Origin of the sequence: Pseudomonas sp. BLCC-B112 (assembly GCF_028550695.1) — a bacterium.
Classification (GTDB): Bacteria; Pseudomonadota; Gammaproteobacteria; order Pseudomonadales; family Pseudomonadaceae; genus Aquipseudomonas; species Aquipseudomonas danubii.
The window spans coordinates 675,795-730,601 of sequence record NZ_JAQQGK010000001.1; the positions used below are offsets into that span (position 1 = coordinate 675,795).

Here is a 54,807-nt window from a genome sequence, read left to right on the forward strand (position 1 = left end):
GGCATTGTCGGGTCCTTGTCAGATCAGAGCTGTTGGCTCATTTGCGTGAGGAACTGCTGGATGACTTCCTCATTGCGTTTGAAAAAATGCCATTGGCCGACTTTCCGGCTGCTGATCAGGCCTGCGCGTTGCAACGTGGCGAGGTGGGCGGACACGGTCGACTGCGACAGGCCGCAGCGTTGATCGATCTGTCCGGCACAGACGCCGTGCTCATTGCTGTGAGCCTGATCGGGAAATTCGACTGTCGGGTCTTTCAGCCAGTGCAGGATTTCCCTGCGAACCGGATGTGCCAGGGCTTTTATTATTTCGTCGAGGTCGAGGGACATGGCGGTGCTCGTTTTCCATAAAACGTTGTATCGCGATGAGGCGAAATTTAAATCGTTATTTCGCGATATACCAATATGATTTTGATCTTAAATCATCACTTATCGGTATATCGGGTTATAACGATATTTTGGGCGCGGTGCTAAGCTGCGCGAATGAATTATCTCGCACATCTACACCTTGGCGGCCAGCGTCCGGGTCAATTACTCGGCAGCCTGTATGGCGATTTCGTCAAAGGCCGCCTGCAAGGGCAGTTTGCCCCCGAGGTCGAGGCGGCGATCCAGCTGCATCGGCGCATCGATACCTACACCGACAGCCATCCTCTGGTGACGGCGGCACTGTCGCGTTTCTCCCTGACCCGGCGGCGCTATGCCGGCATCGTCATCGACGTGTTCTTCGACCACTGCCTGGCCCGTGACTGGGCTCATTACGCCGATCGTCCCTTGCCGCTGTTCACCGCCGAGGTGTACCGGGTGCTGGCGGCCGAGCCGCAACTGCCGGCGCGCCTGGCACAGATTGCGCCGTACATGGCGGCGGATGACTGGCTGGGTTCCTATCGGGATTTCGCGGTGTTGGAGCAGGTCTTGCGGGGCATTGCCCGACGCCTGTCACGGCCAGAGGAATTGACTGCAGCGATGATCGAGCTGGAGCGGCTGTATCAGCCCTTGAGCGAAGATTTCCGTGCCTTCTACCCGCAGTTGCAGGCATTCGCCGCGCAGCAAACCCAGTTGCCCTGACGAACGTTCCTCCGGTAGAAGCTGGCTTGCCAGCGAAGGCGCCTTCATGAATGACGCCAGGCTTGAAGGCCTTTTCGCCGGCAAGCCGGCTCCTACAGAGAGTTTCAGGCGGCGACCAGTTCGCCGTTGCGGCGTGGTTCGGCGGGCTGCACGACATCACCGAACAGGGCTTTCTGCACGGCTTGCTGAGCCTGGAAGGCCAGCGCCGCACGTTCCTGGCCCTGGCAGGCAATGGGCTTGAGCACATGGATTTCCACTCGGCCCTGATCGTTGGCAAACAGCCGCATCAGGTGCGAGAGCAGGTCGTCGTCGCCAATGAAGGGGGCCAGGGTATCGATCTGGCCATCGCGCAAATAACGGATCGCCACGGGTTGCAGGGACACCTCGGCATCGATGGCGCTGGCCAGCAGGCGGCCGTGGAAGGTGCGCAGGCCACGGCCGTCGGTGGTGGTGCCTTCGGGAAACAGCAGCAGCGGGTGCTGCTCTTGCAGGTGGCGGGTCATCTGCTTGCGGATCAGCTGGCTGTCACCGGCCCCACGACGGATGAACAGGCTGCCGGCCTTGGCCGCCAGCCAGCCCGCCACCGGCCAGGTGCGCACCTCGGCCTTGGACAGGAACGACAGCGGCGTCAACATGCCCAGCAGCGGGATATCGGTCCAGGACACGTGATTGCTGACCCAGAGCATCGGCTGGCGAGGCAACTCGCCGTGCACCGTGACCCGAAACGGCAGGGCATTGCTCAGGCGAGCCATGAAGAACCGCGACCAGCGCTGGCGCCGAACCATGGAGTTGGCGACCCCCAGGCGTTCCAGCAAGCCGAAGATACTGGCCATGCTCAGGCCGAGCGCGACCACCAGCAGTACCCGGGCGATGCGCCCGTAGACCCGCAGCCGGCGCATCAGACCGCTGCCTTGAAGTGCCGGGCATAACGCGGGCACAACTCGTCGCGCTTGAGCAGGATGAACACGTCGGCGACCTGGAAGTCCTGGTCCCAGCAGGGTTCGCCGCAGATCTTCGCCCCCAGGCGCATGTAGGCCTTGAGCAGTGGCGGCATCTCGGCGATGACATTGGAAGGAATATCCAGGCTGGGCAGCGGGTGCTTCGGCTCGGCCCGCAGGTGTTCGGTACTCAGGTAGCGCTCGCGCAGCCGTTGCATGATGGCCTGGGCCTGGATGCCGCCGTCCTGCATGGGGATACTGGCGCAACCCATCAGGTAGCTGTAGCCGCCCTGGTTGAGCACTTCGGCCAGCTCGCCCCAGAGCACGGCGATGGTGCCGCCGTTGCGATAGGCCGGGTCGACACAGGTGCGGCCGATTTCCAGGATGGGGCCCTTGAGGTGCGCCAGGCCGTGCAGGCTGAATTCTTCCTCGCTGTAGAAGCGTCCCAGGCTGCTGGCGGCCTGATGGTCCAGCAGGCGGGTGGTGGCTACCAGACGCCCGGTGTTCAAGTCGCGTACACCGATGTGGCTGCAGTGAACATCATAGTCATCCATGTCCAGACCCCATTCCGCGCCCTTGAGCTTGGCGTTGAACTCGCCGCTGAAGACGTTGAAACGCAGGGCCTGGGCTTCTTGCAGGGCCTGGGCGCCGATCAGGCGTTCGGCTTGCAGGCGGCGTTCAGTGCCGGTGTCGCTGATGCGGGCGATCTGAGTCATCGTGAATCTCCGTGCGGGCTACCGACCCGCCTTGGGTTGCAGCCAATCGACTTTGTTGTGCAAAGTCAGGCTATGTAGCCCCGGTGTCATCGCCATGAAGCTTTGGTGATGCTTATATGACAGCCCCTGAGGATCTTCGAATGCCCTGGCAAGCCCTGCTCGAGAGCCGTGACCGACTGCCCGTCAACCCCGATCTGGCCGAGGGCTACGGGGCTTTGCTGGCCCATTTGGGCAGTGTTACGCCCTTCGAACTGGCGGTGCTCGGCGGCCGCCTGATGGAGACTCCGGGGCTGGCGTTCCTGGTGGGCTACCAGGCGGCGTTGCGCATGTTGTGGCCCAGTGCGCCGCAAAGCCTGGGGGCTATGTGCGCGACCGAACGCCGCAGCCTGCGCCCGGCGGACATGCAGACCCGGCTGGAGGATCTGCGCCTGCAGGGGCGCAAGGATTTCGTGACCGCTGGCGATGCCGCCGACTGGCTGTTGGTGGCGGCCCGCAGCGAGGCCCCGGGTGAGCGGGCGGCCTTGCGCCTGACCGTGGTCTATGCCGGGGAGCCTGGGGTCAAGGTCCAGACCCTGCCCGCCATCGCCCTGATGCCAGAGATCAGCCACGGCTGCCTGTTGCTGGAAAACGCCGCCTGCGAACTGCTGGCCGGCGATGGCTGGGACGCCTATGTCAAACCCTTCCGCACCCTGGAGGACATCTATGTCCTGAGCGCCATGCTCGCCTGGCTGTATGGCGTGGGGCAGGACAGCGGCTGGCCGCAGCCCTTGCAACTGCAGGTGCTGGGGTTGCTTGCAGGTTGTGCCGAAGTCAGTCGGCAGAATCCCTCCTTGAGTGGCGGGCACATTCTATTGGCTGGTTTGTTCACGCAGTTCCAGGTATTGCGGCCTGAAATCGACGCCGCATTCGCCAATGGCCCCGAGCATTGGCGCAACCAATGGTCCCGAGACCAGGCCCTGCTGGACCTGGCGGCCAGCGCCCGGGAACAACGCCTGGCCAAAGCCCTGGCCTCGTTTCAGCAGCGGCCTCCCCTTGCGTAGGAGCCGGCTTGCCGGCGAAAGGGCCCGAGTGCCTCGCACAAGGCTCGATGACGTCTGCGCTGGCCAGCCAGCTCCAACAAACGGGGGCACTTGCAGTGAAATTGTCATCAGCCTGGACTAGGCTCGGCCACTGACGTTGTTTGAGTGTCATCCATGGCCAAGGCTCCGATTCTGCTGGCGTTACTGGTGTACCTCTGCTTGCCGGCCTGGGCCGAGGAGTGGCCGGCGCAGCAATGGAGTCGGGGGCCGACTGTCAGTGGCCCGGCGCTCAAGGCTCTGGAGGACTATGCCTTTGTGCCCAGGGACGACCAGTCCCAAAAAGGCATTCGCACTGACGCCTTGCTGGTGATCCGCGATGGCCAGCTGCTTTACGAGCGCTACGCCGGCGCCACCGGACCACAGACGCCCCATCTCATCTGGTCCGCCAGCAAAAGCCTGTTGGCGGTGGTGTTGGGCGTTGCCTACGGTGAAGGCCGCTTCCAGCTCCAGGACCCCGCGGCAAAATATTACCCGGCGCTGCAGCCGCATCCGGCCATCACCCTGGGTGACTTGTTGCACTGGGCCTCGGGTCTGGACTGGCAGGAAGACTACGAGTACGCCCCCCTCAATTCCTCAGTGGTGGCCATGCTCTACACCCGCGGGCATCGGGACATGGCGGCATTTGCTGCACAGCAGGCGCGCTCCACCCCACCGGGGCAGGTCTTCCGTTATTCCAGTGGCGATAGCAACCTGCTGGCGGCCAGCCTGCGGGGGATGGTCGGGGCAGACCAGTACGCGGACTACCCCTGGCAGGCCCTGTTCGAACCGCTGGGCATCACCCAGGCCGTGTGGGAACGCGATGCCGCCGGCACCTTCGTCGCGTCTTCCTACCTCTACCTGACGGCCCGCGATCTGGCCCGTGTCGGCCTGTTGATGCAGCGCGAGGGTCGCTGGCGTGATCGGCAGTTGCTGCCCAGGGCCTGGGTCGAGTTCAGCCGCACGCCCTTTGCCGGCTATCGGGCCAACCAGGATGAGGCGGTGGCGGGCGGGCACTGGTGGCTCAACCGCTCGGTGGACGGTGCCCCTCAGCCCTGGCCCGATGCTCCGGCGGATACCTATGCGGCCCTGGGGCACTGGGGACAGGCGCTGTATGTCCTGCCGGCGCAGCGCCTGGTGATCGTGCGTTACGGCGACGATCGCGATGGCAGCTATCGGCACAATGAGTTGCTCAAGCGAGTCCTGGCGGCGTTTTCCAGCCAGGGGCAGCCATGAAGCGTCGGGCCTTTTTCCGCCGTCATCCGCTGCTCGGCCTGGTGTTGGTGGCGCTGCTCCTGCTGCTGGGCTGGAGCTGGCAGCACCGGGTGGCCCTGCAAGCCTTCCCGGATATCCTCGGTGCCTACACCGCCAAGGAGTACTGCTCCTGCCGCTACGTGATGCAACAACCTGCCGACTACTGCCGCGCCTATGTGCGCCAGTACCTGCCCATCAGCGGTTTTAGCGATGAGCCGCAGAGCCGACGTGTCACCGCCAGCGCCCTGGGGCGTACCCACAGCGCGCTCTGGCTAGGCCCCCGGGAAGGCTGTCGCCTCGCCCCCTGATCCCTGGATCAGGCAGCGCTGCAGATTATGTGTTCCATCCAGTGGAACCACATTTGATTGTCCTGTGCTCCGGCTCGCGGTTATCTGACGCCGAGCTTCGAGCACGCTCCGGCGCCTCGTGCAACGCTCCGAAAAAAAGAACGGGAAGCCACCCGGCCCAGAGGAGATACGCCATGACCCGACACCAGCACATCCTTGCCTGGCTCAACGACATTGCCAGCGATCTGCGGGCCATCCGCCAGGATATTCATGCCCACCCGGAACTGGGTTTCGAAGAGCAACGCACTTCGGCGCTGGTGGCTCGCTGTCTGCAGGAGTGGGGTTATGAAGTGCACACCGGCGTCGGCCGAACCGGGGTCGTGGGTGTTCTGCGCAACGGCACGGGCACACGCACCCTGGGCCTGCGGGCGGACATGGACGCCTTGCCGATCATCGAGAACACCGGGGTTCCCTACAGCAGCCGCCATGGCGGTTGCATGCACGCCTGCGGGCATGACGGCCACACCACCATCCTGCTGGGGGCGGCGCGCTACCTGGCGGCGACCCGAGCGTTCGACGGCACCCTGAACCTGATCTTCCAGCCCGCGGAAGAAGGCCAGGGCGGTGCCGAGGCGATGCTTGCCGATGGCCTGCTGGAACGCTTCCCCTGTGATGCGCTGTTCGGCCTGCACAACATGCCTGGGCTGCCGGCCGGTCACCTGGGCTTTCGCGAAGGGCCGATGATGGCGTCCCAGGACCTGCTTGAGGTGATTGTCGAAGGCGTCGGCGGTCACGGCTCCATGCCCCACCTGGCGGTGGACCCCTTGGTGGCCGCGGCCAGCATGGTCATGGCCTTGCAGACGGTGGTGGCGCGCAATATCGACGCGCAGGAAGCGGCGGTGGTGACGGTGGGGGCCTTGCAGGCGGGTGAGGCGGCCAACGTGATTCCCCAGCAGGCGTTACTGCGCCTGAGCCTCAGGGCCCTCAACGCACCGGTGCGCGAGCAGATGCTGGAGCGAGTCAAGTCGATCATCCGCACCCAGGCCGAAAGCTTTGGCTGCAGCGCCAGCATCGACCATCGCCCGGCTTATCCGGTGCTGATCAATAGCCCGGAAGAAACCGAGTTTGCCCGGCGGGTCGGTGTCGAGCTGGTGGGGGCCGAGGCGGTCAATGGCAATACGCCGAAGCTGATGGGCAGCGAAGACTTCGGCTGGATGCTGCAGCGCTGCCCCGGCAGCTACCTGTTCATCGGCAATGGCGTAGCGCAACCGATGGTGCATAACCCGGGTTACGACTTCAATGACGACATCCTGCTCACCGGTGCGGCCTATTGGGGCGCCCTGGCGGAGAGCTGGCTCAAGCCCGTCTGAACCCTCCTGTTCCTGTAGCACTGTGCGGCCCGGGCGTGCCATGCGTCCGGCACTTTTCCGAGCCCGCAAGAAGGCTCAAAAGTATCAAGGAACCTCCCATGAGCGTCTCGACACCTGCTGTTTCCAAGACCCGGCAAGTGGTTGCCGCCGTGGTTGGCAACGCCCTGGAATGGTACGACTTCATCGTCTATGGCTTTCTCGCCAGCTTTATCGCCCGCCAGTTTTTCCCGGCTGAAGACGAGTACACCTCGCTGCTGATGGCCCTGGCCACCTTCGGCGTGGGCTTTTTCATGCGCCCGGTGGGCGGCGTGCTGCTGGGCATGTATTCCGACCGCAAAGGCCGCAAGGCGGCGATGCTGGTGATCATCCAGCTGATGACCGTGGCCATTGCGATGATCGTCTTTGCCCCCAACTACGCGGCCATTGGCCTGGGCGCGCCGTTGCTGATCGTGGTGGCGCGAATGCTCCAGGGCTTTGCCACCGGGGGGGAGTACGCCAGCGCCACGGCCTACCTGGTGGAAAGTGCCCCGGAGGACAAGAAGGGGTTGTATGGCTCCTGGCAGTTGGTAGGACAGTGCCTGGCGGTGTTCAGCGGAGCGGCGATGGTGGCGGCGGTGACCCACCTCTTTTCGCCGCAGACCCTGGATCTCTGGGGCTGGCGCCTGCCGTTCGTGATCGGCCTGCTGATCGGTCCGGTGGGACTGTGGATTCGCAAGTACATGGAGGAGCCGGAGGCCTTCATCGAGGCGCGCAAGCAGGCAGGTGGCAAGGGGCCGGGGCTGTGGCAGGTGGTGTCGGCCCATCGCCGGGCGATCCTGATCTCCATGGGCCTGTGCTGCGGTAGCACGGTGTCTTTCTATGTGGTGCTGGTGAACATGCCGACCTTCGCCCACACCAACCTCGGCCTGCCCCTGGATCAGGTGCTGCTGGTGCAGATGTTCGCCGTGGCCCTGATGACCGTGGTGATTCCCTTTGCCGGGGCGCTGTCGGACCGCATCGGCCGGCGCCCAGTGCTGATGGCCTTTACCCTGGCGTTTTTCGTCATGGTCTATCCCTTGTATGTGTGGGTCGCCGCGGCGCCGTCCATTGAGCGCCTGCTGGTGATGCAAATGTTGCTGTGCGGTGCCATTGGCGGCTTTTTCGGTCCCGGTCCTACGGCCCTGGCGGAGCAGTTTCCCATCGAGGTGCGTTCCACCGGGGTGTCGGTGGCGTATAACGTCACGGTGATGCTGTTCGGTGGCTTTGCGCCCTTGATCGTGACCTGGCTGAGCAAGGTCATGGCCACGCCGGTGGCGCCATCCTTCTATGTCTTGCTGACCTCGATCCTCAGCCTGCTGGGTATCTACTGCATGCATGACGCGGTCAGAGACGACAAACCCGATGCCGTGACCCTGGGAGGCGAGTCTTGATCAAGCGCAGCGAAGCAATGGCCAACGAGTCCATCGTCGAATTGGATGCCTTGGCACTATCCCGGGCGATCCATGCGCGCGAGCTGTCCTGTCGCGAGGTGATGCAGGCTTATCTGCAGCAGATCGAGCGTTACAACCCGGGCGTCAATGCCCTGGTCTCCCTGTGCGATCCGCAGGATCTGCTGGCCCAGGCCGATGAGCGTGATCGGCAACTGGACCGGGGGCAGTCCATGGGCTGGATGCATGGCATGCCCCAGGCGATCAAGGATCTGGCAGCCACCGCAGGGCTGGCCACCAGCATGGGCTCGCCGCTGTTCGCCGATCAGGTACCCCAGGTGGATGCCATCAGCGTGGCCCGGGTCCGTGCTAGCGGCGCGATCATTGTCGGCAAGAGCAACGTGCCGGAGTTCGGCCTGGGCTCCCATACCTACAACCAGCTGTTCGGCACCACCGGCAATGCCTATGACCGCAGCCTGAGCGCCGGCGGCAGCAGCGGCGGGGCGGCGGTGGCCCTGGCCTTGCGCATGCTGCCGGTGGCCGATGGCAGCGACATGATGGGCTCGCTGCGCAATCCGGCGGCCTTCAACAACGTGTTCGGCATGCGTCCCTCCCAGGGGCGGGTGCCATTCGGCCCTACCCCTGAACTGTTCGTGCAGCAACTGGCTACCGAAGGGCCGATGGGGCGCACGGTGGCTGATGTGGCGCGGTTGTTGAGCACCCAGGCCGGATACGATCCGCGAGTACCCTTGTCCCTCAAGGAAGATCCGGCGCTGTTGCAGGCGCCTCTGCAACGGGATGTACGCGGCCTGCGCCTGGGCTGGCTGGGTGACTACAACGGCTACCTGGCCATGGAGCAGGGCGTCCTGAGCCTGTGCGAAAAGGCCTTGGCCGACTTCACCCATCTGGGCTGTGAAGTGGAAAGCTGCCAGCCGGAGTTTTCCATGGCGCAATTGTGGGACTGCTGGCTGGTGCACCGGCACTGGCTGGTCCAGGGTTCCCTGGGGCTGTTGCACAACGACCCGGACCAGCGCCGCTGGCTCAAGCCCGAGGCGCGTTGGGAAGTGGAGGGCGCTGCCAGCCTCAGTGCCGCGGACGTGTACCGCGCTTCCCAGAGTCGCAGCGATTGGTATCGCGCCTTGCTGCGGTTGTTCGAACGTTACGATTTTCTGCTGCTGCCCACGGCCCAGGTGTTCCCTTTCGATGCACGGCAGGCCTGGCCAAGGCAGATCGATGGGCAGGAAATGGACACTTATCACCGCTGGATGGAAGTGGTGATCGGTCCGACCCTGGCCGGCCTGCCCAGTATCAGCATTCCGGTGGGGTTCAATCTGGCGGGCCTGCCCATGGGCTTGCAGATCATCGGGCCGGCCCAGGCCGACCACGCTGTGCTGCAACTGGCCTATGCCCACGAACAACTGACGCACTGGGTGCGGCAACGCCCTCCGGGTAACCTGCTGTAACCAGGCAAATGCCGTTGATAGGGTTCTAGGCTCTGTACGAAAAGCCTTGATACTCGGTGATGCTGCGTTGAAAACGGTCTCGGAATGCTCATTTACAACCCGTAAACTCCGCTTCCTCGACCGTTTTCGCCTTGCCTGACCTTCGTCTCAAAACTTTTCGTACAGAGCCTAAGGCCCGCATCTTGCTGGGAAAAACCTTTACCCATCTTCAGTCAGGGAGTTCGGACTATGGCCAGCAAGGTAGAAACCGGCAGCGTGCGTTCCGTGGAACGGGCCCTGGCCATCGTCGAGTTGCTGGGCCAGCACCAGGCCTTGGGCCTGGAGGAGTTGCACTACCTGACGGGGCTAGCCAAGGCCACGGTGTCGCGCATGTTGCTGACCCTGCAGGAGCAGGGCTGGATCTACCGTGGCCTGAGCGACAGGCGTTATCGCCTGAGCGCCCGCAGCCTGTTCGGCGACAGCCGGCAACGCTTCAAGCGCCATCTGGTGGAGCAGGCGGCGCCCTGGATGCTGGAGTTGAGTGCACGCACCGGACTGGTCAGCGACCTGTCGAGTTTTGACGGTGAGCACCTTGAGGTCCTGGAAAGTGCGGTGCCTGCGGTGTTGCGCAAGCGCTACCCGAACAACAGCCGGATTGTCGGCCAGCATGCCAGCCTGTTTCATTCGGCCATGGGCAAGGCCTGCCTGGGGGCCCTGGCCAGTGATGAAGTCGAGCGTCTGGCCGAGCGTGAGCGAGTACCGGCCGAAGACCAGCAGCAGGCTTGCGCCCAGTCCCAGCATCTGGGCTTCGGTCAGCGTACCGAGGGCCACTGGGAATATCCGGTGCGCCTGCCTTTTCTGATTCGTGCCGTGGCCCTGCCGTTGCAGGCCGAAGGCCGGGTGATCGGCAGCATCGCTCTGCATTGGCCGATGGATCTGAGCTGTGTCGAGCAGGTGCGCAATCGTCACTTGGGATTGCTGGCCGACACCATTGAGCAATTGCAGAAGTCCATTGCCTGAGCCATTCCCCGTCTACAACGGCTGGGCCCCACTTGAGCGCGGTGTTTGCCAGCCCCCTGGCAGCCGGTTAAGGTGGCGCCTTCTGTTCACGGGAGCTTGCATGCGTACGCCGATCCGCCTTCTTATCAGCCTGCTCGGGGTACTCGCCCTGCCGGCCCAGGCCAACTGGTACCTGGACAACGAGTCTTCCCGGGTGTCCTTCGTGACCACCAAGAACGCCAGTATTTCCGAGGTCCAGCGCTTTCTGGTGTTGCACGGCAAGGTCGACGCCAAGGGTCAGGCCCGGTTGCAGATCGAGCTGGACTCGATCAGCAGCGGCATTCCCCTGCGCGATGAGCGCATGCGCCAGGAGCTGTTCCAGGTCCAGCAGTTTCCCGAGGCGCAGATCACGACGCAGATCAACCTGCGGCCGATCAACGACCTGGCCCCCGGGGCGCAGATCGAGCTGCTGTTGCCGGTCACCGTGGCCCTGCACGGCCAGGAACACACCTACAACGCCGAGCTGCTGGCCACTCGCCTGGATGAGCGGCGTTTCCAGGTGGTGACCTTGGAACCGCTGGTTCTCAATGCCGAAGACTTCAACCTGGCACCGGGCCTCGACAGCCTGCGCAAAGTGGCTGGCTTGTCGGCCATCAGTTTCTCGGTACCGGTGGGTGCGGTACTGATCTTCACGGCGCGCTGAAATGCGCGGAGCGGTGTTCCCATGGCGTGAAGGCAACCGCTTCGAGCTGTTGATCGACGGTCCCCAGTTCTTTCCGCGCATGTTGGTGGCCATTGCCCGCGCCCGGCAGCAGGTGGAGCTGGAGCTGTATCTGGTGGAAGCCGGCGCATGTGCCGACGCTCTGGTCCAGTCCCTGGTCCAGGCTGCCGAGCGCGGGGTGCGGGTGCGCTGTCTGTTCGATGACTATGGCAGCCTGGCGTTTACCCAGGCCCTGCGCCTGCGCTTGACCACGGCTGGTGTCGAGCTGCGTTTCTACAACCGCCTGAAGTGGCGCCAGGGCTTTCTCAATCTGTATCGCGACCATCGAAAACTGTTGCTGGTGGACCAGTCCCTGGCCGTGGTGGGCGGTACTGGGGTTACCGATGAATTCTGGCGGCCCGAGGACAACAGCTGCGACTGGCATGAAGTGATGGTGGAGATCGCCGGGCCCGCGGTGCTGGACTGGCAAAGGCTGTTCGACCGCCAGTGGAGCGCCAACCTGCGCAAGGGCGCCTGGCGGCCCGACGTGGATTTCGGCCTGCCCCATCTACCCCGTGTGCCTGACTCGGGAGAGGGCATGGGCCGGGTGGCGTATGCCGACTCGCGTCAGCATCGCGACATCCTGCATTCACTGATTCGTGCCCTGCACAGCGGCCAGCAGCGCATCTGGCTGGCCACGCCTTACTTCTTGCCGACGTGGTCGGTGCGGCGCTCATTGCGCAAGGCCGCCGCCCGGGGCGTCGACGTACGCCTGTTGCTGACCGGACCGCACACCGATCATCCGGCCGTGCGCTATGCCGGGCACCGTTACTACCCGCGCTTGCTCAAGGCCGGTGTGCGGATTTTCGAGTATCAGCCGTGTTTCCTGCATTTGAAGATGGTGCTGGTGGACGACTGGGTCAGTGTGGGGTCGTGCAATTTCGACCACTGGAACCTGCGCTTCAACCTGGAAGCCAACCTGGAGGCCCTGGACCCGCCACTGACCCACTCCGTGGCGGCGAGCTTCGAGGCGGACTTCGCCCAGAGTGAAGAGATCAGCCTGGCACAGTGGCGCAACCGGCCGTTGTGGCGGCGGGTCAAGCAGCGGATCTGGGGTTGGGTCGACCGCCTGGTGGTCAACCTGCTGGACCGGCGCGGCTGACCGTCACGGCTGACATGGCTGGCTGTAGCCGCTGCCGGAGGCTGCGAACGAGCGCGAAGCGGTCGCGGCGGTCGTGAGTCCGATGGAGGTTTGGCGGTAGATCGACAAGCAAGGTCCTGCGGACCTTTGCGCAGCCTCGCAGGCTCGGCAGCGGCTACAGATATTGCAGCGATTGTGGGGATTGCGGGGATTGCAGAAGGAGGCGGCCGGCGCAGGTCATGCGCCGGCCGGTGTCGGAGGTCAGAGCAGTTCGAAGCTCTGTTGCTTCACGTCCTGGGAATCCAGGCCGATCTGTACATTGAAGTCGCCCGGTTCCGCGGCGTACTTGAGCTGCGCGTTGTAGAACTTCAGGTCATCCTCGGTGATGGTGAAGTGAATGGACTTCTCTTCGCCGGCCTTGAGCATGACTTTCTGGAAGTTCTTCAATTCCTTGATCGGGCGGATCATCGAGCCGGCCACGTCCTGGATGTACAGCTGCACCACGGTTTCGCCGTCACGCTTGCCGGTGTTCTTCACGGTCACGCTGGCATCGAGCTTGCCGCTCTTGTTCAGGGTGGTGGAGGACAGGGCCATGTCCGACAGGCTGAAGCTGGTGTAGCTCAAGCCATAGCCGAACGGATACAGCGGGCCGGTGGTGTCGTCGAAGTACTGCGAGGTGTAGTTGCCCGGCTTGCCCGGCGTGAACGGCCGGCCAATGGTCAGATGGTTGTAGTAGGTGGGAATCTGGCCCACTGAGCGGGGGAAGGTGATCGGCAGCTTGCCCGACGGGTTGTAGTCGCCGAACAGTACGTCGGCAATGGCGTTGCCGCCCTCGGTGCCGCTGAACCAGGTTTCCAGGATGGCGTCGGCTTGCTGGTTTTCTTCCAGCAGTGACAGCGGCCGGCCATTCATCAGCACCAGCACCAGAGGCTTGCCGGTGGCCTTGAGGGCCTTGATCAGCTCGCGCTGGCTGGCGGGAATGTGCAGGTCGGTGCGGCTCGAAGACTCGTGGGACATGCCACGGGACTCACCCACAGCGGCCACGATCACGTCCGCCTGCTTGGCCGCCTTGACCGCTTCGTCGATCATCTGCTGCGCCGGACGCGGGTCGTCCACCACTTCCGGGGCATCGAAGTTGAGGAAGTTCAGGTAGTCCACCACCTTCTTGTCGGCGGTGATGTTCGAGCCCCGGGCGTACACCAGTTGGGCCTTGTCACCCAGGACGTTGCGCATGCCGTCGTACAGCGTCACCGACTGCGCCGGTACGCCAGCGGCGGCCCAGCTGCCCATCATGTCGATGGGGGCCTTGGCCAGGGGGCCGACCAGGGCGATCTTCGCGGTTTTCTTCAGCGGCAAGGTGTCGTTGTGGTTCTTCAGCAGCACCAGGCTGCGGCGGGCGATGTCCCGGGCGTCGCTGCGGTGCAGGCGGCTTTCGGCGTTGGTGTCGGCCGGGTCGTCCTCGGCCTTGCCGATGCGCACATAAGGGTCCTTGAACAGGCCCATGTCGTACTTGGCCGCCAGCACTTCACGCACCGCGTTGTCGATGTCCTTCTGCTCGATCTCGCCGGACTTGAGCAGCCCCGGCAGTTCCTTGCCGTACAGCGAGTCGTTCATGCTCATGTCGATGCCGGCCTTGATTGCCAGCTTGGCCGCTTCACGACCGTCCTTGGCGACGCCGTGGCGGATCAGCTCGATGATCGCCCCGTGGTCGCTCACCGCCAGGCCCTTGAAGCCCCATTCTTTGCGCAACAGGTCGTTCATCAGCCAGGTGTTGGAGGTGGCCGGCACGCCGTTGATGGAGTTCAGGGCCACCATCACTCCGCCGGCACCGGCGTCAATGGCTGCGCGGTAGGGCGGCAGGTAGTCCTGGTACATCTTCACCGGGCTCATGTCGACGATGTTGTAGTCGCGACCGCCCTCTACTGCGCCATACAGGGCGAAGTGCTTGACGCTGGCCATGATGCTGTCCGGCAAGGCCGGGCTCTGGCCCTGGTAGGCATTGACCATGACCTTGGCGATGCGCGAGACCAGGTAGGTGTCTTCGCCGAAGCCTTCGGAGGTACGGCCCCAGCGAGGATCGCGGGAGATGTCCACCATCGGCGCGAAGGTGATGTCCAGGCTGTCGGCGCTGGCCTCCTTGGCGGCGATGCGCCCGGAGCGGCCGATGGCGTCCATATCCCAGCTGGACGCCAGGGCCAGGCTGATGGGGAAGATGGTCCGGTGGCCGTGGATCACGTCATAGGCGAAGAACATCGGGATCTTCAGCCGGCTGCGCATGGCCGCGTCCTGCATCGGCCGGTTTTCCGGGCGGGTGATGGAGTTGAAAGTGCCGCCGATATTGCCCGCGGCGATTTCCTTGCGGATCAGCTCACGGGGCATTTCCGGGCCGATGCTGATCAGGCGCAACTGGCCGATCTTCTCTTCCAGGGTCATGCGCTTGAGCAGATCGCTGATAAAGGCTTCTTTGTTTTCCAGGGGGACCGGGGCAGATTCGGCCAACACAGGGTGACTGGCCAGGCTGACCAGCAGGCCCAGCAAACACAGCTTATTCATGAATAGTGTTCTCAAGGGCTCAAGACCGACGCATGAGTGACGCGTCGAACAGCCAAAATTTAGGGAGCGGCTATTGTTGTTCAGATAAATCCAGCACACTTCTGAACTCTTTTTCGCGCTGGGCATCTTTTAGCCCATCAGCCCGATGCATTCCAGTGGCGCAGGCAGATTTTGCCCCACAGGATGTGTGAAACCGGGCAAAAGATTCTTTTCCATCAGGTTGTGCAAGGAGCCCCACCCATGAACATCACCCAAAGCCTGCGCTCGAGTTGGCCCATCGCTGCCCTGTTGCTGCTTACCAGCCTGCTCAGCGGCTGCGGCATCAACAACATTCCGACCCTGGACGAGCAGGTCAAGGCCGACTGGGGCCAGGTGCAGAACCAGTACCAGCGCCGCGCCGACCTGATCCCCAACCTGGTGGAGACCGTCAAGGGCTACGCCAAGCACGAGGAAGCCACCCTGACCGCGGTGATCGAGGCGCGGGCCAAGGCCACTTCGATCCAGGTGGACGCCAGCACCCTGGACAACCCGGAAAAACTCAAGCAGTTCCAGCAGGCCCAGGACCAGTTGAGCGGAGCCCTGAGCCGTCTGATGGTGGTCTCCGAGCGTTATCCGGATCTGAAGGCCAACCAGAACTTCCTGGCCCTGCAATCTCAGCTGGAAGGCACCGAGAACCGCATCGCCGTGGCCCGCCGCGACTTCATCCTCGCGGTGCAGAAGTACAACACTGAGATCCGCACCTTCCCTGGTCGCCTGTGGCATAGCCTGATGTACAGCGACCTGCCGGTGCGTGAAACCTTCGAGGCCACCAGCCCTGACGCCGACAAAGCGCCGCAAGTGAAATTCTGATGGGCCGCGGGCAGCGCGTGCTGCCAAGCACGCGGCTGTCGCTATGGCTGGTGAGTGGCGCCGTATTGTCGCAACAGTCGTTCCAGCTCCAGTTCCGACTCTGACCGCCGCCGTAGCGGCGGCAGTTTTGGCGGTGGCGGGGCGTCCGGCAGTTGGTAGCACACGCGGACAAACATTAAGGATGAGGTGCTGATGCGACTTTATAAAATCGGCCTGGTGCTGTTGCTCTGGGTCTTTGCGGTCACGGCCCAGGCCGAGCTGAGGTTCCCGGCCCTGAGCGGGCGGGTGGTGGACGACGCGCAGATGATCGAGCCGACCATCAGCGCCCTGCTGACTCGGCAACTGCAAGCCCACGAACAGGCCACCGGCGAACAGTTGGTGGTGGTGACCCTGCCGGACCTGCAAGGCGCCAGCATCGAGGAATACGGCTACCAGTTGGGGCGTCACTGGGGCATCGGCCAGAAGGACAAGAACAACGGCGCGCTGCTGATCGTCGCTCGGGACGAGCGCAAGCTGCGCATCGAAGTGGGCTACGGCCTGGAGGAGCGCCTGACCGACGCCCAGGCCTCGGTGATCATCAACCAGGTGATCACCCCGGCGTTCAAGACCGGGCAGTTCAGCAAGGGCATCAGCGACGGGGTTTCGGGCATGCTCCTGGTGCTCGGTGGCACGCCGCTGGACGAGCCGGCCACGGCCTATGACAGCGGCGGCGAGAGCAGCGACCAGGACGATTTTGTCCAGCGTCACCCGTGGCTGTTCATCTTCATGGTGCTGCTGTTCATCCTGGTGGTGATAGTGGCGCAGGCGCTCGGGTTCATCACCACCACCAGCGGGCGCGGCGGTGATGGAGGCGGTGGCTTCGGCGGTTTTGGTGGTGGGTCCGGTGGCGGTGGCGGCTTCAGCGGTGGCGGTGGCAGCTTTGGCGGCGGCGGTTCCTCCGGCGGCTGGTAACTCAAAATAAGAAGCGGAAATCCAACGACATGGCATTACTCAGTGAATACGAACAACGGCAAGTGGCCGAAGCCATTGCCCGGGTGGAACAGCAGACCGACGCCGAACTGGTGACGGTGCTGGCCGCCCGGGCCGACGACTACGCCTATATCCCGCTGCTCTGGGCCAGCCTGCTGGCGCTGGTGGTGCCGGGGCTGGTGCACTACGCCACTGGCTGGCTGAACATGCACCTGTTGCTGCTGGCGCAATGGGCGACCTTTATCGTGCTGTGCCTGGTGTTTCGCCTACCCTGGATCACCACCCGGCTGATCCCGCGCTCGGTGCGCCATTGGCGGGCTTCCAACCTGGCCCGACGGCAGTTTCTCGAACAGAACCTGCACCACACCGTGGGCGGCACCGGGGTGCTGATCTTTGTCAGCGAAGCCGAGCGTTACGTGGAAATCCTCGTGGACGAGGGCATTTCCAAGCGTCTGGATAACAAGCAGTGGAATGGCATCGTGCGCAACTTTACCCAGCAAGTCCGCCAGGGCCAGACCCTGCAGGGCTTCCTCGACTGTATTGAAGCCAGCGGCGAGTTGCTCAAGACCCATGTGCCCCTGACCCAGATACGCAACGAATTGCCCAACCGCCTGGTGGTGCTCAACTGAGCTCACCGCCGTAGGAGCCGGCTTGCCGGCGAACAGGCCCCTGAGTCTTGCGCCGCCCTTGAGGACGCCTTCGCTGGCAAGCCAGCTCCTACAGCGGTGCGATATCGGTGTTGTTCTTGTAGGAGCCGGCTTGCCGGCGAATGGCCCCTGAGTCTTGTACCGCCCTCGGGCGAGGATTTTTTACCGTCGAGTGAATAACTTCGTGCCCCGACGGGGCTAGCTCCCTAAAATACCTGCCACTCCCTGATTCACACCCCGCATCGCCCGAGGCACCTGCCCCCATGTCTGTGACCGCACCTTCCGCCCGTCCCGCGCCGGATCATCACGCCCAGTTCCTGCAATTGCTCGACACCAGCCTTGCGCAGAACGCCTTTATCAAGCTGGTACTGGCCAAGCACGTGGGCCCGGAGGCGGACCTGCAACGCCTGATCATCAAGCAACTGACGGTCAAGGAGCAGCCGTGCCTGTCCTTCGTCTACCGCTACAAGACCCGGGACATCACCAAGAACTTCTCCCTGGACGAAGGCATCGCCGCCATCGCTGGGCTGCTGCCGGCTTCGTTCAAGAACGCCCACCTGCTGACCCTGACCGACGAAGTGCAGCTCGAATACAGCAAGAAGGGCAAGAGTTCGCTGTTCAAGGGCAAGCCGCAAACCCAGCGCGATTTGCCGTCGGCCGAGCACAACCGCGAGAAGAACCGCTTTCTCGACCTGAGCCGGCCTTTCCTCGCCGATCTTGGGGTGACCAACAAGCAGCATGAACTGATCCCGGCCATGTCGCGCAAGTGGAAGCAGATCAACAAGTTCATCGAGGTCTTCAGCCACGCCCTGGGCAGCTCGCCGATCAAGCTCGATCAGCCGGTGCGGGTCGCGGACTTCGGCTCCGGCAAGGGCTACCTGACGTTCGCCATCCACGATTACCTGCGCAACACCCTCAAGGCCGAGGGCGAAGTCACCGGCGTCGAATTGCGCGAGGACATGGTGACCCTGTGCAACGCCGCCGCGCAGCGCCTGGAACACCCGGGCCTGGTGTTCAAGTGCGGTGACGTGCGCAGCGTAGCCCCCAGCCAGCTGGACGTGATGATCGCCCTGCATGCCTGCGACATCGCCACCGACTACGCGATTCACACCGGCATCCGCTCCGGCGCGGCGATCATCATGTGCTCGCCGTGCTGCCACAAGCAGATCCGCCTGCAGATCCAGAGCCCGGCGCTGCTCAAGCCGATGCTGCAATACGGTCTGCACCTGGGACAGCAGGCGGAGATGGTCACCGACAGCCTGCGGGCGCTGTTCCTCGAAGCCTGCGGTTATGAAACCAAGGTCTTCGAGTTCATCTCCCTGGAACACACCAACAAGAACAAGATGATCCTGGCGGTCAAACGCGCCGAGCCGGTTGACCCGACCCAGTTGCTGGCCAGGATCGAAGAGCTCAAGGCCTTCTACCAGATCAGCGAACACTGCCTGGAAACCCTGCTCAAGGCCGACGGCTATCTGAGTTGAAGCCGCTGTAGTACCAGGCTATTACCCGGGCTGGCGCAATGGGACTACCTTGAGTACTCCTTCCGCCCACGTCTTTCCCTGAAAGGAGTCCACTCCATGGCCGCGAAAAAGATCCTCATGCTGGTTGGCGATTACGTCGAAGACTACGAAGCGATGGTGCCGTTCCAGGCCCTGCTGATGGTCGGTCATACGGTGCATGCCGTGTGCCCGGACAAGATCGCCGGGCAGACGGTGCGCACGGCGATCCACGACTTCGAGGGCGACCAGACCTACAGCGAGAAACCGGGTCACCTGTTTGCCCTCAACTACGACTTCGCCCAGGTCAGCTCCGCTGATTACGATGCCCTGCTGATCCCCGGCGGACGTGCTCCGGAGTACCTGCGCCTGAACGCCAAGGTGCTGCAACTGGTCAAGGAATTCGACCAGGCCGGCAAGCCCATTGCCGCGGTGTGCCATGGCGCGCAACTGCTGGCGGCGGCGGGCATTCTCGAAGGCCGCGAGTGCAGCGCCTACCCGGCCTGTGCCCCGGAAGTGCGGCTGGCCGGTGGCACCTATATCGATATCCCGGTGACCGAAGGCCACGTCCAGGGCAATCTGGCCACCGCCCCGGCCTGGCCGGCGCACCCCAGCTGGTTGGCGGGTTTCCTCGGCCTGCTGGGCACCCAGATCACCTTGTAAGCGAGGACCGCGCCATGTGCGAGCTGTACGTCAAGGCCGACCCGATTCTCTACGAATCCCGTTCCCGCTCGCTGCGCATCTGTGGCGTGGTCACCACCTTGCGCCTGGAAAACCAGTTCTGGGACATCCTCAGCGAAATTGCCGAAGTGGACGGCATGACCACCAACCAGCTGATCGCCAAGCTCTATGAAGAGGTCATGGATTACCGCGGCGAAGTGGTGAATTTCGCCTCCTTCCTGCGGGTCAGCTGCACCCGCTACCTGAGCCAGCGGCGCACCGCCGCCCCTGACCTCAGCCTGGTACGGCGCAACGCACTGTAGCCGCTGCCGCAGGCTGCGAACGGCCCGTAGGGACGCGGGGTTCTGCAGGCCACCGGAGGTTTGGCGGGGGATCGCCAAGCAAGGTCCTGCGGACCTTTGCGCAGCCTCGCGAGCTCGGCAGCGGCTACAGGGCTCAGCTGATTTTGCTGAGGAAGCCTGGTAGTTCCGGTTCCGGGAGCACCGACAGCACTTTGAGGCATTTCAGCATGCGCTGGCGGGCGCGTTGCAGGTGTTCGCGAAGGTTCAGGGCCGCGGCAAAGGCTGAGGGCTAGAGCCCCAGGCGTGCCAGCTGGCGCAGGTCGGCGATCACCCCCGGGTTGCCGCCTTCGAGCACATCCAGGCGCATTTGCGCGATCAGCGATTTGAGCAGCTCGGTCTGGGTCATCCGCGTCGCCTGCAGCAGGCGCGCGAGATCCTCGGCCACATAATGGTTGACCTTCAGCGACAGGCGTTTCATTGAATGGACCGCCGGCAGCTGGCGGGCCTCGGCCTGTTCGGCCAGGTAGGCGGTGAAAGTGCTATGCACCCGTTCCAGGCACGGGGCGACCCGGGCGCTGAAGTAGTAGCTGAAGAACAGTTTGCGCATCTGCACCCCGGCGTCCTGGATCACCGAGTGCATGGCGGCATCCAGAACATCCAGATAGACCGCGGGCAGCCGCGCCTCGATGGAGGTCAACGGGTGCTGGCGCGCGTCCTTGATCGCCGGCGTCGACTGGGGCGGAATGGCCACGGTGGTGGCGCACTGGTCGCAGACCCCCACCAGGATGTCCCGGGCCAGGCCGTTGCCGTCGCTGAAGGGGACGTCGCGCCGCAGGTAGGTAATGCCGACCACCTGTTGGCAATGCTCGCAGAGCGCCTTGCCCCGGTCGCCTTGCAGAAAGAGTTTCATGGGTTGCCCTCATCGGTGAACGCTGATGAACCACACATCTGGCTCGATAAAGTAGAACTTGATGTACCAGCCGGCCTTTTTCAGCACGTGGACCGCGATGCCCGGGACGCTGTGATGTGCGCTGCAACTGTGGTCCGGGCCCTTGCAGGCGCTGATGACCTCGATCAGTTGACCGGCCGAGACTTCGCCCGTGGCCAGCAGGTTCTTGACCTCGATCGAGCCGCGCGCGGCATGCAGATAGTCGCCATTCTGTATTGCATTGATCAGGTCACGCCTGACCTTCCTGAAGCCTCTGTCCATGATGCTTTCTCGGTTGTACGACAGATGTCGTACACAATCAATGGGAAGTCGACTGAAAGCGCCCAAAGGCATTTCAGCGGTTTTCAGGGGGGAGTCGATCTTAGCCCGGCAGGAGCGGGCGGCAGGGCTTGGCTAAAGGCTTGCAATACATCCGTGATGGCCAACGGCTGGCCTGCTGCGGTGCGTCCGATGCACCGCAGCCAGCGGCCGTCAGAAGAAGCGGGTCACGCTGATCTTGGCGTTGCGTCCCAGGCTGGAGGCGTTCTCGCCGCTCAGCGGTGGGCGATAGTCACGGTTGAACATGTTGTCCAGGGTGAAGTTGACTTCGGTGCCCTTGAGGTAAGGCTGCTGGGGTTTCCAGTTGGCGAACAGGCCGTGCACGTTGTAGCGGTCGTTCTTGTACTGGTCCCAGGCGGAGTCGCCCAAGACGCTGGCCGGGCCGCGGGCATAGATGTCGCTGGGTACCCGGTCAGTCTGGCGCACCCACTGGCCCTGCCAGCCCATTTGCGCATCCCACTGTGGAATCTTCACCCCCAGGCTGGCCACCCACTTGCGTGGCGGAATGTCCCGGGCCCAGACATTCGGGCCCCAGGGGTTGGTGTAGGCAGCTTCATGCTTGCCGGTGATCCACGAGTACGACAGCGAGCCAAACAGGTAGGTCGAGTCGTAGAAGCTTTCCACCTCGAAGCCCTTGATGGTCAGGTCGCCGATATTGCGGTAGACGCCGATGGTCGGCTGGTTACACACCTGGCCGATGTTCTTGCCGCTGGTGAGTTGCTCGGGGCAGCCGATCCCGAGGTTCTTCATGATTTCGTCTTTGATGGTGTTGTGGAACAGCGTGGTACGCACCTGCACGCGGTCGGTCTTGCTGAACACATCGGAGAAGCTGGTGATGTTGCCGGCGCGCAGGGCGGTGATGCGTTCCGGGTCGAGGTCGCGGCTGGTGGCGGAGCGGGTGGAGGCGGCCGATTGGACCTCGTACTGCTCGTCGATCACCGGTGCACGCCAGGTCTTGCTGTAGTCGGCGAACAGGGCGAATTGCGGGGTTACCGTCCAGAACGCCGACAGCCGAGGCGACCAGCCGGTGTAGGTCTTGTCGCCGTAATCATGGCCCGCCACCGGGTCGGGGCTGTTGTAGAACGGTGCGTCGTTCTTCTGGCCGCGGTTGCGCACATGGTCGTAGCGCAGGGACGGGGTCAGAGTGAAATTCCCCAGGGTGATGGCGTCCTGGATGTAGAAGGCATTGTTGTCGACCTTGCCGTGGGGCATGAAGCCCGGCTGGTAGTGGCCGTAGTTGTACTTGGGCACTTCATAGGTCTTGCCCGGCATCCACATGTCGACTTCGCGGGTGTGCTTGCGGATCTGGATGCCATTGGTCAGCGCGTGTTCCAGCGGGCCGGTGCTGAAGCGGCTGGTATTTTTCAGGGCCAGGATCTTGTCGTCATAGCCCACGGTGATCTTGCGGCCACCGGATGTCGGCTGGAAGTAGGCGTTCGGTCCGCGCTCGTCGGTCTGGTCGGTGGTGGAGTCGGAGTACTTGGCCTCGAAGTCGATCCACGGATTGTCTACGGGGGTGTACTGGTACTTGGCGATCCAGGTGGTGTCGATGGTATTGCGCTGGGCCAGGAAGCGGCGGGTGGCGCCGTCATAACCGTACTTGTTGATGTCGCTCTGGCTCGGCGGCGTCGGGTAGCTCTTGGCCGAGAAGGGCGCCCAGATGTCGCTGTTGGAACGCATGTAACTGAAGCCCAGGCGATGCTCGTCAGTCAGTTGCATGTTTAGCTTGAACAGCTCGCCCTCCATGTCCTGAGCGGTGTTGGGCAGGCGCTTGGGGTTGATCGGGTAGGCATTCTTCGGGTCGGGCTGGGCGCTGGCGATCTTCATGTCATCGCCGTCGCGCTTGGTCCAGTAGGCCAGGGCATCGAAGCGCTGATCATCGGTGCGGCCGTACACCGCGCCGGTGTAGGCCTGTTCGTGGCTGTTGCTGCTGTAGCCGTACTTGAGCATGGCGCCGCTGTTGCGCCCGTCTTGCAGCAGGTCGGGTGCGTCCTTGGTCTCCATGTGCACGGTGCCGCCGAAACCGCCATTGCCGGTCTCGGGGGAGTGCGGGCCCTTTTCCACCTCCAGGCGCTTGATCAGTTCCGGCTCGATGAACACCGAGCCCTGCTGGTAGCGTTCGAAGCCGCTCTTGGTGGCGCCATCGACGCTCATCGGCACGTCTTCGGCGTCCCCCAGGCCCCAGATGTTGATGGTCTGGCCGCCGGGTTTCAGCGAGCCGCCCAGGCTTACGCCGGGCAGGGTGTCGATCAGGCTGACCACGTTGGTGGCCTGGTGGCGATCAATTTCCGCCTGGTTCAAGGTCGAGCGGCCAACACTGGCGGCGTCCACTTCGGTGCCGTTGCCGATCACGCTCATGGCCCCCAACTGCAGGGCCGAACCGCTGCTGAGGCTGGTCTCGGCAGGGCGCACGATGTAGGTGTTGTCGACCTTCATCAGATTGAACTGGCCGTTCTGCAGCAGGGCGCGGATCGCCTCTTCCGGGCTGTAGTCGCCTTGCAGGGCCGGGGCCTTGGCATTGCGCAGCAGTTGTTCATCGAACAGCAGCTGGATTTTCGCCTGCTGGGCGATCTGGCTCAGGGAGGCGGCCAGAGGTTGCGCCGGCAACTGGAAATGCAGCGGCCCGGCATGGGCCTGCAGGCTGAATGCCAGGCAGGCGGCGAGCAGGGTCGGGCGGGTACGGACTAACGGAACAGGCAAGAACGCGCGAAACATGACTTCCCCCAGAGCGGCTTAAAGGCCAAAAAGGCGCTGCGGACAGATCGCAGACAGGAGGAAGACGCGGCAGTGAAAAAAAACCTCATATGCGAATGCAAAATATTCTCATATAAAAAATTAGCGGGCTTCGATCTTCAGCTGACCGTTGGCCTGGACCCGGGTTTTCACCGGGATCAGGGCCGGTAGAGCCTTGACCAGGGCATCCGGATCGTTGACGTCGAGGTTGCCGGAAACCTTGTAGGCACCCAGCGGGCCCTCGGCCAGTTGTACCGGTTGCTGGCGGTACAGGTTCAACTCGTCCACCAGACTGGCCAGGTCGCGGTTGCGAAAGGCCAGGCGCCCGCTGCGCCAGTCGGCCACCTCGTCGCGGTCCAGGGTCTGTTGGCGCAAGGTGCCTTTTTGCAGGTCATAGGTGGCCTGTTGCCGAGCGCCCAGCAGGGTCAGCTCCCCGGGCTTGCCGTCCGGGCTGAAGGCCACCTGGCCGTGGGCCACGCTGACCACCAGTTGGCGCTGGCCGCGCCGCACGTCGAAAGCGGTGCCCACCACCCGTACCTTGGCCTCGCCGCTGTGCACCAACAGCGGACGCTCCTTGTCGGCGGCGACTTCCAGATACAGCTGGCCCGCCTGCAAGTAGATGTTGCGCTGATGGGCGCTGAAATCGACGCTCACCTGGGTATTGGCATTGACGTACAAAGTGCTGCCGTCCGGCAGCTTGAAGGCTCGCGCTCCCTGTTCCTGGGCTGCGATCTGCTGCCGGTAGGGGGCCTGGGGCGTGCCCAGGTTGGCCGCCAGTACCGCGCACAGCAAAGCAGCGGCCACTGCCAGGGCCGGGCGCCAGAGCGGCGCCTTGCGCCGGGGGAGTGGCACCGGGCGGCTCAGTTGTTGCAGCTGCGCCAGGTCGTCCCACAGCTCCTCGAATTCGGCGTAGGCCCGGGCATGGGCCGGTTCACTGACCCAGCTCTCGAAGGCCTTGCGCGTGGCACGGTCCGGATCATTGCGGTTACGGGCGAACCAGCTGGCGGCCTGGGCATCGATCTGCTCGCTGTCGAGGTCGTCGTGGGTGCCGGGAAAGCGGGTCATTCAGGCTGCTCCTTGCCATTTTCTCGTTGTAGGTGCTGCTTGCAGTGCAGCAGGGCAAAGGCGATGTGTTTCTCCACCATGCTCACGGAAATCCCCATGCGTTCGGCGATCTGCGCCTGGCTCAGCCCTTCGAAGCGGTGCAGCATAAGGGCTTCGCGGCGGCGCGGCGAGAGTTGAGCGAGGACTTCTTTCAATTGTTCCAGGCGTTGCAGGCGCTGGGCGGCGGGCAGCGGCTCGTGCTGTTCGTCGGCCAGGGGCTCGCTGTCGAAATTTTCCTCGTGGCGGACCTCGTGGTGCACCTTGGAGCGCACTTGCTGGCGCCGCCAATGATCGCGCAACAGATTGCGCGCCATCTGGAACAGGAAGGCCCGGGGCTGCTCGACCTGGGCCCGATCACGGTAATCGAGCCATTGGGTGAACACGTCCTGGGTCATGTCCGCCGCGTCGCTGGCGTTGTCCGTGCGTTTACGCAGGAAATGCAGGATGTCCGCATAGAACCCGCGAACAGAGTCCGCCGACGCAGAGTCGGTCTTGGAGCGAGACATGGATATCCTTCTTGACGACGCGGTGAGCACAAGGTCGCGAATGATATCGAGAATTATTGCTATTTGTCACTTTGCGAATGATTGGCCAGCAGGTGCCTGTTTTTCCGGATCAATCAGGCCTTGAACCGTGCTGGGAACGGCTCGCCAGGGCAGATCGTCGATGAACTGGCGACCTGGTACGAGGAGTACGCCGCCGATGGCTTCAATGTGCTGTTTACCCATTTGCCGGGAGCCATCGAGGATTTCGTGCAATTGATCACCCCGCAGCTGCAACGCCGGGGCCTGTTTCGCCAGCGCTACACGGGACACACCCTGCGCGAACACCTGGGGCTTGCGCGAGTGGAAAACCGATTTTTCAGTCATCGGGGCAATGGCTGAATCGCGCAAAGAGTCTTTACTTTCAAGGCGCAACGCCCATCGATCAACGCCCATCAATCAACGCAAGGAACAACAGCATGTCCGGATGGTATGAGTTGAAGAAAAGCAGCAACGGTCAATTTCGTTTCGTGCTCAAGGCGGCCAACGCCGAGACCATTCTCACCAGCGAGCAGTACACCACTCGCGCGGCCGCGGAGAACGGCATTGCCTCGGTGCAGGCCAACAGTCCCCTGGAGGAGCGCTACGAGCGCAAGAGCACCAAGGACGGCCAGCCCTATTTCACGCTGAAGGCGGCCAATCACCAGATCATCGGCAGCAGTGAAGCCTATTCATCGGAAGCGGCCCGGGACAAGGGCATCGCCAGCGTCAAGGCCAACGGTCCGAGCCACAACATCAAGGACCTGACAGCCGTTTGAACCCGGTTCGGTAATACCTGAGGCCGCTCGGCCTGATCAGGGGCAAGGCCGCACGGCTGCGCCGCCATTTGCCCAGCTGAAGCTTGTCGCCCGTGATGGCGGCAAGCTTTGGTTCGAGCCCCTGGCGGACGCCAGCCGATTGGCGACTGAATTATGGCGAAATGATATTACTTGCTTTATCCTCCGCGCCCGTCACCGGGCGCTCGGCATGCCAGGCACCTTGGGTGACGTTATCGATCATTGTCCAAGGGATCTGCGACCTCATGATTCGCCCTCTCGTATTACTCGCTGCGCTGCTGGCGCTGAGCGGTTGCTACAGCCTGCCTTCCACGAAAATCGCCGAGAGCATGCGCCCGGATTCGCAGTCGGGGGTGGCCTATGTGGTGGGCGTGGTGGGCATCTGGCCGAAGGCGGTGCACACCGCCAACGAACAGATGCTGCTGATTCGCCCACGGGGTGGTGAGGGATTCGCCTCGGCACGCTTGTACAACCAGATCTACGGCCGCACGCCACGGGATGTGCGCGAGACCTGGCACGGCATCGGCAGCCTGTTCGTGATGCCGCTCAAACCCGGGCGCTACGAGATCTACAACCTGCACTTCGACCGCGGCAATGCCACCGCCTGGAGCCGCGAAGACTTCTCCATTCCCTTGGAACTGGAAGCCGGCAAGGCCTATTACGTCGGTGATTTCCGCGCCGGCTGCCTGTCGGCGGCAGGGGCCAAGTGCGTGTTTCTGCACAGTGACCACCTGGAGCGCGACGCCGCCCTGGTACGCGCCAAGTACCCGCAGGTGCCGAGCCTGCAGCGGGTCGATCTAGAGAAGATGGAAGACGTCACGTCGTTGATCGTCAAGGAGCAGGGGCCCAAGGCGTCGATGCTCAAGGCCATGCTGTCGGGGGATCTGTAATGAGCAGTCGGTTGTGGTTGTTGCTGGTGCTGATGCTGGGGCTTGGCGGTTGCCAGACCAGCCATAGTCTCAAGCCGGCCGAGGTGGATTATCAGCAGCGGTTGCCGGCGATCAGCGTCAGTGTGATCGGGCCCATTCCCGGCGGCCTGATCCGTGACGAATTGCGTCGTCGCGGCACCTTCGAGCAGGTGCAGTCGGGGTTCAGTGTCGATGGCTACAACGTGATCGTGATGGCCAACAGTGATTACTTTGGCTGGCAGAACATTCCCATGGGGCTGCTCAGTGCGATGACCTTGTTTATCGTGCCGGGCCGGGCCACCTGGGACAGCCAGGTGATGTTCCATGTCAGCCGTGGTGACCAGCCGCTGGCCAAGTATCGGGTCAGCAATCAGACCCGCTCCTGGCGCGGCTGGGCCAATCCCGATGGTGGCCAATACCAGCATGTGCGGCGCATCACCGACGACTTCATCGCGCAGATGTTGCAGGACCCGCAGTTCAAGGCCCAGGCCCCTGTGGTGCAGAACAGTCACTGAGCCACGCGTGAACGCGGCCCATGCCAAAGCCCGGACGGTGTCAGCCGCCCGGGCTTTTTTGTCAGGGCTTCAACCCAGGGTCTGCAGCAGCGCCTGCAACTGTTGGCGTGCGCCCTCGTTCAGGGCAAACACCGGCCGGCGCGGCTCGCCGGCGTTCAGTCCGGCCAGTTCCAGCCCGGCCTTGACCGTGGCCGGCAAGCCGCCCTTGAGGATGAAGTCCAGCAGCGGCAGCTGGCGGTAGAACAGCTCCCGGGCTCGTTGCAAGTCATGCTCCAGCACGGCCTGGTACAGATCGAGATTGAGCTGGGGGATCAGGTTCGCCGCCGCCGTGCACCAGCCGCGGGCACCGGCAGCGAAGGCTTCCAGGGCCAGGGGGTTGCAGCCGTTGTAGAACGGCACCTGGCCTTCACCCAGCAGGTGCAGCTTGTGCATGCGCTGGATGTCGCCGGTGCTTTCCTTGACCAGGGTGACGTTCTCCACGGTGTGGAAAATCTTCAGGATCAGTTCCACCGACATGTCGGTGCCGCTGGTGGCCGGGTTGTTGTAGAGCATGATCGGCACGCCGATGCTGGCGCCGATGGCCTGGTAGTGGGTGAGGATCTCGGCTTCGCTGAGTTTCCAGTAGGAGGTGGGCAGCACCATCACCACGTCGGCGCCCTGGGCTTCGGCAAAGCGCGCGCGGCGGATGGCCTTGGCGGTGGTCAGGTCGGAGACGCTGACGATGGTCGGCACGCGCTTGGCGACGTGGCGGATGCTGAACTCGGCGACCTGGTCCCATTCCGCGTCGCTGAGGTAGGCGCCTTCGCCGGTGCTGCCCAGGGGCGCGATGGCGTGGACGCCGGCGTCGATCATGCGGTCGATGGAACGCCCGAGGGCGTCCAGGTCCAGGCCTTCGCCATGGGCGCCGAAGGGGGTAACGGTGTAGCCGATGATGCCGTGGATATCGGGTGTGGACATGGTGCAACTCCTAGCAAGGCATAAGGGGGAATCAGTTCAGGCAGTCGGCGTGTTTTTTCAGGTTCTGCCGCGCGTAGTAGTTGAAGGCGGCGCCGTGGCGCTTGGGCTTGGAAATCCAATCGTGGGCTTCACGACCCAGCTCCGGGAGGATCGGCTTGATGGTGCCGGCCGCCATGGCCAGCAGTTGCAGCTTGGCTGCGCGCTCGATCAGTTGGGCGATGACGCAGGCTTCCTCGATGCTGGCCCCGGTGGACAGCTGACCGTGGTGGGAAAGCAGGATCGCGCGTTTGTCGCCCAGGGCCGCGGAGATGATTTCGCCTTCTTCGTTGCCCACCGGCACCCCGGGCCAGGCTTCGAGAAAGGCACAGTCCTCGTACAGCGGGCAGAGGTCCATGTGCGATACCTCCAGCGGCACTTCCAGCATCGACAGCGCGGCAACGTGGGTCGGGTGGGTGTGGATGATGCAGTTCACGTCCGGCCGTGCGCGGTACACCCAGCTGTGGAAGCGGTTGGCCGGGTTGGGCATGCCGTGGCCTTCGAGGACTTCCAGGTCTTCGTTGACCAGCAGCAGGTTGCTGGCGCTGATTTCATCGAAACCCAGGCCCAGTTGCTGGGTGTAGTAGGTGCCGGGCTGCGGACCGCGGGCGGTGATCTGCCCGGCGAGGCCCGAGTCGTGACCGTTCTCGAACAGAATGCGGCAGGTCAGGGCCAGCTTTTGCCGGTCGGTCCACGTATTATCCGCCAGGGTGTTTTGCATCTGGGTCAGGGCTTGCTTGATCAGTTGGTCCTTGGGCAGTGCTAATGTCTTGGCCATATCGGGGTCCTTGGTGAGGCTGCAATGGACGTCGGGTCTGCACTTCACCTGTTACTTGCAAGGTCGTTGGGTGAATGCTTATGACACTAAAGAGGCTATATGACACTTTGTGTCATTGGCAAGCGCCAATCGTTGTTTTCTAGATGGATTAATCGCTCCACATGTCTATCCGTTTGAAATTACTGAGAAAAAAACTTGGCGTGACCCTGGAGGCCCTGGCCGAGAAATCCGGGATGACCAAGAGCTACCTGTCGAAAGTCGAGCGCGGGTTGAACACCCCGTCGATCGCCGCCGCCTTGAAGCTGGCCAAGGCGCTGAACGTCAAGGTCGAGGAACTGTTCGCCGAGGACAGCATCAGCCTGGACAGCTACAGCCTGGTGCGCAGCGATGAGCGCCAGTCACTGGCGGCCAACGACCAGACGCCGGGATATGCGGTGCTGGCCCATCAGGTCAGCGAGCGCAACCTGCTGCCGTTCATCATCTACCCGGCCAAAGAGTTCAGTGACAAGACCTTCAAGGAACACCTGGGGGAGGAGTTCCTGTTTGTCCATGAAGGCCAGGTGGAAGTGGACTTCATGACCGAGCGGGTGATTCTCAACCGTGGCGACGCGCTGCACTTCAATGCCCAGAAGCCCCATCGCATCCGCTCCCTGGGCGACGAGCAGGCGCAGCTGCTAGTGGTGGTACACAGCAACGAAGAATGAGCCCTGTAGCCGCTGCCGCAGGCTGCGAACGGGCCGCAGGCCCGCAACGATCCCAAGGACGCCCAAGCCCCTGCGGTGCTTATCGCAGGCTGCGCCAGCGGCTACACAAAGCCTGGCGTGTCCCCATCTGTAGCCGCTGCCGAAGGCTGCGAACGGGCCGCAGGCCCGCGGCGATCCCAAGGACGCCCAAGCCCGGCGCAATCAGCGTTCCACGGGCACCGACAGGGCCGGGTTGCCCAGGGCGTGGGTCTTGGAATCGAAGAAGCGCAGGTTCAACTCCAACCCTTCGAACAGCTTGGCGTAGTGGCGCTTCTGGTGCTGGATGAACGCCGCGCTGCGCGGGTAGATGGAGATCGCCAGGGTCGTGACGGCCGACTGGCGGATCGCCTGCACCAGGTGCTGGTCCTGGGGCCCCAGGTTGTGGCCGAAGATGCACAGGGCGCCGCTGTGGTCTAGCAGTTGCTGGTAGCAGAACGACAGGTAGTCCGAGCTGCGGATGGTCTTGAGCTTGTCCGCCAGGGGCCCTTCGCTGACGAACAGCGGCACGTCATCCAGGGTCTTGAGGGTGTTGTTGATGGCGAAGCTGCCCAGCAGGGTGCCTTCGGTGGAACTCAGCTTGCGCGCGCTGCCGTCCAGGTTGCGCACCAGGTGCAGGCCGCCGTGGAGGTAGAGCAAGCGAGTAGCGGCGCTGGAGGTGGTGCCCAGTGCGAAGGCCGGATCGGCGCCGTGAAACAGGTCATCGATGCCTTGGTTGTCGTGCTGCACCGCCCAGTAGTTGAGCAGGTCGTAGTTGCTGGTGAACACCGTGGGATAGCGTCGCAGTTCCTGGTTGATCGCCGCCAGGCTTTGCGGCTGTACCAGGCGCCAGGGGATGTGCACCGCATGCACGGTGTTGATCAGGGCTTCCTTGATGGCGTAGTAGCGGTTGCGCGGCGCCGCCGAGCTGACCGCCAGGGCCTTGTTGACCCGGCTGGTGGTTTTCAACGCGCCCAGTACCTGTTCGAAGCTGCGGGTCTGCAGGGCTTCGAAGACGCTGAGCTCGGACTGGCTCAGGGGCTTTTCTTCCACTGTGCGAGCGTTTTCGAACAGCGAGTCGTAGGCAAAGTCTTCCCAGACGGCACGGCTGGCACCGTTGCCGATCAGCAGGCCATTGAACGGTGTGCTCGTGCCCAGGGCGTTCCAGTCTTCAAGTTCGGCGTCAAATTCCTGGAAATCCGTCATCGCGGTCATTGGTCTCAAGGCAGAAGGTCATCAGGGCGCCGACTTTATCACGACCGACCCTTGAGCCAGATCAAGAACGCCCGTGACCGATGAGTCGATCCTGTCGGGCAGACATGAATCGACACCCCGCATTGGGCATTCGCCTGGAGACTTCCTCATGAGCAGCACCTTCTTCATCCCAGCCGTCAACATCATGGGCATCAATTGCCTGGACGAGGCCATGAGCGCCATTCGCAATTATGGGTTTCGCAAGGCGCTGATCGTCACCGACGTCGGCCTGGCCAAGGCCGGGGTGGCAGGCATGATCGCCGAGAAGTTGGCCATGCAGGACATCGATTCGGTGATCTTCGATGGCGCTAAGCCCAATCCGAGCATCGCCAACGTCGAGCAAGGGCTGGCGCAGTTGCAGCAGTCGCAGTGTGATTTCGTCATCTCCCTGGGCGGCGGCTCGCCCCATGACTGCGCCAAGGGCATTGCCCTGTGTGCAACCAACGGCGGACACATTGGCGACTACGAAGGGGTCGACCAGTCGAGCAAGCCGCAACTGCCGTTGATTGCCATCAACACCACCGCTGGCACCGCCAGCGAGATGACCCGCTTCTGCATCATCACCGACGAGTCGCGCCACGTGAAAATGGCCATCGTCGACCGCAACGTCACGCCACTGCTGTCGGTCAACGATCCGGCGCTGATGGTGGCGATGCCCAAGGGGTTGACCGCCGCCACCGGCATGGACGCCCTGACCCACGCGGTGGAGGCCTATGTGTCCACCGCCGCCAACCCGATCACCGATGCCTGTGCGCTCAAAGCCATCAGCATGATCAGCGCGAACTTGCGCCAGGCGGTGCACGACGGCAGCGATTTGCTGGCCCGGGAGAACATGGCGTATGCGCAGTTCCTCGCCGGCATGGCCTTCAACAACGCTTCCCTGGGCTTCGTGCATGCCATGGCTCACCAGTTGGGTGGCTTCTATGATCTGCCCCATGGCGTGTGCAACGCGGTGCTGTTGCCCCATGTGCAGAGCTTCAACGCCAGCGTCTGTGCCGAGCGCCTGACCGATGTGGCCCACGCCCTGGGGGCGGATATTCGAGGCTTCAGTCCGGAGGAGGGGGCCCAGGCGGCAATCGCGGCGATTCGCGCTTTGGCTCGGGACGTGGAAATCCCTGCCGGTTTGCGGGAACTGGGCGCCAAGTTGCAGGACATTCCACTGCTGGCGGCCAATGCCCTGAAAGACGCCTGCGGCCTGACCAACCCGCGTCCGGCGGAGCAACGGCAGATCGAAGAGATTTTCCGTAGCGCGTTTTGAGGAACGGGTAGGTCCATTTCGCTGGCAAGCCAGCTCCTACAAGTGAAGCGTTCACCAACGTGCCGGGGGCTGACGGCGGGTATGGAAAATTCGCAGAATCTGTAGCCGGTCCCCGCGCACCCGGTAGGGAATCAGGTAAGGCCAGCCCGGCACTACCCATTCCCGGGTGCCGGGCAGGCGGCCTTCGCGGCCACTTGAGGGGAACCGGGCCAGTTGCTCGATACTGATCAACAGCGCCCTGACAAATTCCCCGGCGGCCCGGGGATCGTCCTGGGCGATATGACGGGCCTCAGCGTCCAGGTTGTTCAGGGCGCTGCGTAGCCATTCAATGCGCATTGTCGGTCCACTTGCCGGCGATGGCCGCCACTTCTTCGGCACTGGCGAAGTCACCTGCGTCGGCCTCGTTCAGGGCCTTCTGGATTTCCTCGATTTGCCAGGCTTCCCGCGCCAGGTATTCACGCAGGGCATCCACGGCGAGAAACGACTTGCTGCGTCCGGTGGCTTTTGCCAGCAGGGCCAGAGTTTCAGCAAGTTCATCGGGTAAGCGCAGGGACATGATGGACATGGCAGTCTCGTTGTAGTGGTGTGTAATACAACATATTACCTCGTCATACCCTAGCCCAGGTCCGGCCATTCGTCAGGCCTGCAGTTGTTACAAGGCAAGGTCACTCCCACGCGCGTGCTCCCAGCGTTGAAAGCGTCGACGGGGCAGAGGATAGTGCGACCTGAAATCGCGCTGTATCCGCCTGTCACAAGGAGTCGTGAATGTTCCGTCGCTCTTCTTTGATCCCGCTTCTGGGCAGCCTGGCGCTGCTGGCCGGCACCACATCCGTCGCGGCCCAGTGCCTGCCGCCGCCACGCAACGCCGAGGTTCCGGGCTTTTCCCTGTGCAAGGACTGGCCGGCCTTTGACGACCAGAGCATCAGCCTGCTGTCGGAACAGGTCCCGGACCCCAGCGACACCGGCAACGGTGACGGCACCTACAACCTGCAACTGGCGGTGCTGGACCGCAACAGCGGCAAGCCCCTGGCCAGTTACAGGCAGCCTGTGGCTTTCGTCTCCGACGCCTTCCGCCTGGAAAGCGTGAAGCTCGACACCGGGCGCTTCCAACTGGCGCCACAAGTGCGGGCCTTCGGGGTTCGGGCCGGGTTCGAGGGCTCGTCCCGGGTCAACCCTTTCAATCAGATCTGGCTCAGCCTGTATGTGCGCGAAGGCAGCACCCTGCGCCCGGTGCTGGAGAAGTTCCTGGCCCATTCCTACAACGGCGAATGGGATGGCCAGTGCGCCGGCGAGGGCACTGAAACCACGCGTACCCTGGAGATCGCCAAGACCCGCAGCCATGGTTATGCCGACCTGATCGTGCGTTCGGTCAGCGTCAGTACCCGGAGCGAAAAAGGCGGGGAGGAGTGCCAGTCCAAGTCCGTGACCGCCAAGCCGGTGCTCATCACTCTGCATTACGACGGCCAGCGTTATGTGCTGCCCAATGGCTACAGCGGTATCTGAGGGAGTTTTGATGAAGTGGCTTGAATCATGCGGCCTGGGCCTGGCCCTTTGTGCCGGGTTGGGGGGTGTCACGGCGGCGCAGGCGGGGTGCGACAACACGACGGGGGTTCCCGGAGAGTTCTATGTCTGCAAGCCCTGGCCCGCGGAGCCGGAGCTGAGCATCAGTGCCCGGGCGACGCCCATGCCCGGGAGCCAGGCTGGCGACGTCAGCAGCTACAGCCTGGACGTATCGCTGCAGGACATCGACTCCGGTTGGACCCTGGCCAGCAACTACAAGGATTCTGCTCTGTTCTCCGATGCCGTGGCCCTGCTGGGGCTGCAGATCGACACCGGGCGCTACCGTTTGAATAAGGACAGTAATCGATGCTCACCGGCCTCAATCACCTGACCCTGGCGGTCAGCGACGTGCCCCGCAGCCTGGCCTTCTATCACTCGCTGTTGCAACTGCGTCTGGAGGCCACCTGGGATGCGGGAGCCTACCTGTCACTGCCGGGACTGTGGCTGTGCCTGTCCCTGGACCCGCAACGGCAGGCACCGGCAGTTGCCGATTACACCCATTACGCCTTTGGCGTCGGCGCTGCAGATTTTGCAGCGCTGGTCCAGCGCCTGCGTGAGGCGCGAGTGCCGGAGTGGCGCGACAACCGCAGCGAGGGCGCGTCGTTTTATTTTCTCGATCCCGATGGGCATCGACTGGAGGTTCATGTCGGTGACTTGGCTTCGCGATTACGGGCCTGTCGCGAACATCCTTACGCAGGAATGCGCTTTTACCCCGCCGACTGAGGCGCCGCTACCGGGAAGCAGCTGACGAAAGCCGCTGGTGGCAAGGTGCCTTGATCGTGCAGAATCCGCGAGATTCGTTCTGTGCCTGGCGTTGCCGTGAGGTGCATCCGTTCTGGAGTCTTGCTGATGACCTCATCGCTGTTGCTGGCTGTTATCGCCTCGGGTTTCATTTACGCGATCACCCCCGGGCCCGGGGTCCTGGCGGTCTTCGGTATTGGCGCTTCCCGTGGTCGACAGGCTGGCGCAGGGTTTCTCTGCGGGCACTTGCTGGGGGATGTGGTCTGGTGCAGTACGGCACTGATCGCCATTGTCGGCGCCCGGGAAATCGGCAGCGACGCCTTCAACATTCTCGGGGTGCTCAGCGGTCTGTACCTGTTCTGGCTGGGGCTGCGGGCGATCGCAGTCGTGGTGGCAATGGTGATGAGCCTCAGGGAGCAGCGCGCAATCCGTTCTGGCACGGGATCATCTTCGGCCTGACCAACCCCAAGGCTTATCCGGTTGCGGTGGCGACGTTCACCGCCTTGCTGTCCAGTCGTGCGGAGCTGCTCAGCTGGTCCATGCTTCCCGGCCTGATTGCCCTGAGCTTCCTGGGCGGCCTCGGCGCTTACGCTATTCTCATCGGCGTGGTGGGTGCGCGGCAGGTACGCAGTTGGTATCAGCGTCACGAGCTGGCGATCACCCGGGTCTGCGGGGTGATGTTCATCGGTTTCGCGATCAATGCCCTGCTGCATGCGGTGCCGGGGCTGATCGGCAACAAGGCATAACGCCGCTCGCGGAGTGCGAGGGTGGTGTTCAGCCGGTGTTCGTCACTGGCTGACCGGGCTCAAGGGATGGGTACTCAGTGCATTTTTCATGGGTAGTAGCTTTCTCTGATGGCAACCAAGAACTCCGCGCCTCTGGCGAGTTTCATCGATCTGCTTCTGGACGTCGTGTGCGCCGTAGATAGCCAGGGTCGTTTCGTATTTGTCAGTGCCGCCTGCGAGCGGGTCTTCGGCTACACCGCCGATGAACTGATCGGCCGGCCGATGATCGAGCTGGTGCACCCGGCTGATCGTGAGCGCACCCTGCAGGCCGCCCGGGAAATCATGGGGGGCGTGCCCAAGCCCAATTTCGAGAACCGTTACCTGCGCAAGGACGGGCGGGTGGCGCACATCCTCTGGTCGGCGCGCTGGTCGGAAGTGGACCAGTTGCGCATCGCCGTGGCCCGGGACATTACCGAGCGCAAACAGGCCGAATCGAAACAGGCGGCGTTGTATGCCATTTCCGAAGCCGCCCACGCCACCGAGGACCTGCTGGTGCTGTTCAAGCATGTGCATCGGATCATCGGTGAGTGGCTGCCGGCACTCAATTTCGTTCTGGCGCTGTACGACGAGCGCAGCGATAGCCTGAACTTTCCTTATCACGTCGATGACTGCGAAAACAGCCCGGAACTGCCCGGGACCCTGATCGGGCGTTTCTGCGCGCAGGTGCTGCGGCACGGCCAGTCCTTGCTGCTGGCGCCGGAGTGTCCGTTGAGCCGGGATTTGTGGAACCAGTTCGCCGTCGTTCAAGGTCCTCGCTGCTGGTTGGGCGTGCCACTGAATTCGCAGAAGGGCACCATCGGCGTGCTCATGGTCAAAAGTGCACCCGGTGCCCAGGGCTACGGGGAGGCAGAGCTGGAATTGCTGCAGTACGTCAGCGCCCAGCTCGCCGCGGCCATCGAACGGGCGCAATTGCATGCGCGCCTGCATTACATGGCTGAGTACGATCAACTGACTCACCTGCCTAACCGCGAGCTGCTGCGCGAGCGCTTGCGTTCAGCCCTGGCTCGGGCCCGGCGCGACTCGGGACGCATGGCCTTGCTGTATGTCGACCTGGACAAGTTCAAGGAGGTCAACGACACCTGTGGGCATGCTGTAGGCGACATGCTGCTGCAAGCGGTGGCCAATCGCCTCAAAGGCTGCGTACGGGAAACCGACACCGTGGCACGCATGGGCGGCGATGAATTCGTGGTGCTGCTGGAGAGCGTGCAGCACAGCGACGATGCCCAGCATGTCGCCGAGAAGATTCGCCGCGCGCTGAACGAACCGCTGCGCCTGGATGGCCATTCGCTGAATATCCTGCCGAGTATCGGCATTGGCCTGTACCCCGAGCATGGCCTGGAAGAAAAACAGCTGTTCAAGCACGCCGATGAGGCGATGTACGCGGTCAAGCGCGAGCGCAAAAGCCGCTCCAGCGCCTGAGGTCCTGGCCAGGGGCGAGGCTCTGCTTCTGGCCTGAACGACTCGCCATTCGTCGTTCCACTGGCGATTTTTCTAAACCTTTGCGGCTTCGGGTTTTCCCTATGCAGGCGGGTGCTGTGGCTCCCGCCGTACTGACTTGCAAGAGGAGACTCCCAGCATGAACCCCATGGCCACCATCCTCGGTCGTGCCGGCCTGGCCCTGTTGCTCGGCCTTGGTGCCAACAACGCCCTGGCCCAGTCCCCCGCGGCCTTTATCGACGACGCCTCGGCCAAGGGCATGGCCGATATCGAAGCCAGCCGCCTGGCGCATCGGCACACCTCGTCCAGGGCGGTAAAGGAATACACCATTCAGGTGATCAACGATCGCACCACGGCCAACCAGCACCTGGCCAAAATCGCCAGGCAACTGGACCTGCCGGTGGCCCCCCGAGAGCAGGTCATGGACCAGGCCAAGCGCTTGATGCCGCAGCTACCCGAGGGGACGGATTTCGACCGCGCCTATGCCGCCAACCAGATCAAGGCCACTGAAGCGGCGATCCGACAGATCCAGCAACAGGCGCAAACCAGTAACGTGCCGCAACTCAAGGCCTTCGCCGAGGAAACCCTGCCCAAGCTGGAGAACCACCTGCAAATGGCCAAGGCCATCCAGGCCGGACGTCATACCGAGCGTATGGATGGTTGAGTGATGATCAGCCACTCCTGATCGTTGGAGGAGCGCAAAGCGGCTGTTCAGCGTTCCTCCCGCACCTCTGTCTGTTTATGAGACTTGCTGATGCATCGTTGGATGTCGTCTGCGGTTTAGTGCTGCCCGTGACTGAAGTGCGCCTCACTTGATGTGGATGTCTGTCTTGGTGACGGTTTGTGTCTAGTATCTACTGGCGGTCAAAGTGCCAGCACGCTAACTCACGGATCGGTATCAGTCAGAGGTCGCTCATGGAATTTTTCGAAAAACTAACCAGTCTTGCTGCCAAGGTGCGTTTGCAAGGCGCAGCCATTCAAACTGAAGAGGCAACGAAGAACGCTTTCGTCATGCCCTTTATCAATACGGTTCTGGGTTATGACGTCTTCGATCCCATGGAGGTGACCCCTGAATTCGTCTGTGATGTTGGAACCAAGAAGGGCGAGAAGATCGATTACGCGATCATCAAGGATGGCGAGGTGCAGATACTCATCGAGTGCAAGAAAATCGGTGAGCCGCTGCACATCAATCATGCTTCTCAGTTGTTTCGTTATTTTCATGTCACCAGTGCGCGTATTTCCATTCTTACTAATGGTCAGGTCTACAAGTTCTTCACCGATCTGGATGCGCCGAACAAGATGGATGAAAAGCCCTTCCTTGAACTTGATCTGCTGGATATCGACGAATACTCCGTCCCTGAATTGATCAAGTTGACCAAGTCGGCGTTTGACGTTGAATCGGTTCTTAGTGCGGCGGGGGAGTTGAAGTACGTCAGCCAGATCAAGAAGGTCATTGCGTCTCAGGTGAGCAAACCCGACGACGACTTGGTGAAGGTTTTTGCGTCCCGCGTCTATGAAGGTGTGATCACTCAAAAAGTGCGGGAGCAGTTTTATGAATTGACCCGCAAGGCGCTCGGTCAGTTTCTCAATGACCAGATCAATGATCGTCTCAAGTCGGCAATGAGTGGCTCCAGCCAGGTGGTCATTAATCAGCACTCGGCACCTATCAACGATGTGCAGGAGACCACTGAGACGGACGGATCTGAGGAAAAGATCTTCACTACGCTGGAGGAGCTGGAGGCGTATCACATTGTGCGGGCGGTGGTGCGTTCAGTGGTTGATGCCAAGCGTATTGTCCAGCGCGATACCCAGAGCTACTTCGGTATTTTGCTCGACGATAACAATCGCAAGCCCATCTGCCGTTTGCATTTCAATCGAGCCCAGAAGTACATCGGCATTTTCGACCAGGACAAAGTCGAGACACGTCATCCGATCAGTTCCGTCGACGAAATCTACGAGTATGCGGATCACTTGAAGAAGACTGTGGGTTATTACGAATAGGCCTTCCGTGCGCTGAGAACTGCACTGTTGCAGCTCATGTGGCGGCGGAACTCGCCACATGAGCAAGGCGCTCCGCTTTTTGCTTACACCTCAGAACATCCCTTCGCACAATAAAACAGGATTGTGCTGGAGCCGCTGAGCCTGTGGGCTTAACGTGGCCCGGGTCAGGCGGCGCATGGCGCGTCGCGAGGCTCAAGGAGGTAGCAGATGGTGCAGGTGCCCAGCGCGTCGATCATCGATCTGTATCACCAGGCGGAAGACTATTTCTTCGTTTCCATCTCGCAGTTCCATCGGCGCTTCGGCGCCGATCTGAGTGCCTATTGCACCGGGCTTGAAGCCAGCAGCCTGAATCTGTTGATGATGAAGGACCGGCCTGGCGACAACAGCCAGCAACTGGCCGAGGGCGTGGCGTTCCTGCAGCGCACCGGCATGCCGTTCTGTGTGGTGATCCCTCAGGCGCAGGTGTCGCGGGTCAGTCTGCAGTTGCAACAGCAGCACCTGATGGCCGCGGACAAGACCACTTGCATGGTGCTGGATCTGGCGACCTACGAAGTGCAGGAGGGACTGGCTCCACTGGCGGATGTGCGTTGCACCGATGAGTATCTGGAGGATTGGGGGCTGCCGGTGCAGAGCGCGTTCGAGCCCGATGGCGGAGGCATTGAGCTGTACCTGGAGCGGCACCGGGCGGCGTTGCTGGACGGCAGGGCCCTGCGCCATTTCACTTTGTATGTCGACCAGCGGCCGGTCAGTGCCCTGACGCTGTCCCTGGGGCCGGGGGTGGCGCGGCTGGATGATATCGGCACTTTGCGGGAGTGCCAGGGGTGGGGCTATGCCACGGCGCTGATCCACTCGGTGCTGCGCCTGATCCAGGCCCAGGGCGCGAAAATCTGTGTGCTCGAGGCCTCTCTCGACGGCCTGTCGATCTACCGCAAGGTCGGCTTCACGGGCTTGTTCGACTACTGCACCTTCTGCCAGGCGTAAGTCCTGGCTACGTCGTGGCGTTGAGCCGGAACTGCCGTGGGCTGAGTCCGGTCAGGGACTTGAACTGCCGGCTGAAGGCGCTGTGATCGGTGTAGCCGCATTGCAGTGCCACCTCGGTGATCGGCTCCTGGGTCAGCAGTAGCCGTGACGCGTGTTCCAGGCGTGCCTTGTGGATCATCTGCCGGGGCGTGAGGTGGAAGATGCGCTTGCAGTAGCGCTCCAGCTGCGCCGTGGACAGGTTGGCGATGCGGGTCAGGTCCTGCAGGCGGATGGCTTCGCTGTAGTGCTCGCGGATATGCCGGTCCACGGCCGCCAAACGCTCGTAGGCCGGATGGGTGTCACGGGCTGCCTGCAGGTCCAGGGAGATGCCGGCCATGCCGATGATCTGTCGGTCGTGTCCATACAGCGGCAGTTTGTGGGTCAGGCACCAGCCGGGTTCGCGACTGCCGTACAGGTGCAATTCCAGTTGGCCCTTGATGGTGATGCCCTGGCGCAGCACGCGCTGGTCCTGCTCGGTGTAGACCGGGCCGAGCACCGCCGGAAAGACTTCGGCGGAGGTCTTGCCGAGCAATGGCCGGATGTTCTTGAAGCCGCAGCGCTGGGCCAGGGTCAGATTGGCGATCAGGTAGCGGGCCTGCAGGTCCTTGATGAAGAACACTGCGCTGGGAATGCAGTCCAGCAGGGGGGTGATCGGGGCCATGCTGGCCAGCAGGCTGTTGATGTCCCCGAGGGATTGGGCGGCGATGGCCCTGGGCAAGTGGTGGAGCTGTGCGCTATCGATCATCGTCGGCCTCTCTCTAGGGGGCTTGGGGGATGGATCTGTGTCGATAAAGCCAGGGGGTACAAAAGGGCTGTGCAAGCTGGCCGGGTGTTCCCGGCCAGGGTGGGTTCAGGGGCTCAGTCTGCGGCGTCGTGGCAGGTCTCGTCGAGCATCAGGGTGGCGAGCCGGGCCGGCACCAGCGGCGTTCGCGGGGCGACTGTGGGCCAGTTGAACAGGCGCTGGGCGGCGCTGGCGCAGACCCGGCCCTGGCAGGCCCCCATGCCGCACCGGCTGTGCAACTTGGCGCTGGGCCAATCGGCTGCCGCCGCCACCGCAGCGTAGGGCACATCTTCGCAACGGCACAGCAGCGTCTCGGGTCGGGCCAGTTCGAGGATCTGCGGTTGCAGCTCGAAGTGACGCTGCAACTGCGTGGCAAAGGCCTGCCAGTGCTGGCGCTGGCGGATCAGGCCGGCGGCGCGGGCGCTCTGGCCGCTGGCCACGCAGCCGGCAATCTCGCCTTCGATCAGGGCCAGTTCGCTGCCACCGATGCCGGTGCATTCTCCGGCGGCAAGGACCTGGGGCAGGCTGCTGCGCTGCTGCTGGTCGACCGCGATGACGCCGTGTTCCAGGTGACAGCCCAGATGGCTGGCCAGACGGGTATTGGGCACCAGGCCGAAGCCGCAGGCCAGGTAGTCGCAGGGGATTTCCTCGCTGCGCCGGCCCTGGCGGATGCGTACTCCTTGCAGGTGCCGGTCCCCCAGGGCCTCCACCACATGGGCGTTGCAACGGTAGGCCGGGGTAGCCAGCTTCAGGGCCTGGGCCAGCTTGCTTGGCCAGCGCCACAACTGGCCGGCGAAACCCAGCACGGAGGCTGCGGTGGCCTGTTCCATTACCCGCACCACGCGGGCGCCGGCCTGGCGCGCGGTGGCGGCGCTGGCCAGCAGCAAGGGGCCGCTGCCGGCGATCACCAGGGTTTTACCATTCACTTGCAGGCCATTCTTCAGCAGGGCCTGCAGGCCCCCGGCACCGGTGACCCCGGGCAGGGTCCAGCCGGGAAAGGGCAGCAGCAGCTCCTGGGCGCCGCAGCACAGGATCAGCTGTTCAAAGTCCACCTGCCAGGCCTGTTGCGCGTCCTCCAGCAACAGGCGTTGCGGGCCCAGCGCGGCGATGATGCGGGTGGCGCTGAGGTAGCGCAGCGCCGGGTGCTGCAGGATCTTGAAACGCTCGGCCTGGAGGGCGGTGGGCGGGTGCCCGGGGCCATTGCGCCAGATCTGTCCGCCGGGCCGTGGGTTGTCGTCGATCATCAGGATCGAGGTGGCGCTGTGGCTGGCGGCCTGGGCGGCGGCGAGCCCCGCCGGGCCGCTCCCGACTATGATGATCTGGCAGTGCAGGCGTTGGGCGCTCATTGGCTGCGCTCCACTTGCATGCCATCCCGGCACAGGGTCTGGCAGGCCAGTTGACGGCGACCGTCGATGGTCATCCGACATTCCTGGCAGATGCCCATGCCACAGAACGGCGCTCGTGGAGCACCGCTGCAGGCGGTGCGGGTATAGGGCACGCCGCTGTTGGCCACAGCGGCGGCCACCGTGAGGCCGCCGCGGACCTCCAGCGCTTGCTGATCCAGGTAGATGATCACGGGCATTCTCCAGTCAGGGCGGCGAAGCGTCCGGGCAGATAGGAGCGCGGGTCGATTGCCGGGCATTCGCAGAGCATCAGGTCCACCAGCAGCCGTGCGCTGCCGGGGGCGGTCGTCACGCCCAGGCCTTCATGGCCGACGGCCAACCACAGGCCCGGCTGTTGCGGGTGTTCACCCAGGATCGGCAGGCCGTCCGGGGTGGCGGCGCGAAAGCCGGTCCAGGCGCGGATGCCGTTGAGCGCTGCCAGCTCCGGCAGGTATTCCACTGCCCGTTGCAGCATGGGCGCCAGCACGGCCGGTTCGACCTGTGGATCGAGGGTGTCGAACTGTCGGGACGAGCCGATCAGCAACTGGCCGGTCGGACGCGGCTGGACGTTGAAGGCCACCGAGGTGCCGTCACTGGCGTGGGCACTGGCGGCGTAGCCCAGTTCGACCAGTTGATGCTGGACCTGTTGTGGGTAGCGGTCGGTGATCAGCAGGTGGCCCTTTTTCGGTCGCAGGGGCAGGGCCGGCAGCAGTTCCCGGGCGGCGAAACCGTTGGCCAGCAGCACCCGTGGGGCGCGCAGGACCCGGCCGTCGTCCAGCTCCAGCTGATCGCCGGCCACCCTACGCACATGGCCGCACTGGCGCTGGATCAGTGGATGGTTGCTGAGCATCCAGTGGGCGGTGGCCGGGGCGTAGAGAATGCCGTCTCCGGGGATCTTCAGGGCGCCGCCCAGGCCCGGGCGTAGCATCGGCTCCAGCGCTGCCAGTTGCGGGCCGTCGAGCAGTTGGCCGGTGACGCCGTGGTCTGCCAGGGTCTGCTGCTTGGCTCGCGCCAGGTCCATTTCCTCGCGGTCGGCGGCCAGCCACAGGGTGCCGCAGTTGCGATAGGCGCAGGCCTCGGGCAGACGTTCGCGCAACTGCCGCCACAGGCCGATGGAGTAATGACTCAGGGCCAGCTCCGCCGGATTGTCGTCCATGGCCACCAGATGGCCCATGCCAGCCCCGGTGGCGCCGCCACGGGCGTCGTCCAGCACCTGCACCCGCAGGCCGCGGCCGGCCAGTTCATGGGCGCAGGCGGCACCGATGATGCCGGCGCCGACCACGATCACGTCGGCCTCGCCCTGGGCATTCACGAGCCGATGCCCCAGGCGAACGGGTCGCTGTCATCGAGCAGCAGGGTCGCTTCGGCGCTGATATGGGCGCTGCCACGCAGGGTGGGAATGATCCGCTCGCCGGCCTGCTCGTAGTGGGCGCTGAACTGGCTGCCGATGACGCTGGCCTGGCGCCAGGTCTGGCCCGGAGCGAGCTTGCCGTCTGCGGCCAGGCAGGCCAGCTTGGCGCTGGTGCCGGTGCCGCAGGGGGAGCGGTCGTAGGCCTTGCCGGGACAGAGCACGAAGTTGCGGCTGTCGGCCTGTGGGTCGTCGGCGAACAGTTCGATGTGGTCGATGACTTCGCCCTCGGCCCCGGTCACCCCGGCGGCTTCCAGGGCCTCGCGCACGCGCCAGGTGAATTGGGTCAGGGCTTCGACATTGTCCAGGACAATGTCCTGGCCGTGATCGCTGATCAGGAAGAACCAGTTGCCGCCCCAGGCGATATCGCCATGCACCGTGCCGTGCCCCGGCACTTGCAGCGCCACCTGGGTGCGGTAGCGATAGGCGGGGACATTGCGCACGCTCACCGACAGATCGTCGTGCAAGGTGGCCTCCACCGTGCCCACCGGGGTTTCGATGCGGTGCACGCCGTAGTCGATGCGTCCCAGGTGGTACAGCGAACGCACCAGGCCGATGGTGCCGTGGCCGCACATGCCCAGGTAGCCGCTGTTGTTGAAAAAGATCACGCCGGCACAGGCATCCCCGGCCTGTGGCTCGCAGAGCAGGGCCCCCACCAGCACGTCGCTGCCCCGGGGTTCGAGGACGCAGGCGCGGCGCCAGTGATCGTGCTGGCTGCGCAGGGTCTGCAGGCGCTCGGCCATGGAGCCACGGCCCAGCTCGGGAAAGCCGTCGATCACCAGGCGAGTGGGTTCACCTGCGGTGTGTGAGTCGATCACGGTTATTTTTTTCATGGCGGCACCTGACGGGAAAGAGCTACAGAGTGGCCTTGGCGGGGGCGGCGTTGCTTGTGGGTTTTCGCTGTGGCAGGTGACGAAATCAGCACAGTCTCGCCATGACCGCTGTGGCGCTGGAGCCGCAATGGGGTGAGGGGCGAGTGTGCCGATTTCGTCTCTTGCAGGGGCGAAAAGCCTCAAGCTGCGAGGGGGATAAAAGGCGACTCTGGTCTGGGTTTTCAACGTCAGTCGGCCCGGCCGACCTCAAACAAGGACAAGATCATGAGCCGTAAAGCCATCCAATGGAGCGGTGTATTCCCCGCTGTGACCACTCAATTCAAAGCCGATTTCTCCCTCGACCTGCAGGCCACCCACAAGGTCATGCGCAACCTGGTGGACGACGGCGTATCCGGCCTGGTGGTGTGCGGCACCGTGGGGGAAAACACCTCCTTGAGCACCGCAGAAAAACTGTCGGTGATCGAAGTCGCCAAGGACGCCGCCGGCGGTCGGGTGCCGGTGATCGCCGGGGTGGCCGAATTCACCACCGAGTTCGCCCGCCATACGGTGCGCGAAGCGGCTCGGGTCGGGGTCGATGGGGTGATGGTGATGCCGGCTCTGGTGTACTCGGCCAAGCCTCATGAAACCGCGGCGCATTTTCGTGCGGTGGCCACCGGTACCGACCTGCCGGTGATGGTCTACAACAACCCGCCGATCTACAAGAATGACGTCACCCCCGAGGTGCTGATCGCCCTGCAGGACTGCGAGAACATCGTCTGCTTCAAGGATTCCTCCGGCGATACCCGGCGTTTCATCGACCTGCGCAACGCAGTCGGCGATCGCTTCGTGCTGTTCGCCGGTCTCGACGATGTGGTGGTCGAGAGCGTGGCGGTGGGGGCCGAGGGCTGGGTCTCGGGCATGTCCGTGGCCTTCCCCAAGGAGGGTGAGACCCTGTTCCGCCTGGCCAAGGAAAAACGCTTCGAGGAGGCCCTGGCCCTGTACCGCTGGTTCATGCCGCTGCTGCACCTGGACGCTCGTCCGGACCTGGTGCAGTGCATCAAGCTCTGTGAAGAACTGGTGGGCCGTGGTTCGTCCATTACCCGGCCGCCGCGTCTGGCGCTGCAGGGTGAAACCCTGGCCGAAGTCAAAGCCCTGGTCGCCAAGGCCCTGGCCACGCGCCCGAGCCTGCCGGACGTCGGCCTGTAGAAACGGGCCTGCAGGACTTGGTCGGGTGCCCTGGGTGGGGGCACCCGCTTCTGCAATACCCCATGTGCTGCAAGCGTCGAGCGGCTCCGCCGACGTGACATTCGACTTGCCTATTCCAATAACCTCAAAAAAGGCGCAGCCCCATGTCAGGCAAAGGCAAATTCAAGAAACAACTCTCTCTGGTGGACCTGACCTTTATCGGTCTGGGTGCGATCTTCGGTTCCGGCTGGCTGTTCGCGGCCAGCCACGTTTCGGCGATTGCCGGGCCGGCGGGGATCTTTTCCTGGCTGCTGGGCGGGTTCGCCGTGCTGCTGTTGGGCATCGTTTACTGCGAGCTGGGGGCCGCTCTGCCCCGGGCCGGTGGGGTGGTGCGCTACCCGGTGTTCTCCCATGGCCCGCTGCTGGGCTACTTGATGGGGTTCATCACCCTGATCGCCTTTTCCAGCCTGGTGGCGATTGAAGTGGTGGCGGCCCGGCAATACGCCGCAGCCTGGTTCCCGGCGTTGACCCATGAAGGCTCCAGCAACCCGACCATCATCGGCTGGCTGGTGCAGTTTGCCCTGTTGTGCCTGTTCTTCTGGCTCAACTACTACAGCGTCAAGACCTTCGCCAAATCCAACAACTTCATCAGCCTGTTCAAGTTCATCGTGCCGCTGCTGGTGATCGCGGTGCTGTTCACCTTCTTCAAGCCCGACAACTTCCATGTCCAGGGTTTTGCCCCGTTTGGCCTGTCGGGGATCGAGATGGCGGTCTCGGCGGGGGGCATCATCTTCGCCTACCTGGGGCTGACGCCGATCATCTCCGTGGCCAGTGAAGTGCGTAATCCGCAACGCACCATTCCCATCGCGCTGATTCTCTCGGTGCTGCTCTCGACCTTGATCTACGGCCTGTTGCAACTGGCCTTTCTGGGCAGCATTCCCACGGAAATGCTGGCCAACGGCTGGAGCGGCATCAGCAAGGAATTCTCTCTGCCGTACCGCGACATTGCCTTGACCCTCGGGGTCGGCTGGCTGGCCTATCTGGTGGTGGCCGACGCAGTGATCTCCCCCAGTGGCTGCGGCAACATCTACATGAACGCCACGCCGCGGGTGGTCTACGGCTGGGCCCGGACCGGGACCTTCTTCAGGGTTTTCACCCGCATCGATGAAGAGTCCGGCATCCCGCGTCCGGCGCTGTGGCTGACCTTCGGCCTGTCGGTGTTCTGGACCCTGCCGTTCCCCTCCTGGGAGGCGCTGATCAACGTGGTGTCAGCGGCCCTGGTGCTCAGTTATGCGGTGGCCCCCATCAGCGTCGCGGCGTTGCGCAAGAGTGCACCGCAACTGGCGCGGCCGTTTCGGGTCCGCGCCTTTGCAGTGCTGGGCCCGGTGTCCTTCGTGATCGCGGCATTGATCGTCTACTGGTCCGGCTGGGGCACGGTGTCCTGGCTGCTGGGGCTGCAGATCCTGATGTTCGTGATCTACCTGCTGTGCAAACGCCTGGTGCCCACCGACCACCTGAGCCTGGGCGAGCAGGTGCGCTCATCGCTGTGGCTGATCGCCTTCTATGGGCTGACCATTGTCATTTCCTACCTGGGCAGCTTCGGCGGCATCGGCGCCCTGACTCATCCCTACGACACCCTCACCGTCACCCTCATGGCCCTGTGCATCTACTACTGGGGCGCCAATACCGGAGTGCCCAGTGCCAAGCTGGTGCTGGACGGCGATGAGGTGGAATGACCATGACCACTTTCATGCAGACGAGGTTATCCATGACTGTTACCGGACAGATGCTGATAGGTCACACCGCCGTGCTTGGCGGCCAGGGCTCGATTCATGGGCTGGCCGCCGCCAGTGGCGAGGTGTTGCAACCGGCTTTCGGTGGCGCCTCGGCTGCTGAACTTGAGCGCGCCTGTGCCCTGGCGGAGGCGGCGTTCGATCCTTATCGCCAGTTGCCGCTTGCACAGCGGGCGGCCTTTCTGGAGAGCATTGCCAGCCATGTTCTGGGCTTGGGCGAGGAGCTGATTGAGCGCTGTCACTTGGAAACCGGCTTGCCCCGGGCTCGCCTGGAAGGTGAGCGGGGGCGCACCGTCGGCCAATTGCGCCTGTTTGCCCAGGTGGTCCGTGACGGTGGTTTTCTCGGGGTCAGGATCGACCCGGCGCAACCTGAGCGTCAGCCTCTGCCCAGGATCGAGTTGCGCCTGCGGCATATCGGCCTGGGCCCGGTGGCGGTGTTTGGCGCGTCGAACTTTCCCCTGGCGTTTTCCGTGGCCGGCGGCGACACCGCTTCGGCCCTGGCGGCGGGTTGTCCGGTGATCGTCAAGGCCCACTCGGCGCACCCCGGGACATCTGAGTTGGTGGGGCAGGCCATTGCCCGGGCCGCGCAGAGTCTGGGATTGCCCGAGGGGGTGTTTTCGCTGCTGTTCGACAGCGGCCGGGCCATCGGCCAGGGACTGGTGGCGGACCCGCGGATCAAGGCAGTGGGGTTTACCGGCTCGCGCACGGGCGGGGTCGCGCTGATGCAGATCGCCGCATTACGTCCTGAGCCGATTCCCGTGTATGCCGAGATGAGCTCCATCAATCCGGTGCTGTTGATGCCCCAAGCCCTGGAGGCGCGGGCGGAGCAAATTGCCCCGGCGTTCGTTGCCTCGCTGACCCAGGGTGCCGGGCAGTTCTGCACCAACCCGGGCTTGATCCTGGCCCTGGAAGGCCCGGCATTGCAGCGCTTTGAAAGCGCCGCTGCCGCTGCCCTAGCCACACAGGCAGCGCAGACCATGCTTACCCCAGGCATTCACCGCAGTTACTGCCAGGGCGTTGCCGCCCTGGCGGCCCATGCCCAGGTGCAGACCTTGGCCCAGGGCTTGGCGGGGCAGGGCACTCAGGCCCGAGGCGCGTTGTTCGCCACCTCGGCCGAGGCCTTCATGGGCTGCGCTCAATTGCGGGAAGAGGTCTTTGGCCCGGCCTCGTTGATTGTTCGTTGCCCGGACTTTGCCGCCTTGCAACAGGTGCTGCAGAGCCTGGAGGGCCAGTTGACCATTGCGCTGCACTTGAGCGATGGCGATCACCCCCAGGTCCGCACGCTGCTGCCGCTGTTGGAGCGCAAGGCCGGACGTCTATTGGTCAACGGATTCGGCACTGGGGTCGAAGTGGCCCACGCCATGGTTCATGGCGGGCCGTTCCCGGCCACTTCCGACAGCCGCAGCACCTCGGTGGGCAGCCTGGCGATCCAGCGCTTTCTGCGTCCGGTGTCCTACCAGGATCTGCCCGAGGCGCTGTTGCCTGCCGAACTGTCCAGCGGCAATCGGTTGCACGTACCGCAACTGATCGATGGCCAGGGGCCGATCAGCCCCACAACACACTCTCCCACAGGAGCTTTCACTCACCGCTCATAGAGGTTCCACCATGTCTGAATACATCACCCTGTCATTGGACGAAGTCCGCAGCCTGTCCTACCAGGTGCTCAGCCGACACGGCCTGTCCGACGCTCACAGTCGGGCGATCGCCGAGGTCATTACCCAGGGCCAGCGTGACGAATGCCATTCCCACGGGGTGTATCGCCTGCTGGGCTGCGTGCGCTCGGTGCGCGAAGGCAAGATCGACCCCCGGGCCGAGCCCAGCCTGCGACATGTGTCGCCTGGGGTGCTGGAAGTGGATGCTCATTACGGCTACTCCTTGCTGGGCTTCCACACCGGCCTGCCGGTCCTGGCGGAGAAGGCTCGTAGCCAGGGGGTCGCCGCCATGGTGATCAAGCGCTGTTTCCACTTTTCCGCCCTGTGGCCCGAGGTCGAGGCGATTGCCGCCACTGGGCTGGTGGGCCTGGCGATGAACCCCAGTCATAGCTGGGTGGCTCCGGCTGGAGGCCGGCACCCGGTGTTCGGCACCAACCCCCTGGCCTTTGCCTGGCCGCGACCGGGGGGCGATCCTTTTGTCTTCGACTTCGCCACCAGCGCCATTGCCCGCGGCGATATCGAATTGCACGTACGCCAGGGCAAGCCGATTCCCAGCCATTGGGCCATTGATGCCGACGGCGAACCCACCACTGACGCCCAGGCTGCATTGCGCGGTGCCATGCAGACCTTTGGCGGTCACAAGGGCTCGGCCCTGGCGGCGATGATCGAGTTGTTGGCCGGGGCCCTGATTGGCGACCTCACCAGTGTGGAGTCCATGGCCTTCGATGAAGGCGTCGGGGCGACGCCTTGTCATGGCGAGCTGGTGCTGGCGTTCGATCCCCAGGTGTTTCTGGGGCAGGGGTATCAGGCGGGGCTGGAGCGGGCGGAGGCTTTGTTCGCGGGGATTGCCCGGGATGGAGCACGGTTGCCGTCCCAACGCAGATTCGAGGCGCGGGCGCGCAGCCTGGAGCATGGGGTGCAGATTCCACGGGAGTTGCTGGAGGAGATCCGGCGGTTGCTCTAGGCAGGCGTTCGCTGACAAGCCAGCTCCAACCCTCCGTAGGAGCTAGCTTGCCGGCGAAAGCATCAGAACCTGACGTTCGCCGCCAGCTCGGCAGAGCGCCCTGGCGCGACAGTGGCGAACATGCCGACGTGGGAGGCGTCGTAGTAGGTCTTGTCGGTGAGGTTGAGCACGTTGAACTGCAGGTCCAGGTTCTTGTTCACCCGATAGGCCAGCATGGCGTCGTAGCGCCAGTAGGCATCGAGGCTGCGGGTGTTTTCATCGTTGGTGTAGCGCTCGCCCACATAGTTGGCGCCGGCACCGACTTTCAGGCGGTCGGTGAGCATGTAGGTGCTCCACAGCGAGGCGCTGTTGGGGGCGATGAATTTCATCTGGTTGCCGTTGAAGTCGGTGTTCCTGCCTGAGGCGTACTTGACCGTCTTGGCATCCAGGTAGGTGTAGCCCGCCATCACCTCCCATTGATCGGTCAGGTGGCCGGTAGCCCCGACTTCAAAACCTTTCACTTCGACATCGCCATCCAGGGTCACTTCGTTGCTGATCGGGTCGTAGGTTCGGGCGTTGGTCTTCTCGGTCTTGAACACCGCTGCGGTCAGGGCCAGGCGTTCGTTGAGCAGGTCCCATTTGGTGCCCAGTTCGAGGCTGCGGCTCTTTTCCGGGTCCAGGTTGCTGAGCCGGCCGCCTGCTGCGCCATCGGCGCCGCCCGACTGCCCGGCGGTTTCGCCCGAAGGGTTGAACGAGGTGCCGTAGGACAGGTAGATGCTGCCGTAGGGCAGGGGCTTGAAGACGATACCGCTTTGGTAGGTCCACATATTGCTGCGGTTGCTCTGGCTGGGGTCCCTGACGTGATAGGCGTCATAGCGCACCCCCAGGTTCAGGTCCCATTGCTCGTGCAGGGCCAGGGTGTCCATCACATAGACGGCGCGGTTGTTGTGTTGGGTGACCGTATGTTGGCCGTCGCCTCGTAGCACCGGGGCGAATGGGTCTTTGGGATTGGGGTGATTGAGGTCGCCCAGGTTGCTGCTCTTGGGGCTTGCATAACGATTCTTGACGTCGATCCGTTCGCGCGAGAACTCCAGGCCCGCGTTGTAGCTGTGGCCTATGGAGCCGGTGTCGAATGTGCCGAAGATGTCGGTCTGGTTGATCAGCGATTCGTTGACCACGTTGCGCCCGCGAGCCGCACGTTGCACGGTGTTCGCCTGTTCCTGCGCCGCCGTGGATATCGGCCGGCTCATGACGTAGTCCTGCATGCTGCGGCCCTGGCGGGTGGTGTTGCGCAGGGTCAGGTGGTCGTTGAAGTCATGTTCCAGTTGCAAGGTCGCAAGGTCTGCCGAGGTCTTGCGGAAGTCGCGCTGGGTGAAGCCATAGAAGTTGTCGCGGTCGACCTTGAGCGGCTTGCCGGAGATTTCCGACACCGGGATGCCCTGGTCGGGCATGTCGTCGGTCTGCAGGTGGTAGTAGCTCAAGGTGGCGCGGGTGTCGGTGTTCAGGCCGAAGGTCACGCTCGGTGCCACGCCCCAGCGCGACACCTGCACATGATCGCGCCCGGGGGTATCGGCTTCATGCTTCATGGCGTTCAGGCGCAGGGCCATGTTCTGTTCGGGCAGGTACTGGTTGAGGTCGAGGGTGCTGCGCCGCTGATGATCGGTGCCCAGGGTCAGGCTGCCAGCGCTGAAGTTCTCCTGCTGCGGTACTTTGCTGATCAGGTTGATGGTGCCGCCGGTGGAGCCGCGTCCCGAGTAGGCCGAACCCGGGCCTTTGACGATTTCGATCTGCTCGTAGTTGAACACTTCATGGTTCATCCGGCCGACGTCGCGGATGCCGTCGATCATGATGTCGGTGCTGGCCTCGAAGCCGCGGATGAAGGGGCGATCCCCCAGCGGCGTTCCGCCTTCCCCGGCGCCGAAGGTGATGCCCGGGGTCGTGCGCAAGGCATCGGTCAGGGTCGACACGGCACGTTCCTGCATCAGGGTGTCGGTGATGATGGTCACCGACTTCGGCGTTTCCCGCAGGGGCGCGGTGAACTTCACCGAATCCGAGGCCTCGCGCTTGTAGCCAGGCTGATGCACCCCTTGCACATGGGTTGGCGCCAGGGTGACAGGTGTCGCCTCGGTGTGACGCTTGGCGTCTTCAGCAGCGGCTCCCAGGCTGGCTTCGCTGAGGGCCATCAGACCGAGAGAGGTGGACCACAACTTCCAGGGTTGTGGGCGGGCGGGACTGGACATTGAGATAGAGCCTCCGTTTTATTTGGAAGCGATTCTCATTAGATAATTATTATCATTCAATCAGATAGTTCTGAACAATGGTGTCGAAAAGTGTATGCGTGGCTGTATACGAAGTGAGGGGGCTTGATCGGCTTTGCTGTGCGGAGCGACGTGTTTTCTTGCGGCGGGCCGTTTTCTTTTTCCGCAAGCCGCTGTTTCATGGTCGACCATCAACCCAGGAGATCACGGATGAATCTGCACTTCGAAACCCCCAACCTGATATTGCGCCCACGCACGCTCGAACACTTCGAGGCCTGCTTGCGCATGGACCTGGACCCTGAAGTCACACGCTTCACTCCGGGGATCTGGGACGGTGGGCAATGGCATCGGGATTTCCTGCGGTCGCGCATGACCCAGGACTTTGGTGAGCGATGCGGTTATTGGGCGATCTTCGCCAAGGAGGCCCCGGACGATTTACTGGGCTGGGTCTCGTTCATTCCTTTCGACGCCGTGGGCCCGGAACTGGAGATGGGCTGGCGTCTGGTGCGGCGGGCCTGGGGCCGGGGGGTGGCCTCTGAGGCCGCCAGGCGCATTGTCGAGCACGCCTTTGCCGACCCGGAGGTCGAGCGGATTGTCGCTGATGCTCACATCGACAATGGCGCCTCGTTGGCGGTGGCTCGCAAGCTGGGTTTTCGTTTCACTCACGACGGCGAGTTCGAAGGCCTGCCAAGCCGGTTTTTCGAAATGACCCGTGAGGATTTTCATCAGCAGACAGCGACCGGTTGAAGGGCTGCTGGCTCTGGGGAGACAGGGCGCCGTTGCGTGGCGCCCCGCAATGAAGACCGTTGCCGGTCAAAGGTGACGGCTGACCCACCACAACACCAGGAAGGCGATGGCCGCGGCCAGGGCTGACAGCTGGAACAGATTGATCAGCCATTTCAGGCCCAGGGGGAAGTTCTTGTAGTCCCGTACATCCATGCCGCCATTGCGCAGAAAGAGGTGGGGCATGGCGAACATCCCGCCGATGCACACCAGCATGCACAGACGGCTGAGAGGGTCTTTGCCCAGCAGTGGCATGCGAATGGCGATGACCCGGCAGCGGGCCAGGTACTTGACCATGTCATCGATCTTGAAATAGCCCAGGTAGACCTGGATCACCAGGGACACCAGACCGGACATGACCACCAGAATCCAACCCGCGGTATAAATATCTTTGGCGTTGCACATATCTATTCAGTGACCTCCTCAAGCTTCACGACCAGGCGTTCAGCGTCGCACTCCTCCAATGAGCCCTGGCACGCAGGGCAGCCGACCACCATAGCACCCCTGGACCAAGGACGGGCGCAGGGCTCCCCTGGGGCAGGAGAGTTGTAGCGACCCTAGCCGGGGGCTGGCCCGGTTGCCATGAGACGAGTACCAAAGACCCGGGGTTGGCGTGCTGGAGGGGAGGGGTCAGAGCTTGGCGCAACGTTCCACGTCGGCCTGGGTGGTGACCTGGGTATCGATGCCCAAACGGTACTTGCAGTAGTCGATGATCATCTGCCGGTGCTCGGGAGTGAGCTTTTCCACGCGCCGGTAGTCGCCGTCATTGGCATGGATATTGAAGAACTCCAGGCGCAGCGTCGGGGACTGCTTGATAAACCAGCGGGTGTGGGTCTCGGCTTCTTCCAGCTCGGTGTAGTAGCCGACGTTGAGCACCACCAGCAGGCCGAGGAATAGCAGGAATACGAGTTTTTTCATGGTACGGCTCCATCCATGGGCAGGGCGGCGCATGGTTCCGGCTTTGCTCATGCTTGGCAAGGGACTGTCATGAATTGTCACGCTTGCCGCCGGCAGGTTCAGCCAGCAGACAGTCGCAGGCTGTTAAAAGATTCGGACGCCCGGCAGGAGCTGGGTAGTGAGAAGGGGGCAAGAAGGTCGGGACTCTGGAACTGGCCTGATGATGCAATAGCAAAGAAAGCGATCTGCGGATCGCTTTTTTTGTCTTCGCAAGGTACGCGCCTGCCGATCTGCCAGGGTTTGCAGAGAGGGGTTCGAGCAGGACGCAATGGCCGGCAAGGTCTCTTTGTCATGTGACGCGAGCGCTCTGGAACGGTCTTTTCAAGGTCGCTATGTATTGTTCCGGGCAATACCGTTCGTCCGACGGATGGAATTGGCAAGCACTAGTCACTGCGTCATGCTGTCGATGGATGTCGTAATGCCACCATTTTGGGCTCAACCCGTTTCCAGGTGGTGTTTTCCCCCTGCGCTGCTGAGATAGGTTTTCTGATGAGTGTGTTGATCCTGCCTGAGGCGCGGTATGCCCGATAAGGCGTTGGTCGAGGAGCAGCGCCTGGCTGCTCTGTATGCCCTGGAACTGCTGGACACGGCCCGTTGTGAGCGTTTTGATCGTATTT

General features: G+C 63.2%; 57 protein-coding genes and 3 pseudogenes (2 of these 60 running past the window's edge). 36 read left to right on the forward strand and 24 right to left on the reverse strand.

Translation table 11 applies throughout. The annotated features are described in order from the left end of the window. A protein-coding gene (locus PQT43_RS03135; RefSeq protein ID WP_272753484.1) for an MFS transporter crosses the window boundary here: on the reverse strand, positions 1 to 5 show its 5' end (the start). 1,162 nt of this gene lie to the left of the window's left edge; only the first 5 of its 1,167 coding nucleotides appear in the window; the start codon lies at positions 3 to 5; the stop codon falls past the left edge of the window. An 18-nt stretch (positions 6 to 23) separates the two neighbouring features. Beyond that, positions 24 to 326 (reverse strand): ArsR/SmtB family transcription factor, encoded by a 303-nt coding sequence (locus PQT43_RS03140; RefSeq protein ID WP_016965050.1) that lies wholly within the window; start codon positions 324 to 326, stop codon positions 24 to 26. Positions 327 to 479: 153 nt separating this feature from the next. Between PQT43_RS03140 and PQT43_RS03145 the strand changes: the two genes are divergently transcribed. Further along, positions 480 to 1,061, forward strand: coding sequence for an acyl carrier protein phosphodiesterase (locus tag PQT43_RS03145; RefSeq protein ID WP_267269499.1), 582 nt, complete (start codon positions 480 to 482; stop codon positions 1,059 to 1,061). Positions 1,062 to 1,165: 104 nt separating this feature from the next. On the opposite strand, the gene PQT43_RS03150 is transcribed toward PQT43_RS03145, so the two are convergent. Then, positions 1,166 to 1,960, reverse strand: coding sequence for a lysophospholipid acyltransferase family protein (locus PQT43_RS03150; protein WP_102878654.1), 795 nt, complete (start codon positions 1,958 to 1,960; stop codon positions 1,166 to 1,168). Further along, entirely contained in the window at positions 1,960 to 2,715 is a 756-nt protein-coding gene (gene olsB / locus PQT43_RS03155) for an L-ornithine N(alpha)-acyltransferase (protein ID WP_102861515.1), read from the reverse strand. The genes PQT43_RS03150 and olsB overlap by 1 nt, the downstream gene beginning before the upstream one ends. Positions 2,716 to 2,855: 140 nt before the next feature. Between olsB and PQT43_RS03160 the strand changes: the two genes are divergently transcribed. The 9 genes from PQT43_RS03160 (at position 2,856) to PQT43_RS03200 (ending at position 12,390) form a co-directional block, all read left to right on the forward strand. Further along, positions 2,856 to 3,755, forward strand: a complete 900-nt coding sequence (locus PQT43_RS03160) for an acyl-CoA dehydrogenase (RefSeq protein WP_213664844.1) — start codon at positions 2,856 to 2,858, stop codon at positions 3,753 to 3,755. Between the two features lie 153 nt (positions 3,756 to 3,908). Further along, positions 3,909 to 5,006, forward strand: coding sequence for a serine hydrolase domain-containing protein (locus PQT43_RS03165; RefSeq protein ID WP_272753485.1), 1,098 nt, complete (start codon positions 3,909 to 3,911; stop codon positions 5,004 to 5,006). Next, positions 5,003 to 5,332: an amidase gene (locus tag PQT43_RS03170; protein ID WP_110595015.1), complete on the forward strand. Its 330-nt coding sequence runs from the start codon at positions 5,003 to 5,005 to the stop codon at positions 5,330 to 5,332. The genes PQT43_RS03165 and PQT43_RS03170 overlap by 4 nt, the downstream gene beginning before the upstream one ends. A 173-nt stretch (positions 5,333 to 5,505) precedes the next feature. Then, positions 5,506 to 6,681: a M20 aminoacylase family protein gene (locus PQT43_RS03175; RefSeq protein ID WP_102878658.1), complete on the forward strand. Its 1,176-nt coding sequence runs from the start codon at positions 5,506 to 5,508 to the stop codon at positions 6,679 to 6,681. 98 nt (positions 6,682 to 6,779) lie between these two features. Continuing rightward, positions 6,780 to 8,090, forward strand: a complete 1,311-nt coding sequence (locus PQT43_RS03180) for an MFS transporter (protein WP_110651867.1) — start codon at positions 6,780 to 6,782, stop codon at positions 8,088 to 8,090. Positions 8,091 to 8,107: 17 nt separating this feature from the next. After that, a complete protein-coding gene (locus PQT43_RS03185; RefSeq protein ID WP_272753585.1) occupies positions 8,108 to 9,550 on the forward strand; it encodes an amidase in 1,443 nt (480 codons plus the stop codon). A 228-nt stretch (positions 9,551 to 9,778) separates the two neighbouring features. Beyond that, on the forward strand, positions 9,779 to 10,549 hold the full coding sequence (locus PQT43_RS03190) for an IclR family transcriptional regulator (RefSeq protein WP_102861521.1): 771 nt from the start codon (positions 9,779 to 9,781) through the stop codon (positions 10,547 to 10,549). Positions 10,550 to 10,649: 100 nt separating this feature from the next. Continuing rightward, positions 10,650 to 11,231, forward strand: coding sequence for a YceI family protein (locus PQT43_RS03195; RefSeq protein WP_102861522.1), 582 nt, complete (start codon positions 10,650 to 10,652; stop codon positions 11,229 to 11,231). Between the two features lies 1 nt (position 11,232). Continuing rightward, entirely contained in the window at positions 11,233 to 12,390 is a 1,158-nt protein-coding gene (locus tag PQT43_RS03200) for a phospholipase D-like domain-containing protein (RefSeq protein ID WP_102878660.1), read from the forward strand. Between the two features lie 240 nt (positions 12,391 to 12,630). Here PQT43_RS03200 and bglX read toward each other — a convergent pair whose 3' ends face one another. After that, entirely contained in the window at positions 12,631 to 14,922 is a 2,292-nt protein-coding gene (bglX, locus tag PQT43_RS03205) for a beta-glucosidase BglX (protein WP_102878661.1), read from the reverse strand. A 240-nt stretch (positions 14,923 to 15,162) separates the two neighbouring features. Here bglX and PQT43_RS03210 point away from each other — a divergent pair, with 240 nt between their 5' ends. The 6 genes from PQT43_RS03210 to PQT43_RS03235 all read left to right on the forward strand — a co-directional run bounded on the left by PQT43_RS03210 (position 15,163) and on the right by PQT43_RS03235 (position 19,866). Next, the gene (locus PQT43_RS03210) at positions 15,163 to 15,771 is read left to right on the forward strand and encodes a LemA family protein (protein ID WP_102878662.1); all 609 of its coding nucleotides are present in this window, start codon (positions 15,163 to 15,165) and stop codon (positions 15,769 to 15,771) included. Between the two features lie 192 nt (positions 15,772 to 15,963). Beyond that, positions 15,964 to 16,722, forward strand: a complete 759-nt coding sequence (locus tag PQT43_RS03215; protein ID WP_213664847.1) for a TPM domain-containing protein — start codon at positions 15,964 to 15,966, stop codon at positions 16,720 to 16,722. A gap of 29 nt (positions 16,723 to 16,751) precedes the next feature. Next, positions 16,752 to 17,369: a TPM domain-containing protein gene (locus tag PQT43_RS03220; RefSeq protein WP_110595023.1), complete on the forward strand. Its 618-nt coding sequence runs from the start codon at positions 16,752 to 16,754 to the stop codon at positions 17,367 to 17,369. 281 nt (positions 17,370 to 17,650) lie between these two features. Next, on the forward strand, positions 17,651 to 18,868 hold the full coding sequence (locus PQT43_RS03225) for a class I SAM-dependent methyltransferase (protein WP_272753486.1): 1,218 nt from the start codon (positions 17,651 to 17,653) through the stop codon (positions 18,866 to 18,868). A gap of 96 nt (positions 18,869 to 18,964) precedes the next feature. Further along, entirely contained in the window at positions 18,965 to 19,546 is a 582-nt protein-coding gene (locus tag PQT43_RS03230; RefSeq protein ID WP_102878666.1) for a DJ-1/PfpI family protein, read from the forward strand. Between the two features lie 14 nt (positions 19,547 to 19,560). Beyond that, complete coding sequence (locus PQT43_RS03235; RefSeq protein ID WP_047302295.1) at positions 19,561 to 19,866, forward strand: ribbon-helix-helix domain-containing protein; 306 nt, start codon at positions 19,561 to 19,563, stop codon at positions 19,864 to 19,866. 133 nt (positions 19,867 to 19,999) lie between these two features. Here PQT43_RS03235 and PQT43_RS31280 read toward each other — a convergent pair. From PQT43_RS31280 to PQT43_RS03260, 6 genes and pseudogenes are all read right to left on the reverse strand, one after another. Then, positions 20,000 to 20,122: pseudogene (locus tag PQT43_RS31280) on the reverse strand (GntR family transcriptional regulator); the annotation flags it as partial. Between the two features lie 12 nt (positions 20,123 to 20,134). Beyond that, entirely contained in the window at positions 20,135 to 20,755 is a 621-nt protein-coding gene (locus tag PQT43_RS03240) for a hypothetical protein (RefSeq protein ID WP_213664850.1), read from the reverse strand. Between the two features lie 9 nt (positions 20,756 to 20,764). Next, on the reverse strand, positions 20,765 to 21,055 hold the full coding sequence (locus PQT43_RS03245; RefSeq protein ID WP_272753487.1) for a hypothetical protein: 291 nt from the start codon (positions 21,053 to 21,055) through the stop codon (positions 20,765 to 20,767). 210 nt (positions 21,056 to 21,265) lie between these two features. Further along, positions 21,266 to 23,827 carry a TonB-dependent receptor gene (locus PQT43_RS03250; protein WP_267269506.1) on the reverse strand — a complete coding sequence of 854 codons (2,562 nt, stop codon included), beginning with the start codon at positions 23,825 to 23,827 and terminating at the stop codon, positions 21,266 to 21,268. A 120-nt stretch (positions 23,828 to 23,947) separates the two neighbouring features. Next, a complete protein-coding gene (locus PQT43_RS03255; RefSeq protein WP_272753488.1) occupies positions 23,948 to 24,910 on the reverse strand; it encodes a FecR family protein in 963 nt (320 codons plus the stop codon). Continuing rightward, the gene (locus PQT43_RS03260; protein ID WP_272753489.1) at positions 24,907 to 25,455 is read right to left on the reverse strand and encodes an RNA polymerase sigma factor; all 549 of its coding nucleotides are present in this window, start codon (positions 25,453 to 25,455) and stop codon (positions 24,907 to 24,909) included. The genes PQT43_RS03255 and PQT43_RS03260 overlap by 4 nt, the downstream gene beginning before the upstream one ends. 138 nt (positions 25,456 to 25,593) lie before the next feature. Here PQT43_RS03260 and PQT43_RS03265 point away from each other — a divergent pair. From PQT43_RS03265 to PQT43_RS03280, 4 genes and pseudogenes are all read left to right on the forward strand, one after another. Beyond that, positions 25,594 to 25,833, forward strand: a pseudogene (locus tag PQT43_RS03265) (nitrilotriacetate monooxygenase); the annotation flags it as partial. A gap of 77 nt (positions 25,834 to 25,910) precedes the next feature. Then, a complete protein-coding gene (locus PQT43_RS03270; protein WP_102878679.1) occupies positions 25,911 to 26,249 on the forward strand; it encodes a YegP family protein in 339 nt (112 codons plus the stop codon). Positions 26,250 to 26,512: 263 nt separating this feature from the next. Further along, complete coding sequence (locus tag PQT43_RS03275; protein ID WP_110595044.1) at positions 26,513 to 27,157, forward strand: hypothetical protein; 645 nt, start codon at positions 26,513 to 26,515, stop codon at positions 27,155 to 27,157. Beyond that, a complete protein-coding gene (locus PQT43_RS03280; RefSeq protein WP_272753490.1) occupies positions 27,157 to 27,690 on the forward strand; it encodes a hypothetical protein in 534 nt (177 codons plus the stop codon). The genes PQT43_RS03275 and PQT43_RS03280 overlap by 1 nt, the downstream gene beginning before the upstream one ends. Positions 27,691 to 27,759: 69 nt before the next feature. Here PQT43_RS03280 and PQT43_RS03285 read toward each other — a convergent pair whose 3' ends face one another. Further along, the gene (locus PQT43_RS03285) at positions 27,760 to 28,647 is read right to left on the reverse strand and encodes a dihydrodipicolinate synthase family protein (protein ID WP_170002652.1); all 888 of its coding nucleotides are present in this window, start codon (positions 28,645 to 28,647) and stop codon (positions 27,760 to 27,762) included. 31 nt (positions 28,648 to 28,678) lie between these two features. Beyond that, positions 28,679 to 29,461, reverse strand: a complete 783-nt coding sequence (locus tag PQT43_RS03290; protein WP_102878683.1) for an aldolase — start codon at positions 29,459 to 29,461, stop codon at positions 28,679 to 28,681. A 161-nt stretch (positions 29,462 to 29,622) separates the two neighbouring features. On the opposite strand from PQT43_RS03290, the gene PQT43_RS03295 reads away from it, so the two are divergent. Then, positions 29,623 to 30,165, forward strand: coding sequence for a helix-turn-helix domain-containing protein (locus PQT43_RS03295; RefSeq protein WP_110651880.1), 543 nt, complete (start codon positions 29,623 to 29,625; stop codon positions 30,163 to 30,165). Between the two features lie 201 nt (positions 30,166 to 30,366). Here PQT43_RS03295 and PQT43_RS03300 read toward each other — a convergent pair whose 3' ends face one another. Next, positions 30,367 to 31,386, reverse strand: coding sequence for a DUF4917 family protein (locus PQT43_RS03300; protein WP_102861727.1), 1,020 nt, complete (start codon positions 31,384 to 31,386; stop codon positions 30,367 to 30,369). 157 nt (positions 31,387 to 31,543) lie between these two features. Here PQT43_RS03300 and yiaY point away from each other — a divergent pair, with 157 nt between their 5' ends. Then, positions 31,544 to 32,692, forward strand: a complete 1,149-nt coding sequence (gene yiaY, locus PQT43_RS03305; protein WP_102878685.1) for an L-threonine dehydrogenase — start codon at positions 31,544 to 31,546, stop codon at positions 32,690 to 32,692. 51 nt (positions 32,693 to 32,743) lie between these two features. Here yiaY and PQT43_RS03310 read toward each other — a convergent pair whose 3' ends face one another. Beyond that, positions 32,744 to 33,028, reverse strand: a complete 285-nt coding sequence (locus PQT43_RS03310; protein WP_110595048.1) for a type II toxin-antitoxin system RelE/ParE family toxin — start codon at positions 33,026 to 33,028, stop codon at positions 32,744 to 32,746. Beyond that, a complete protein-coding gene (locus PQT43_RS03315) occupies positions 33,018 to 33,257 on the reverse strand; it encodes a CopG family ribbon-helix-helix protein (RefSeq protein ID WP_092320301.1) in 240 nt (79 codons plus the stop codon). Before PQT43_RS03315 ends, PQT43_RS03310 begins: the two co-directional genes overlap by 11 nt. 200 nt (positions 33,258 to 33,457) lie before the next feature. Here PQT43_RS03315 and PQT43_RS03320 point away from each other — a divergent pair, with 200 nt between their 5' ends. The 8 genes and pseudogenes from PQT43_RS03320 (at position 33,458) to PQT43_RS03355 (ending at position 40,197) form a co-directional block, all read left to right on the forward strand. Continuing rightward, positions 33,458 to 34,195, forward strand: a complete 738-nt coding sequence (locus PQT43_RS03320) for a hypothetical protein (RefSeq protein WP_272753491.1) — start codon at positions 33,458 to 33,460, stop codon at positions 34,193 to 34,195. Between the two features lie 10 nt (positions 34,196 to 34,205). After that, positions 34,206 to 34,583, forward strand: a complete 378-nt coding sequence (locus PQT43_RS03325; RefSeq protein WP_272753492.1) for a hypothetical protein — start codon at positions 34,206 to 34,208, stop codon at positions 34,581 to 34,583. Then, positions 34,559 to 34,975, forward strand: coding sequence for a fosfomycin resistance glutathione transferase (gene fos, locus PQT43_RS03330; protein ID WP_272753493.1), 417 nt, complete (start codon positions 34,559 to 34,561; stop codon positions 34,973 to 34,975). Before PQT43_RS03325 ends, fos begins: the two co-directional genes overlap by 25 nt. Before the next feature lie 126 nt (positions 34,976 to 35,101). After that, a pseudogene (locus PQT43_RS03335) lies at positions 35,102 to 35,739 on the forward strand (LysE family translocator). A gap of 108 nt (positions 35,740 to 35,847) precedes the next feature. After that, positions 35,848 to 37,197, forward strand: a complete 1,350-nt coding sequence (locus tag PQT43_RS03340) for a sensor domain-containing protein (RefSeq protein WP_267269511.1) — start codon at positions 35,848 to 35,850, stop codon at positions 37,195 to 37,197. A gap of 157 nt (positions 37,198 to 37,354) precedes the next feature. Continuing rightward, on the forward strand, positions 37,355 to 37,879 hold the full coding sequence (locus PQT43_RS03345) for a DUF4142 domain-containing protein (RefSeq protein WP_272753494.1): 525 nt from the start codon (positions 37,355 to 37,357) through the stop codon (positions 37,877 to 37,879). A 251-nt stretch (positions 37,880 to 38,130) separates the two neighbouring features. Then, positions 38,131 to 39,216 carry a type I restriction endonuclease gene (locus PQT43_RS03350; protein ID WP_102861564.1) on the forward strand — a complete coding sequence of 362 codons (1,086 nt, stop codon included), beginning with the start codon at positions 38,131 to 38,133 and terminating at the stop codon, positions 39,214 to 39,216. 207 nt (positions 39,217 to 39,423) lie between these two features. Further along, positions 39,424 to 40,197: a GNAT family N-acetyltransferase gene (locus tag PQT43_RS03355; protein WP_272753495.1), complete on the forward strand. Its 774-nt coding sequence runs from the start codon at positions 39,424 to 39,426 to the stop codon at positions 40,195 to 40,197. Between the two features lie 7 nt (positions 40,198 to 40,204). On the opposite strand, the gene PQT43_RS03360 is transcribed toward PQT43_RS03355, so the two are convergent. The 5 genes from PQT43_RS03360 to PQT43_RS03380 all read right to left on the reverse strand — a co-directional run bounded on the left by PQT43_RS03360 (position 40,205) and on the right by PQT43_RS03380 (position 44,640). Beyond that, positions 40,205 to 40,981, reverse strand: coding sequence for an AraC family transcriptional regulator (locus tag PQT43_RS03360; RefSeq protein WP_102861566.1), 777 nt, complete (start codon positions 40,979 to 40,981; stop codon positions 40,205 to 40,207). A 113-nt stretch (positions 40,982 to 41,094) separates the two neighbouring features. Beyond that, entirely contained in the window at positions 41,095 to 42,363 is a 1,269-nt protein-coding gene (locus PQT43_RS03365) for an NAD(P)/FAD-dependent oxidoreductase (RefSeq protein WP_272753496.1), read from the reverse strand. Next, complete coding sequence (locus PQT43_RS03370) at positions 42,360 to 42,593, reverse strand: (2Fe-2S)-binding protein (RefSeq protein ID WP_102879082.1); 234 nt, start codon at positions 42,591 to 42,593, stop codon at positions 42,360 to 42,362. The genes PQT43_RS03365 and PQT43_RS03370 overlap by 4 nt, the downstream gene beginning before the upstream one ends. Next, a complete protein-coding gene (locus tag PQT43_RS03375) occupies positions 42,590 to 43,711 on the reverse strand; it encodes an NAD(P)/FAD-dependent oxidoreductase (RefSeq protein ID WP_272753497.1) in 1,122 nt (373 codons plus the stop codon). Before PQT43_RS03375 ends, PQT43_RS03370 begins: the two co-directional genes overlap by 4 nt. Beyond that, positions 43,708 to 44,640, reverse strand: coding sequence for a 4-hydroxyproline epimerase (locus PQT43_RS03380; protein ID WP_272753498.1), 933 nt, complete (start codon positions 44,638 to 44,640; stop codon positions 43,708 to 43,710). Before PQT43_RS03380 ends, PQT43_RS03375 begins: the two co-directional genes overlap by 4 nt. A 264-nt stretch (positions 44,641 to 44,904) precedes the next feature. Here PQT43_RS03380 and PQT43_RS03385 point away from each other — a divergent pair, with 264 nt between their 5' ends. The 4 genes from PQT43_RS03385 (at position 44,905) to PQT43_RS03400 (ending at position 50,213) form a co-directional block, all read left to right on the forward strand. Further along, the gene (locus PQT43_RS03385; protein ID WP_102878696.1) at positions 44,905 to 45,825 is read left to right on the forward strand and encodes a dihydrodipicolinate synthase family protein; all 921 of its coding nucleotides are present in this window, start codon (positions 44,905 to 44,907) and stop codon (positions 45,823 to 45,825) included. A gap of 143 nt (positions 45,826 to 45,968) precedes the next feature. Beyond that, entirely contained in the window at positions 45,969 to 47,540 is a 1,572-nt protein-coding gene (locus PQT43_RS03390; RefSeq protein ID WP_267269516.1) for an APC family permease, read from the forward strand. Between the two features lie 32 nt (positions 47,541 to 47,572). Beyond that, positions 47,573 to 49,192, forward strand: a complete 1,620-nt coding sequence (locus PQT43_RS03395) for an aldehyde dehydrogenase (NADP(+)) (RefSeq protein ID WP_267269517.1) — start codon at positions 47,573 to 47,575, stop codon at positions 49,190 to 49,192. Positions 49,193 to 49,202: 10 nt separating this feature from the next. Beyond that, positions 49,203 to 50,213, forward strand: coding sequence for an Ldh family oxidoreductase (locus tag PQT43_RS03400; RefSeq protein WP_272753499.1), 1,011 nt, complete (start codon positions 49,203 to 49,205; stop codon positions 50,211 to 50,213). A 62-nt stretch (positions 50,214 to 50,275) separates the two neighbouring features. Here PQT43_RS03400 and PQT43_RS03405 read toward each other — a convergent pair whose 3' ends face one another. After that, positions 50,276 to 52,432, reverse strand: a complete 2,157-nt coding sequence (locus PQT43_RS03405; RefSeq protein ID WP_272753500.1) for a TonB-dependent receptor — start codon at positions 52,430 to 52,432, stop codon at positions 50,276 to 50,278. Between the two features lie 228 nt (positions 52,433 to 52,660). On the opposite strand from PQT43_RS03405, the gene PQT43_RS03410 reads away from it, so the two are divergent. Then, a complete protein-coding gene (locus PQT43_RS03410) occupies positions 52,661 to 53,197 on the forward strand; it encodes a GNAT family N-acetyltransferase (RefSeq protein ID WP_102861575.1) in 537 nt (178 codons plus the stop codon). A gap of 66 nt (positions 53,198 to 53,263) precedes the next feature. Here the strand turns inward: PQT43_RS03410 and PQT43_RS03415 are convergent, their stop codons facing one another. Continuing rightward, positions 53,264 to 53,638, reverse strand: a complete 375-nt coding sequence (locus PQT43_RS03415) for a hypothetical protein (RefSeq protein WP_102878702.1) — start codon at positions 53,636 to 53,638, stop codon at positions 53,264 to 53,266. A gap of 225 nt (positions 53,639 to 53,863) precedes the next feature. After that, complete coding sequence (locus tag PQT43_RS03420) at positions 53,864 to 54,151, reverse strand: hypothetical protein (protein ID WP_102878703.1); 288 nt, start codon at positions 54,149 to 54,151, stop codon at positions 53,864 to 53,866. A gap of 559 nt (positions 54,152 to 54,710) precedes the next feature. Here PQT43_RS03420 and PQT43_RS03425 point away from each other — a divergent pair. Continuing rightward, positions 54,711 to 54,807, forward strand: partial view of a putative bifunctional diguanylate cyclase/phosphodiesterase gene (locus PQT43_RS03425; protein WP_102878704.1) — the beginning only. 1,679 nt of this gene lie beyond the right edge of the window; the window shows 97 of its 1,776 coding nt (coding positions 1-97); the start codon lies at positions 54,711 to 54,713; its stop codon lies off the right edge, out of view.

Coding starts and splice junctions, on each gene's coding strand:
- PQT43_RS03230 (WP_102878666.1), top strand. CDS start 18,965: ATGGCCGCGAAAAAGATCCTCATGCTGGTTGGCGATTACGTCGAAGAC.
- PQT43_RS03340 (WP_267269511.1), top strand. CDS start 35,848: ATGGCAACCAAGAACTCCGCGCCTCTGGCGAGTTTCATCGATCTGCTT.
- PQT43_RS03240 (WP_213664850.1), bottom strand. CDS start 20,755: ATGAAACTCTTTCTGCAAGGCGACCGGGGCAAGGCGCTCTGCGAGCAT.
- PQT43_RS03350 (WP_102861564.1), top strand. CDS start 38,131: ATGGAATTTTTCGAAAAACTAACCAGTCTTGCTGCCAAGGTGCGTTTG.
- PQT43_RS03220 (WP_110595023.1), top strand. CDS start 16,752: ATGGCATTACTCAGTGAATACGAACAACGGCAAGTGGCCGAAGCCATT.
- PQT43_RS03170 (WP_110595015.1), top strand. CDS start 5,003: ATGAAGCGTCGGGCCTTTTTCCGCCGTCATCCGCTGCTCGGCCTGGTG.
- PQT43_RS03395 (WP_267269517.1), top strand. CDS start 47,573: ATGACTGTTACCGGACAGATGCTGATAGGTCACACCGCCGTGCTTGGC.
- PQT43_RS03175 (WP_102878658.1), top strand. CDS start 5,506: ATGACCCGACACCAGCACATCCTTGCCTGGCTCAACGACATTGCCAGC.
- PQT43_RS03345 (WP_272753494.1), top strand. CDS start 37,355: ATGAACCCCATGGCCACCATCCTCGGTCGTGCCGGCCTGGCCCTGTTG.
- PQT43_RS03410 (WP_102861575.1), top strand. CDS start 52,661: ATGAATCTGCACTTCGAAACCCCCAACCTGATATTGCGCCCACGCACG.
- PQT43_RS03380 (WP_272753498.1), bottom strand. CDS start 44,640: ATGAAAAAAATAACCGTGATCGACTCACACACCGCAGGTGAACCCACT.
- PQT43_RS03185 (WP_272753585.1), top strand. CDS start 8,108: ATGGCCAACGAGTCCATCGTCGAATTGGATGCCTTGGCACTATCCCGG.
- PQT43_RS03325 (WP_272753492.1), top strand. CDS start 34,206: ATGAAGTGGCTTGAATCATGCGGCCTGGGCCTGGCCCTTTGTGCCGGG.
- PQT43_RS03215 (WP_213664847.1), top strand. CDS start 15,964: ATGCGACTTTATAAAATCGGCCTGGTGCTGTTGCTCTGGGTCTTTGCG.
- PQT43_RS03260 (WP_272753489.1), bottom strand. CDS start 25,455: ATGTCTCGCTCCAAGACCGACTCTGCGTCGGCGGACTCTGTTCGCGGG.
- PQT43_RS03385 (WP_102878696.1), top strand. CDS start 44,905: ATGAGCCGTAAAGCCATCCAATGGAGCGGTGTATTCCCCGCTGTGACC.
- PQT43_RS03145 (WP_267269499.1), top strand. CDS start 480: ATGAATTATCTCGCACATCTACACCTTGGCGGCCAGCGTCCGGGTCAA.
- PQT43_RS03320 (WP_272753491.1), top strand. CDS start 33,458: ATGTTCCGTCGCTCTTCTTTGATCCCGCTTCTGGGCAGCCTGGCGCTG.
- PQT43_RS03165 (WP_272753485.1), top strand. CDS start 3,909: ATGGCCAAGGCTCCGATTCTGCTGGCGTTACTGGTGTACCTCTGCTTG.
- PQT43_RS03275 (WP_110595044.1), top strand. CDS start 26,513: ATGATTCGCCCTCTCGTATTACTCGCTGCGCTGCTGGCGCTGAGCGGT.
- fos (WP_272753493.1), top strand. CDS start 34,559: ATGCTCACCGGCCTCAATCACCTGACCCTGGCGGTCAGCGACGTGCCC.
- PQT43_RS03190 (WP_102861521.1), top strand. CDS start 9,779: ATGGCCAGCAAGGTAGAAACCGGCAGCGTGCGTTCCGTGGAACGGGCC.
- PQT43_RS03160 (WP_213664844.1), top strand. CDS start 2,856: ATGCCCTGGCAAGCCCTGCTCGAGAGCCGTGACCGACTGCCCGTCAAC.
- yiaY (WP_102878685.1), top strand. CDS start 31,544: ATGAGCAGCACCTTCTTCATCCCAGCCGTCAACATCATGGGCATCAAT.
- PQT43_RS03390 (WP_267269516.1), top strand. CDS start 45,969: ATGTCAGGCAAAGGCAAATTCAAGAAACAACTCTCTCTGGTGGACCTG.
- PQT43_RS03270 (WP_102878679.1), top strand. CDS start 25,911: ATGTCCGGATGGTATGAGTTGAAGAAAAGCAGCAACGGTCAATTTCGT.
- PQT43_RS03415 (WP_102878702.1), bottom strand. CDS start 53,638: ATGTGCAACGCCAAAGATATTTATACCGCGGGTTGGATTCTGGTGGTC.
- PQT43_RS03400 (WP_272753499.1), top strand. CDS start 49,203: ATGTCTGAATACATCACCCTGTCATTGGACGAAGTCCGCAGCCTGTCC.
- PQT43_RS03210 (WP_102878662.1), top strand. CDS start 15,163: ATGAACATCACCCAAAGCCTGCGCTCGAGTTGGCCCATCGCTGCCCTG.
- bglX (WP_102878661.1), bottom strand. CDS start 14,922: ATGAATAAGCTGTGTTTGCTGGGCCTGCTGGTCAGCCTGGCCAGTCAC.
- PQT43_RS03300 (WP_102861727.1), bottom strand. CDS start 31,386: ATGACGGATTTCCAGGAATTTGACGCCGAACTTGAAGACTGGAACGCC.
- PQT43_RS03290 (WP_102878683.1), bottom strand. CDS start 29,461: ATGGCCAAGACATTAGCACTGCCCAAGGACCAACTGATCAAGCAAGCC.
- PQT43_RS03250 (WP_267269506.1), bottom strand. CDS start 23,827: ATGTTTCGCGCGTTCTTGCCTGTTCCGTTAGTCCGTACCCGCCCGACC.
- PQT43_RS03255 (WP_272753488.1), bottom strand. CDS start 24,910: ATGACCCGCTTTCCCGGCACCCACGACGACCTCGACAGCGAGCAGATC.
- PQT43_RS03365 (WP_272753496.1), bottom strand. CDS start 42,363: ATGAGCGCCCAACGCCTGCACTGCCAGATCATCATAGTCGGGAGCGGC.
- PQT43_RS03310 (WP_110595048.1), bottom strand. CDS start 33,028: ATGCGCATTGAATGGCTACGCAGCGCCCTGAACAACCTGGACGCTGAG.
- PQT43_RS03180 (WP_110651867.1), top strand. CDS start 6,780: ATGAGCGTCTCGACACCTGCTGTTTCCAAGACCCGGCAAGTGGTTGCC.
- PQT43_RS03225 (WP_272753486.1), top strand. CDS start 17,651: ATGTCTGTGACCGCACCTTCCGCCCGTCCCGCGCCGGATCATCACGCC.
- PQT43_RS03295 (WP_110651880.1), top strand. CDS start 29,623: ATGTCTATCCGTTTGAAATTACTGAGAAAAAAACTTGGCGTGACCCTG.
- PQT43_RS03405 (WP_272753500.1), bottom strand. CDS start 52,432: ATGTCCAGTCCCGCCCGCCCACAACCCTGGAAGTTGTGGTCCACCTCT.
- PQT43_RS03150 (WP_102878654.1), bottom strand. CDS start 1,960: ATGCGCCGGCTGCGGGTCTACGGGCGCATCGCCCGGGTACTGCTGGTG.
- PQT43_RS03200 (WP_102878660.1), top strand. CDS start 11,233: ATGCGCGGAGCGGTGTTCCCATGGCGTGAAGGCAACCGCTTCGAGCTG.
- olsB (WP_102861515.1), bottom strand. CDS start 2,715: ATGACTCAGATCGCCCGCATCAGCGACACCGGCACTGAACGCCGCCTG.
- PQT43_RS03360 (WP_102861566.1), bottom strand. CDS start 40,981: ATGATCGATAGCGCACAGCTCCACCACTTGCCCAGGGCCATCGCCGCC.
- PQT43_RS03140 (WP_016965050.1), bottom strand. CDS start 326: ATGTCCCTCGACCTCGACGAAATAATAAAAGCCCTGGCACATCCGGTT.
- PQT43_RS03280 (WP_272753490.1), top strand. CDS start 27,157: ATGAGCAGTCGGTTGTGGTTGTTGCTGGTGCTGATGCTGGGGCTTGGC.
- PQT43_RS03285 (WP_170002652.1), bottom strand. CDS start 28,647: ATGTCCACACCCGATATCCACGGCATCATCGGCTACACCGTTACCCCC.
- PQT43_RS03355 (WP_272753495.1), top strand. CDS start 39,424: ATGGTGCAGGTGCCCAGCGCGTCGATCATCGATCTGTATCACCAGGCG.
- PQT43_RS03245 (WP_272753487.1), bottom strand. CDS start 21,055: ATGGACAGAGGCTTCAGGAAGGTCAGGCGTGACCTGATCAATGCAATA.
- PQT43_RS03420 (WP_102878703.1), bottom strand. CDS start 54,151: ATGAAAAAACTCGTATTCCTGCTATTCCTCGGCCTGCTGGTGGTGCTC.
- PQT43_RS03195 (WP_102861522.1), top strand. CDS start 10,650: ATGCGTACGCCGATCCGCCTTCTTATCAGCCTGCTCGGGGTACTCGCC.
- PQT43_RS03315 (WP_092320301.1), bottom strand. CDS start 33,257: ATGTCCATCATGTCCCTGCGCTTACCCGATGAACTTGCTGAAACTCTG.
- PQT43_RS03235 (WP_047302295.1), top strand. CDS start 19,561: ATGTGCGAGCTGTACGTCAAGGCCGACCCGATTCTCTACGAATCCCGT.